At 41.5% G+C, this 49,969-nt stretch carries 43 protein-coding genes and 1 pseudogene (1 of these 44 cut by a window edge); 16 read left to right on the top strand and 28 right to left on the bottom strand.

Annotated elements, in window-relative coordinates:
• Positions 1-154: 154 nt before the first annotated feature.
• The 6 genes and pseudogenes from ACUW6H_RS07945 to ACUW6H_RS07920 all read right to left on the bottom strand — a co-directional run bounded on the left by ACUW6H_RS07945 (position 155) and on the right by ACUW6H_RS07920 (position 8,011).
• A pseudogene (locus ACUW6H_RS07945) lies at positions 155-589 on the bottom strand (cytidine deaminase family protein).
• 11 nt (positions 590-600) lie between these two features.
• Positions 601-2,061 (bottom strand): glutamate--tRNA ligase, encoded by a 1,461-nt coding sequence (gene gltX / locus ACUW6H_RS07940; protein WP_454363886.1) that lies wholly within the window; start codon positions 2,059-2,061, stop codon positions 601-603.
• Between the two features lie 128 nt (positions 2,062-2,189).
• A complete protein-coding gene (locus ACUW6H_RS07935; RefSeq protein WP_000018244.1) occupies positions 2,190-3,539 on the bottom strand; it encodes a glucose-6-phosphate isomerase in 1,350 nt (449 codons plus the stop codon).
• 168 nt (positions 3,540-3,707) lie between these two features.
• Entirely contained in the window at positions 3,708-4,397 is a 690-nt protein-coding gene (locus tag ACUW6H_RS07930) for a gamma-glutamyl-gamma-aminobutyrate hydrolase family protein (RefSeq protein WP_454363884.1), read from the bottom strand.
• Between the two features lie 139 nt (positions 4,398-4,536).
• Positions 4,537-6,303 carry an ABC transporter ATP-binding protein gene (locus tag ACUW6H_RS07925; RefSeq protein WP_454363882.1) on the bottom strand — a complete coding sequence of 589 codons (1,767 nt, stop codon included), beginning with the start codon at positions 6,301-6,303 and terminating at the stop codon, positions 4,537-4,539.
• Position 6,304: 1 nt separating this feature from the next.
• The gene (locus ACUW6H_RS07920; protein WP_454363880.1) at positions 6,305-8,011 is read right to left on the bottom strand and encodes an ABC transporter ATP-binding protein; all 1,707 of its coding nucleotides are present in this window, start codon (positions 8,009-8,011) and stop codon (positions 6,305-6,307) included.
• Between the two features lie 206 nt (positions 8,012-8,217).
• On the opposite strand from ACUW6H_RS07920, the gene ACUW6H_RS07915 reads away from it, so the two are divergent.
• Together ACUW6H_RS07915 and galU are read left to right on the top strand one after the other, a co-directional pair.
• Entirely contained in the window at positions 8,218-9,234 is a 1,017-nt protein-coding gene (locus ACUW6H_RS07915; protein ID WP_454363878.1) for an NAD(P)H-dependent glycerol-3-phosphate dehydrogenase, read from the top strand.
• A gap of 21 nt (positions 9,235-9,255) precedes the next feature.
• Positions 9,256-10,155 carry a UTP--glucose-1-phosphate uridylyltransferase GalU gene (gene galU / locus ACUW6H_RS07910; RefSeq protein ID WP_049490103.1) on the top strand — a complete coding sequence of 300 codons (900 nt, stop codon included), beginning with the start codon at positions 9,256-9,258 and terminating at the stop codon, positions 10,153-10,155.
• A gap of 118 nt (positions 10,156-10,273) precedes the next feature.
• On the opposite strand, the gene ACUW6H_RS07905 is transcribed toward galU, so the two are convergent.
• The 6 genes from ACUW6H_RS07905 to pbp1b all read right to left on the bottom strand — a co-directional run bounded on the left by ACUW6H_RS07905 (position 10,274) and on the right by pbp1b (position 16,945).
• Positions 10,274-10,954, bottom strand: a complete 681-nt coding sequence (locus ACUW6H_RS07905) for a rhomboid family intramembrane serine protease (protein ID WP_454363876.1) — start codon at positions 10,952-10,954, stop codon at positions 10,274-10,276.
• Positions 10,938-11,477, bottom strand: coding sequence for a 5-formyltetrahydrofolate cyclo-ligase (locus ACUW6H_RS07900; RefSeq protein WP_454363874.1), 540 nt, complete (start codon positions 11,475-11,477; stop codon positions 10,938-10,940). Before ACUW6H_RS07900 ends, ACUW6H_RS07905 begins: the two co-directional genes overlap by 17 nt.
• An 11-nt stretch (positions 11,478-11,488) precedes the next feature.
• Complete coding sequence (locus ACUW6H_RS07895) at positions 11,489-12,619, bottom strand: N-acetyldiaminopimelate deacetylase (RefSeq protein ID WP_454363872.1); 1,131 nt, start codon at positions 12,617-12,619, stop codon at positions 11,489-11,491.
• Positions 12,620-12,686: 67 nt separating this feature from the next.
• The gene (dapD, locus tag ACUW6H_RS07890) at positions 12,687-13,385 is read right to left on the bottom strand and encodes a 2,3,4,5-tetrahydropyridine-2,6-dicarboxylate N-acetyltransferase (protein ID WP_454363870.1); all 699 of its coding nucleotides are present in this window, start codon (positions 13,383-13,385) and stop codon (positions 12,687-12,689) included.
• Between the two features lie 84 nt (positions 13,386-13,469).
• Positions 13,470-14,381: a DMT family transporter gene (locus ACUW6H_RS07885; RefSeq protein ID WP_008284424.1), complete on the bottom strand. Its 912-nt coding sequence runs from the start codon at positions 14,379-14,381 to the stop codon at positions 13,470-13,472.
• Between the two features lie 77 nt (positions 14,382-14,458).
• Positions 14,459-16,945 (bottom strand): penicillin-binding protein PBP1B, encoded by a 2,487-nt coding sequence (gene pbp1b / locus ACUW6H_RS07880; protein WP_454363868.1) that lies wholly within the window; start codon positions 16,943-16,945, stop codon positions 14,459-14,461.
• A gap of 140 nt (positions 16,946-17,085) precedes the next feature.
• Here pbp1b and tyrS point away from each other — a divergent pair, with 140 nt between their 5' ends.
• Entirely contained in the window at positions 17,086-18,342 is a 1,257-nt protein-coding gene (gene tyrS, locus ACUW6H_RS07875) for a tyrosine--tRNA ligase (protein WP_454363866.1), read from the top strand.
• Positions 18,343-18,395: 53 nt separating this feature from the next.
• Entirely contained in the window at positions 18,396-19,244 is an 849-nt protein-coding gene (locus tag ACUW6H_RS07870) for a putative RNA methyltransferase (RefSeq protein WP_454363864.1), read from the top strand.
• A 108-nt stretch (positions 19,245-19,352) separates the two neighbouring features.
• On the opposite strand, the gene ACUW6H_RS07865 is transcribed toward ACUW6H_RS07870, so the two are convergent.
• The 3 genes from ACUW6H_RS07865 to malQ all read right to left on the bottom strand — a co-directional run bounded on the left by ACUW6H_RS07865 (position 19,353) and on the right by malQ (position 23,625).
• Positions 19,353-19,559: a hypothetical protein gene (locus tag ACUW6H_RS07865; protein WP_454363862.1), complete on the bottom strand. Its 207-nt coding sequence runs from the start codon at positions 19,557-19,559 to the stop codon at positions 19,353-19,355.
• A 267-nt stretch (positions 19,560-19,826) separates the two neighbouring features.
• Positions 19,827-22,085, bottom strand: coding sequence for a glycogen/starch/alpha-glucan family phosphorylase (gene glgP, locus ACUW6H_RS07860; protein WP_454363860.1), 2,259 nt, complete (start codon positions 22,083-22,085; stop codon positions 19,827-19,829).
• Between the two features lie 22 nt (positions 22,086-22,107).
• The gene (gene malQ / locus ACUW6H_RS07855) at positions 22,108-23,625 is read right to left on the bottom strand and encodes a 4-alpha-glucanotransferase (RefSeq protein ID WP_454363858.1); all 1,518 of its coding nucleotides are present in this window, start codon (positions 23,623-23,625) and stop codon (positions 22,108-22,110) included.
• Between the two features lie 478 nt (positions 23,626-24,103).
• Here malQ and ACUW6H_RS07850 point away from each other — a divergent pair, with 478 nt between their 5' ends.
• The 5 genes from ACUW6H_RS07850 (at position 24,104) to ACUW6H_RS07830 (ending at position 29,615) form a co-directional block, all read left to right on the top strand.
• Positions 24,104-25,375, top strand: a complete 1,272-nt coding sequence (locus tag ACUW6H_RS07850; RefSeq protein ID WP_454363856.1) for an extracellular solute-binding protein — start codon at positions 24,104-24,106, stop codon at positions 25,373-25,375.
• Between the two features lie 126 nt (positions 25,376-25,501).
• Complete coding sequence (locus ACUW6H_RS07845) at positions 25,502-26,794, top strand: carbohydrate ABC transporter permease (protein ID WP_172842370.1); 1,293 nt, start codon at positions 25,502-25,504, stop codon at positions 26,792-26,794.
• Position 26,795: 1 nt separating this feature from the next.
• Entirely contained in the window at positions 26,796-27,638 is an 843-nt protein-coding gene (locus ACUW6H_RS07840; RefSeq protein ID WP_096405864.1) for a sugar ABC transporter permease, read from the top strand.
• A 180-nt stretch (positions 27,639-27,818) separates the two neighbouring features.
• Positions 27,819-28,619 (top strand): DUF1189 domain-containing protein, encoded by an 801-nt coding sequence (locus ACUW6H_RS07835; protein ID WP_454363853.1) that lies wholly within the window; start codon positions 27,819-27,821, stop codon positions 28,617-28,619.
• Between the two features lie 9 nt (positions 28,620-28,628).
• Positions 28,629-29,615, top strand: a complete 987-nt coding sequence (locus tag ACUW6H_RS07830) for a LacI family DNA-binding transcriptional regulator (protein ID WP_454363851.1) — start codon at positions 28,629-28,631, stop codon at positions 29,613-29,615.
• Between the two features lie 30 nt (positions 29,616-29,645).
• Here ACUW6H_RS07830 and ACUW6H_RS07825 read toward each other — a convergent pair whose 3' ends face one another.
• The 11 genes from ACUW6H_RS07825 to ACUW6H_RS07775 form a co-directional block, all read right to left on the bottom strand.
• Positions 29,646-30,587, bottom strand: a complete 942-nt coding sequence (locus ACUW6H_RS07825) for a YitT family protein (protein ID WP_000806273.1) — start codon at positions 30,585-30,587, stop codon at positions 29,646-29,648.
• Positions 30,565-32,328: an aspartate--tRNA ligase gene (gene aspS, locus ACUW6H_RS07820; RefSeq protein ID WP_454363849.1), complete on the bottom strand. Its 1,764-nt coding sequence runs from the start codon at positions 32,326-32,328 to the stop codon at positions 30,565-30,567. The genes ACUW6H_RS07825 and aspS overlap by 23 nt, the downstream gene beginning before the upstream one ends.
• Before the next feature lie 158 nt (positions 32,329-32,486).
• Positions 32,487-32,717 (bottom strand): hypothetical protein, encoded by a 231-nt coding sequence (locus ACUW6H_RS07815; RefSeq protein ID WP_096405856.1) that lies wholly within the window; start codon positions 32,715-32,717, stop codon positions 32,487-32,489.
• Between the two features lie 17 nt (positions 32,718-32,734).
• Positions 32,735-33,376 (bottom strand): CPBP family intramembrane glutamic endopeptidase, encoded by a 642-nt coding sequence (locus ACUW6H_RS07810; protein ID WP_454363847.1) that lies wholly within the window; start codon positions 33,374-33,376, stop codon positions 32,735-32,737.
• Positions 33,377-33,385: 9 nt separating this feature from the next.
• Positions 33,386-34,120 carry a DUF3169 family protein gene (locus tag ACUW6H_RS07805; protein ID WP_447266753.1) on the bottom strand — a complete coding sequence of 245 codons (735 nt, stop codon included), beginning with the start codon at positions 34,118-34,120 and terminating at the stop codon, positions 33,386-33,388.
• An 18-nt stretch (positions 34,121-34,138) separates the two neighbouring features.
• Positions 34,139-34,489 (bottom strand): PspC domain-containing protein, encoded by a 351-nt coding sequence (locus tag ACUW6H_RS07800; RefSeq protein WP_454363845.1) that lies wholly within the window; start codon positions 34,487-34,489, stop codon positions 34,139-34,141.
• Positions 34,490-34,491: 2 nt separating this feature from the next.
• The gene (locus ACUW6H_RS07795; protein ID WP_061587480.1) at positions 34,492-34,689 is read right to left on the bottom strand and encodes a hypothetical protein; all 198 of its coding nucleotides are present in this window, start codon (positions 34,687-34,689) and stop codon (positions 34,492-34,494) included.
• On the bottom strand, positions 34,689-34,892 hold the full coding sequence (locus ACUW6H_RS07790; RefSeq protein ID WP_000916945.1) for a helix-turn-helix transcriptional regulator: 204 nt from the start codon (positions 34,890-34,892) through the stop codon (positions 34,689-34,691). Before ACUW6H_RS07790 ends, ACUW6H_RS07795 begins: the two co-directional genes overlap by 1 nt.
• Before the next feature lie 143 nt (positions 34,893-35,035).
• On the bottom strand, positions 35,036-36,316 hold the full coding sequence (gene hisS / locus ACUW6H_RS07785; RefSeq protein ID WP_454363842.1) for a histidine--tRNA ligase: 1,281 nt from the start codon (positions 36,314-36,316) through the stop codon (positions 35,036-35,038).
• Between the two features lie 77 nt (positions 36,317-36,393).
• Positions 36,394-37,641 carry an MFS transporter gene (locus ACUW6H_RS07780; RefSeq protein WP_096405847.1) on the bottom strand — a complete coding sequence of 416 codons (1,248 nt, stop codon included), beginning with the start codon at positions 37,639-37,641 and terminating at the stop codon, positions 36,394-36,396.
• Positions 37,642-37,828: 187 nt separating this feature from the next.
• Positions 37,829-38,680, bottom strand: coding sequence for a helix-turn-helix domain-containing protein (locus ACUW6H_RS07775; RefSeq protein WP_096405845.1), 852 nt, complete (start codon positions 38,678-38,680; stop codon positions 37,829-37,831).
• A 124-nt stretch (positions 38,681-38,804) separates the two neighbouring features.
• Between ACUW6H_RS07775 and ACUW6H_RS07770 the strand changes: the two genes are divergently transcribed.
• On the top strand, positions 38,805-39,146 hold the full coding sequence (locus tag ACUW6H_RS07770) for a metal-sulfur cluster assembly factor (RefSeq protein WP_454363839.1): 342 nt from the start codon (positions 38,805-38,807) through the stop codon (positions 39,144-39,146).
• 168 nt (positions 39,147-39,314) lie between these two features.
• Here ACUW6H_RS07770 and ilvD read toward each other — a convergent pair whose 3' ends face one another.
• Positions 39,315-41,018: a dihydroxy-acid dehydratase gene (gene ilvD / locus ACUW6H_RS07765; protein WP_454363837.1), complete on the bottom strand. Its 1,704-nt coding sequence runs from the start codon at positions 41,016-41,018 to the stop codon at positions 39,315-39,317.
• A gap of 184 nt (positions 41,019-41,202) precedes the next feature.
• On the opposite strand from ilvD, the gene ACUW6H_RS07760 reads away from it, so the two are divergent.
• From ACUW6H_RS07760 to ACUW6H_RS07735, 6 genes are all read left to right on the top strand, one after another.
• Positions 41,203-42,210, top strand: a complete 1,008-nt coding sequence (locus tag ACUW6H_RS07760) for an SPFH domain-containing protein (protein ID WP_454363835.1) — start codon at positions 41,203-41,205, stop codon at positions 42,208-42,210.
• Positions 42,211-42,212: 2 nt separating this feature from the next.
• Complete coding sequence (locus tag ACUW6H_RS07755) at positions 42,213-42,413, top strand: PTS ascorbate transporter subunit IIC (protein WP_000796544.1); 201 nt, start codon at positions 42,213-42,215, stop codon at positions 42,411-42,413.
• A gap of 147 nt (positions 42,414-42,560) precedes the next feature.
• Entirely contained in the window at positions 42,561-42,743 is a 183-nt protein-coding gene (rpmF, locus tag ACUW6H_RS07750) for a 50S ribosomal protein L32 (protein ID WP_000290417.1), read from the top strand.
• Positions 42,744-42,758: 15 nt separating this feature from the next.
• Positions 42,759-42,908: a 50S ribosomal protein L33 gene (gene rpmG / locus ACUW6H_RS07745; protein WP_001265622.1), complete on the top strand. Its 150-nt coding sequence runs from the start codon at positions 42,759-42,761 to the stop codon at positions 42,906-42,908.
• Positions 42,909-43,204: 296 nt separating this feature from the next.
• A complete protein-coding gene (locus tag ACUW6H_RS07740) occupies positions 43,205-43,993 on the top strand; it encodes a hypothetical protein (RefSeq protein WP_454363649.1) in 789 nt (262 codons plus the stop codon).
• Between the two features lie 177 nt (positions 43,994-44,170).
• On the top strand, positions 44,171-48,859 hold the full coding sequence (locus ACUW6H_RS07735; protein WP_454363647.1) for a DEAD/DEAH box helicase: 4,689 nt from the start codon (positions 44,171-44,173) through the stop codon (positions 48,857-48,859).
• Between the two features lie 265 nt (positions 48,860-49,124).
• On the opposite strand, the gene ACUW6H_RS07730 is transcribed toward ACUW6H_RS07735, so the two are convergent.
• A protein-coding gene (locus ACUW6H_RS07730; protein WP_454363645.1) for an ISL3 family transposase crosses the window boundary here: on the bottom strand, positions 49,125-49,969 show its 3' portion. The gene runs 478 nt beyond the window's last position; the window shows 845 of its 1,323 coding nt (coding positions 479-1,323); the start codon falls outside the window, past its right edge; it ends in the stop codon at positions 49,125-49,127.

The raw sequence follows: 49,969 nt of genomic DNA, 5'->3' as shown, positions 1-49,969 counted from the left end.
CGTGAAAAGGCGGTGTCTTAACCCCTTGACCAACGGACCTGAGCTTTTCGACTCTTTCTATTATACCTTCTTTTCTCCCTTTGTCAAGAACTTTTTTCCTCTTTATCAAAATTCTGAAAAGATTAGGGAAAAGAGCCAGTTAAACTGACTCCTTCTATTTATCTTGCCAATTAGTCGCACGTTCCTCTCCCCACCAGTAAGGAATCAACTCGGCAACTTTGATTGTTTTTCTTGTTTCGTAGTTCATCATGAACTCTGCTTCTTTGTTTTCAGCATTCAATTCTAAGAGAAATTCTCTGCAAGCGCCACAGGGCATACCTGATCCTTCGCCATAGGGAGGTTTATCTCGAAAGGCGAGGATCTTCTTAACTTTAGTTTGTCCTGAAAATTGATACATATTGAAGAGAGCCGCTCGTTCTGCACAAAGATGAAAAATGCCACAAGTGCCCTCCATACAAAATCCTGTGAAGATTTGACCATCTTCTGCTTCTATCGCAGCAACAACATGGTTAGCTTAAACAAAGTCAGAAACTTCATGGGGATTGAATAAGGTTCGTGCTTCTTCATACATTTTTTCCCATGTATCCATCTGAAGTCCTTTTATTTAGAAATCTCTTTGAGCATATTATCGATATGCTGGATAGATTTCTCACGACCTAATAGGTAAATCGTATCTGGTAATTCTGGTCCATGCATTTCACCTGATACAGCAATACGAATTGGCATGAAGAGATTTTTTCCTTTAATACCCGTTTCTTTTTGAACTGCTTTGATTTGTGGGAAGATGTTTTCTGTCACAAACTCCTCATCTGTCATTGCTTCTAGTTTCGCTTTGAAGGCTTCTAGAACAACTGGAACGGTTTCTCCTGCCATGACCTCGCGCTCAGCATCTGTCAGCTCTGGGAAATCTGCAAAGAAAAGATCTGTCAATGGAACAATCTCATCAACTGACTTCATTTGTGGTTTGTAGAGTTCTACCATTTTCTCTGATTTGTCAGTCAAACGCCCTGCTTCTTCTAGGAATGGTTTTGCCATCTCAAAGATAGTTGCTAAGTCAGCTCTCTTGATGTAGTCGTTACTCATCCAGTCTAGTTTCTTCTGGTCGAAGGCTGCTGGAGACTTGCTGAGGCGGTTTTCATCAAAGAGCTTGATGAGTTCTTCACGAGAGAAGATTTCATCTTCCCCGCCAGGATTCCAACCAAGAAGGGCGATAAAGTTAAAGACAGCTTCTGGCAAATAGCCTTTTTTACGGTAGTCTTCGATAAACTGAAGGGTATTGGTGTCGCGTTTAGACAATTTTTTACCCGTTTCAGAGTTGATGATCAAAGTCATGTGACCGAACTCTGGAGCTTCCCAACCAAGAGCCTCATAAACCATAAGCTGTTTTGGTGTGTTGGCAATGTGGTCATCTCCACGGATAACATGAGAAATTTGCATATCGTGGTCATCGATCACAACAGCAAAGTTGTAAGTTGGATAACCATCTTTCTTTTGGATTACCCAGTCACCACCGATATTACCACCTTCAAATTCGATATCGCCTTTGACCATATCATGCCATTTGTAGATACCTGACTCATTAACAACCAAACGAACGGTTGGGACAATACCTGCCGCTTCACGCTCTGCGATGTAAGCTGCTTTTTCTTCTTGGCTCATACCAAGATATTCATTGATGTAACGTGGTGTTTCACCAGCTGCTTCTTGGCGTTCGCGTTCAGCTGCCAACTCTTCTTCTGTAACGTATGATTTGTAGGCTTTTCCTTCAGCTAAGAGTTGGTCAATGTATTTTTGATAGAGTTCCAAACGCTCAGACTGACGGTAATTTTCATGAGTTTCTGGGCTTTCATCCCAATCCATACCCAACCAGCGAAGATTTTCAAGCTGAGAACGTTCACCATCCTCAACATGGCGTTTTCGGTCTGTATCTTCGATACGAATGATAAAAGTTCCACCATGATGGCGTGCGTAAAGGTAGTTAAACAATGCTGTACGGGCATTTCCGATGTGTAGGAGTCCTGTTGGACTTGGTGCGTAGCGTACGCGGATATCTTTTGACATAGTTTCTCCTATAAAGTCTCTAGGCGTCTGCCTTTTTGCTTTCTATATTATATCACAAGTCTCGCCTGAGTCCAATGTCTACGAATAAAGAGAGTAAAAAGAGTGGGCAAGCCACTCTTTTCTTCTATTTATAGACGTGCGTTAAGCTCTTTGCTCAATTCTTCAAATCCTGGTTTTCCAAGAAGTGCAAACATGTTGCGTTTGTATGCTTCAACACCTGGTTGGTCAAATGGGTTGATGGCATTCAAGTAACCTGAAAGGGCAATTGCCAATTCGAAGAAGTAGATAGTATAACCAAGAGTGAAAGCGTCTTGCTCTGGAAGAGTTACGTACATGTTTGGTACGTCACCGTCAGTGTGGGCAAGAAGAACACCGTCAGTAGCTTTTTTATTTACAAAGTCAACGTCTTTTCCTTGAAGGTAACCAAGTCCGTCAAGGTCTTCTTCCAAAGTAGGGATAATCACGTTCTTACGTGGTTTGTCAACACGGACAACTGTTTCAAACATGATACGAGTTCCTTCTTGGATAAATTGACCCAATGAGTGCAAGTCAGTTGAGAAGTTAGCTGAAGTTGGGTAGATCCCTTTTTGGTCTTTCCCTTCTGACTCACCAGCCAATTGTTTCCACCATTCTGAGAAGTATTGAAGTGATGGCTCGTAGTTTACCAAGATTTCAGTAGCATAGCCTTTGCGGTAAAGGATGTTACGAACTGCTGCGTATTGGTAAGCTTCATTTTCAGCAATCTTGTCTGAAGTGTAGTCTTTACGAGCTGCATTCGCACCTTCCATGAGGGCTTTGATGTCTGCACCTGATGCTGCAATTGGAAGCAATCCAACTGCTGTCAATACTGAGAAGCGTCCACCGATGTCATCTGGAACCACGAATGTTTCCCAACCGTTGGCATCTGCTTCAACCTTAACAGCACCTTTTTGGCGGTCAGTTGTGGCATAGATACGTTTGTTGGCTTCTTCTTGACCGTATTTCTTAACCAAGAGTTCCTTGAAGACACGGAAAGCAATGGCTGGTTCAGTTGTTGTACCTGATTTAGAAATCACGTTTACTGAGAAGTCTTTGTCAGCTACGTACTCTACTAAGTCAGCAAGGTAAGTAGAGGAGATTGAGTTTCCAGCGTAAAGGATTTGTGGAGCTTTGCGTTCTTCTTTTGTTTGCAAGTTAGCAAAGTGGTGGTTCAAGAAGTCGATGGCTGCTTTGGCACCAAGGTAAGATCCACCGATACCGATCACAACCAAGACATCGCTATCTGACTTGATTTGTTCAGCAGCTTTCAAGATGCGGTCGAATTCTTCGCGGTCGTAGTTTTCAGGAAGGTCCAACCAACCCAAAAAGTCGCTACCAGCACCCGTTCCTTTACGAATCAATTCGTCTGCAGCTGTTACTTGTGCTTGCATGTATTCCACTTCATGTGGGGCAACAAATTTGTCTAAAACTTTTGAATAATCAAATTTAATATGTGACATGATAATCCTCCAAAATTTCTTCTTTTCTATCATAACGCTTACCTTCGATTTTTTCAAGCTTTTTTATTGAATTTACCCAATTTTTATCATAATTCAAACGTTTGCGTAAAAACGCTGAAATATTAAAATTCTGAAAGGACGAATAAAAACGGCTAGAGACTCTAACCGTTACAATTCATTTAATAAATACTCAAAGAGTTCTAAATTGCCGTCCTCTTCATTGACCAAAAACTCTGGATGCCACTGCAAACCAATGATACGATGTTCGTCAATAGACTCAATCGCTTCCACTGTCTGATCGCGAGGATCTACAGCCGTCACACGGAAATTAGGTGCTAGGTCTTTGATACTTTGTCGATGGACTGAGTTGACTTGGCTTTCTTTGCCGAACAACTTAGCCACCACGCTTCCTTCTACTGTCTCAATAGAATGAGAGGTCCCGAAAGGCAAGCCTTGCCAGTGACCCTCAATTTCTTGGTGGAGGGTGCCGCCAAAAGCAACATTGACAAGCTGAACCCCACGACAGATTGCCATAATTGGTTTATTCTGACGGAGCGCTTCTTTCAAGAGAGCTAGTTCAAACTCATCGCGTACAAGGTTGTAATCATCGCTCTCAATGGTCTTTTTCTCTCCATAAAACTGAGGATGGACATTTTGCCCACCTGTCAAGATGAGTTTGTCAATCATTTCCACATAATCGCGAACAATGGACCCATCCCCTACAGGAATTACTAAAGGAAGACCACCGACTTGACGAATGCTCTCTGCAAATTTACAGGATACAGATGAGTGGATATTTTTCCCTTCTGCATCTACAGGACATAGATTTGCAGCAACTCCTACAACCGTTCTAGCCATGATGTGTCTCCTTTCGATTTTCTAACGATAGTCCTATCTTATCATTCAAGCTCTCTGCTGTCTAATATGTTTTTTAAAAGACCGTGATAAGTATTTTTTATGGTCAAGAAAAAGCTGCCCAACGAGGACAACTTCTTTTTTATTCAAAGACAAATTGATTGTGATAGAGTTCTGAGTAGAAGCCACCTAGTTTCAAGAGTTCCTGATGATTTCCACGTTCAATGACCTCTCCATCTTTGAGGACAATAATCTGATCGGCATTGAGGATGGTCTTGAGACGATGGGCAATGACAAAACTGGTTCGTCCTGCTACAACTGCCTCCATGGCATGTTGAATTTTGCTTTCTGTTACGGTATCGACATTGGAAGTCGCTTCATCTAAGATTAGGACTTGGGGATCTGTCATCAAGGTCCGAGCGATGGAAATCAATTGTTTCTGACCAGTCGAGAAGATATTTTGCTCATCATCAATAAGGGTATCATACTTGTCAGGCAAGCTTTCGATATAGTCATGAATATGAGTTGCCTTGGCAGCTGCTTCGACCATTTCCTGACTGGCATCTGGCACACCAAAGCGGATATTGTCCCGAATCGTTCCACTAAACAAGACCGAATCCTGCAAGACAATCCCGACCTTGCTCCGCAGACTGTCCAAGTCGTAGTCACGGATGTCTTTGCCATCAAAAGAAATGCTACCTGCATCCACATCGTAGAAGCGATTGATGAGGTTCATGATGGTCGTTTTCCCTGAACCAGTCGGACCGACAACTGCTATCATCTGCCCCTTAGGAGCTGAAATGCTAACATCTTTTAAAATCGGCTTGTCTGGCACATAAGAGAAATCAATATGACTGATTTCAACACCTTCTCGCAATTCCGTAAAGGCAGGCGCATTTTGCGGACGAATCTCTTCTTCTGCATCGAACATTTCTTGGATACGATCCGCTCCAGTAAAGGCCAACTGGAGACTCCCCCAACTCGCAGCCACCTGGATAATTGGCTGGTAGTACTGCTGAGAAAATTGGGTAAACATGACAATCAAACCTAGGGCTGTTGTTGTTTCGATACTTGGATCGTTCAGCAAGGCCGCAGAACCTGCAAAAATAACGATGGCCGTATTGACCAAGCTCATCCCATTCATAACAGGAAATAGGATGCCTGAGAACATTCTCCCTTTAAAGGTTGCCTTGCGCACGCGCTCATTTTGCTCCACAAAGCCTGCTACGATGTCATCTTGAATTCCTTGTACGATAACAGCTTTCTGTCCAGAAATACTCTCGTCCATGTAGGCGTTGAGTTTCCCAACCTCTTTTTGCTGGAGATTGGTGTACTTGCGGGCCATTTTCACGATGAAAACCAACATGAGAAAGGCCACTGGAGTGCTGGCTACTGTTATCAGGGCTAGCGTCACATTTCTTGAAAACATGACAAAAATCAAACCGATGTAAAGAGCAATATTGCTCATAACCTGAACTAGGCTTTCATTGAAGGCTTGAAGGATGTTATCCAAGTCACTCGTGAAGCGAGAAAGGATGTCGCCATCCTGATGGCGGTCAAAGAAAGAAACCGTCAAACGAGAAAGTTTGCCAAAGAGACCCTTACGCATCTCATTTGTCGACTCAGCAATCACACGGGTCATAAAGGTCATGTAAATCAAACTGGATACTACTAAGGCGAGAACAACCAGAGCTAGATTCAGCATCAGAGCTGATAAACTCTGCCAGGCTAGTTCGGAAGTCCCATTTTGATAAGCTAGAACTAGGTTAGCGAGCTCCGTCACTGCTTGGCCTGAAAAAACTGGAAAGAGGGCTTGGGCAATCGTCGCAACTGCAACCATCAGAATCACAATGACAAAGGAGAACTTGTAAACTTTAAAATAATTCCAGAAAAATCGAACGGTTTTCATTTTATTCCTCCTTTCCCTTTTGTGTTTCGTATATTTCGCGGTAGACGGCATTGTTAGCTACCAAGTCTGTATGCCGTCCTTCTCCAATCAAACGCCCTTGATCCAAAACCAAAATCTTGTCTGCATGGACGACTGAACTAATCTTTTGAGCGATGATAATGGTTGTCGTCCCTTTCAGGTCTTTATTCAAAGCTTCCTGTACGAGTCTTTCTGACTTGGCATCCAATGCCGAAGTCGAATCGTCAAAAATCAGGATACGGGGATTGCTGACAATCCCACGGGCAATGGACATCCGTTGTTTTTGTCCACCAGAAAAATTGGTGCCTCGTTCTTCGACCTGACTCTCAAATTTATTTTCCATGCGTCCGATAAATTCACTGGCTTGGGCAATCCGTGCTGCACGTTCCATTTCTGACACGCTGGCATTGCCTTTCCCTTGACGAAGATTATCTGCAATGGTTCCGCTAAAGAGAATAGCACGTTGCAAGACGATGGAAACTGTTTTACGCAAGGTTCCCTCGCTGACGTCTCGAATATCCTTGCCTCCAATCTTGATAGATCCCTCCTGCGGATCAAAAAGTCGTGGAATTAACTGAGCTAGAGTGGACTTCCCTGCTCCAGTAGCCCCAACCACACCGACCATCTGACCAGGCGCAATTTCAAAGGTTACATTCTTCAGCATAGGCTCATCATCATTAGGATAGGTGAAGGTCACATTTTCAAAAGAGAGGCTTCCTTCTAACTCTTCATCTGGGAGATCTTTAAAAGCCATCGCTGGCTCGGTATCTAGAATTTCGTGGATACGACGCAAGGAAATCATGGCACGACTGACAGAATTCCCTAAAAATCCAACCATGATGATGGTAAAGATAATCTGGCTGAGATAGTTGATAAAGGAAGCAATCGAGCCCACTACAGACGGATCTGACTGAGCCATTCCAGCCACCAACCAGATAGAGAGGAAGACCGCTCCATAGCCGACTAGCATCATAACGGGTTCTATAACTGAGAAGGCATAACCGATATAAAGATTTTGTCCGAGAAGTTCATCTGAAACCTCAGTAAATTTGTCAAATTGTGCTTTTTCTTGTACAAAGGATTTGACCACGCGCACACCACGTAGATTTTCCTTAGCGATAGCATTGATCCGTTCAAGAAGAGTTTGAAACTTAGCAAATCGTGGCCCCATCATCCCCATCATGATGGCTGTGAGTGCAAAGATTAGGAGCACCATGAGGACAATGACCCACCAAAGTGACGGAAGAGTGTGAACCGCCAAGATAAAGGAACCGATAAAGAGAAGAGGAAGACGGAAGAGGATTTGAAAAGCCATCATCACCACGTTCTGAATTTGGTTGATATCATTGGTCATACGGACGACAAGGTTGCCAGCATTAAACTGCTCGATATTGGCATAAGAAAAGGTCTGAATCTTGCGAAAGGCGTCTTCCCGAAGATCCGAAGACACTCCTTGAGCAATATAGGCTGCAAGCGTTACATTGACCCCACCTGCAACGAGACCGACTAGGGCTACTCCTATCAGCCAAGCGCCAATACTATAAATAGCCTCATTTCTTCCGGCCAACAAAGCCTCTAACACCTCTTGCAAATAGCGCGGTTGCAAGAGCGAACTCGCAACCATCAAGCCTGTCATCATTAAGGATGCCAAGGCCTGCCATTTATAGGTTTTTATTTTTTTAATCAGCATATTTCCTCCTAATAAAATAGATAAAGGGAGCGACATCCTGCGTCAGCTCCTTCTCATTCGTTCATATTGATGCTATTCTAGCAAAAAAGAGGCATCTTGTCAAAGAAGTCTCCTTGTTATAAATTAGTGCGCTTTCATCTACAGGTGATGCATGAAAAGGCTTTTTATGGTAAAATGAAAGGAAGAACTCTTACAAGGAGGAAAAGATGAAGAAACAAACCATCGCTGTCTTGGGTCCTGGTTCTTGGGGAACTGCCCTTTCGCAGGTCCTAAACGACAATGGACACGAAGTTCGCATTTGGGGAAATGTCCCTGAACAAATCGATGAAATCAATAACCAGCATACAAACAAACGCTATTTCAAAGATATCTTACTGGACGAAAAAATCAAAGCCTATCATGACTTAGAAGAAACACTAAAGGATGTGGATGCTGTTTTATTTGTAGTCCCAACAAAAGTAACGAGACTGGTTGCCCAACAAGTAGCAAAGGTACTCAATCACAAGGTTGTCATCATGCATGCCTCCAAAGGATTGGAACCAGATAGCCACAAACGCCTATCGACTATTCTTGAAGAGGAAATCCCAGCTGACCTTCGTAGTGAAGTCGTCGTTGTTTCAGGACCTAGCCATGCTGAGGAAACGATTGTACGGGATATTACCTTGATCACTGCTGCCTCCAAAGACCTTGAAACTGCTCAGTACGTCCAAAATCTCTTTAGCAATCACTACTTCCGTCTCTATACTAATACGGATGTTATCGGAGTTGAAACCGCTGGTGCTCTCAAAAACATCATCGCAGTTGGCGCTGGAGCACTACATGGTCTAGGATTTGGCGACAATGCCAAGGCAGCTATCATTGCCCGTGGCTTGGCTGAAATCACCCGTCTAGGGGTCGCTCTGGGAGCTAATCCTCTGACTTATAGCGGTCTTTCTGGAGTTGGGGATTTGATTGTAACTGGGACATCTGTCCACTCTCGTAACTGGAGGGCAGGTGATGCTCTCGGTCGTGGAGAATCCCTCGCAGACATCGAAGCAAACATGGGTATGGTCATTGAAGGCATTTCAACAACGCGAGCAGCTTACGAACTGGCTCAGGAATTAGGTGTCTACATGCCAATCACACAGGCTATTTACCGAATTATCTACGAAGGTGTCAATATCAAAGAAGCAATCACTGACATCATGAGCAATGAATTTAAAGCAGAAAACGAATGGTCGTAGACCCTTATAGAAAGGAACATCATGAAACAAAAAGTCAGAAAAGCAGTCATCCCAGCCGCTGGATTGGGAACTCGCTTCCTCCCAGCAACTAAGGCCTTGGCCAAGGAAATGTTGCCAATCGTAGACAAGCCAACTATCCAGTTTATCGTTGAAGAAGCCCTCAAGTCTGGCATCGAAGATATCTTGGTTGTTACAGGTAAGTCAAAACGTTCCATCGAGGACCATTTTGATTCAAACTTCGAATTGGAATACAACCTCAAAGAAAAAGGGAAAACAGATCTTTTGAAGCTGGTTGATGAGACAACCGGCATGCGCCTGCATTTTATCCGTCAAACGCATCCACGTGGTCTCGGAGATGCTGTTTTACAAGCCAAGGCTTTCGTCGGAAATGAACCTTTTGTCGTTATGCTTGGTGATGATTTGATGGATATCACAGACGAAAAGGCTGTTCCACTTACCAAACAACTCATGGATGACTACGAGCGTACTCACGCGTCTACTATCGCTGTTATGCCTGTCCCTCACGACGAAGTATCTGCCTATGGGGTTATTGCTCCGCAAGGAGAAGGGAAAGATGGTCTTTACAGCGTTGAAACCTTCGTTGAAAAACCTGCGCCAGAGGATGCTCCTAGCGACCTTGCTATCATCGGACGCTACCTCCTCACACCTGAAATTTTCCAAATCCTCGAAAACCAAGCTCCAGGTGCAGGAAATGAAATTCAGCTGACAGATGCAATCGATACCCTCAATAAAACACAACGTGTATTTGCTCGTGAGTTCAAAGGGGCTCGTTACGATGTCGGAGATAAGTTTGGCTTTATGAAAACATCCATCGACTACGCTCTCAAACACCCACAAGTCAAAGACGACTTGAAAGACTACCTCATTCAACTCGGGAAAGAGCTGGCTGGGGGGGAATAGAAGAAAAACAAAGCTCTTAAATAAGGGCTTTGTTTTTTTGTTGAAGCTTGCAATAAAAAAGCCATCTTTGCAGATGACTTATTAGCAACCGAATCGGTGCTCGCATTTAACTATCCCCCTACACATAGTTCATTCCCTTATAGCATAGGAAAATGGCTAGTGCGATAAAAAGTACAGTTGCTCCGATTCGCTGGCTAGTACTGTACATCCTTCTCTCCCATTTAACTGGAAAAATAACTGCTAGAAAAGCACCTCCTACTGCCCCACCGATATGGCCTGCTAGGCTGATTCCTGGAATCAGAACACTTCCAATGATATTTATCACGAAAAGTGTCAGATAGGATTGCCCCAACTGCTGAATATAGGGGTTGCGAGTTGCGTAACGCAGGACGATAATCGCAGCAAATAACCCGTAGAGAGAAGTGGATGCTCCAGCTGCGACAACTTTCGGTGTAAATGCAAACACAAAGAGATTCCCCATCATTCCTGATAAGAGATAGAGAAGGAAGAACTGCTTGGAGCCGAAAATCTCCTCAACCTGTCGTCCAAGAAAGTAGAGCGAAATCATATTGACAATGAAATGCTCCCATCCGATATGCACAAATATAGCCGAAAATAGGCGCCAAATCTGCTCTGGGAACAGGCGAATGATCGGTCCATACATGGCTCCAAACTGAAGCAAGGTATCTGCTCGTTCAAAATTTAAACCTGTAAAAACCAACATCAAGAGAAATACCAATGCTGTTACTAGGAGGAAGAAGCTAGTCACAGGATAACGTTTATCAAAGATTTCCTTCATAGATTAGCACCTCCTGGACGGGTATATCATGGTTTTCAAAGTTAAACTCCTGAACTTGACAAGGATAGATTGTACTCATGGTATGCCCAGCAAAATGTTCCAGATAGCGGTCATAATATCCTCCACCATATCCGATCCGATAGCCCTCTGTTGTAAAAGCCAAACCCGGAACATGAATTAAATCAATCTGAGACGGTTCCACCACTTCCAAGTCTCCTTGCGGTTCCAGTAAACCAAAGGAAGTTTTTACCAACTGCTGCGGATGATAGACCACAAAGTCCATGCGCCCCTTGGGATAGGTTTTGGGTATCAGAACCTTTTTGTCGTCCTTCAGCGCCTGCTCAATCAGTTCTTGCGTTTGAAATTCATGAGGGAAGGAGAGATAGGTTGCGATGACCTTAGCTTCTTGGTAAAAAGGGTGTTGTAAGAAACGCTCAGTTAAATCTCGATCCATAGCCTGTTTTTGCTCCTGAGATAGAGTCTTCATTTCTTGCAAAATTTTCTTGCGTAGTTCTGCTTTCATAGACAATTCCTCTACTCTGCTGCCTTCTTTTTCAAGAAACTAGAGACCGCATCTACCCCAATGGCTAAGGCTTCTTCCTTAGGACTCATCTGAGGGTGATGAAGGGCATAGGGACTATCGATACCTAGCCAAAACATAACGCCATCTACCTTCGAAAGGAGGTAACCAAAGTCCTCACCAGTCATAGCAGGCTCGATATCAATCAACTCTATTCCGTCTTTCTCTTCAAAAAAGTCCATCAGTTCACGCGCCAAGGCTGGATTGTTCTCAACAGGTAGGTAGCCTCCTTGTTTGAGTTCTACTTCTACTTCCATATCAAAGGCTGCCGCGACACCTTCTGCGACTGTCTTGACTCTTTTTTGTACCAAGAGGCTCATGTCCTGAGTCAAGGCGCGAATGGTTCCATGCAAAAAGGCTGTGTCTGTAATGACATTGTTGGTTGTTCCAGCTTGGAAAAGGCCAAAGGTCACCACCGCTCCCTCGATGGGATTGACATTGCGGCTGACAACTGACTGCACCTGGGTTACAAAGTAACTAGCCGCCACCAAGGCGTCATTGGCTTCATGCGGGAAGGCTGCGTGCCCACCTTTTCCTTTGAAACGAATCTTCACCTCACAAGTCCCTGCAAAGAGTGTATGGGTGTTGGTCGCAATCTGGCCGACTTTCAAATCCGGACGAACATGGAGGCCATAAAATTGGTCTGGCAACCAGTCCCCAAAAGCACCATACTCATACATGAGCATCCCACCGGCTTCATTCTCCTCAGCAGGCTGAAATAGGAAGAGCAGATTATTCTTGGGTTGCTCCTCAAGGGCGCGCTCGAGACAGCCCAAGGCAATAGTCATATGAAAATCGTGTCCACAGGCATGCATGCGACCTTGGTGCTGAGAGGCAAAAGGCAGTCCAGTTTGTTCGACGATAGGCAGGCCATCAATATCTGTTCGCCAGCCAATAGTCTTCTTTGGCTGACTTCCCTGCAAATAAACCAAAATACCTGTCCGCCAAGTACGAACTTGAACAAAATCCTTGCCCGCAGTCAATTTCTCAATCACAGCCAGCAAATAAGCCTGAGTCTTGAACTCTTCCAAGCCAATCTCTGGAATCTGGTGTAAATCTCGTCTAGTCTGAATCAAATCTAACATCTATCTGTCCTCCTATATAGCAGAAAGAGGCTGGAAAAAGGGTTCCGCCTCTTTTTTACTTTTACAATTACAAGGTACGAAGCGCATCCTCAAGCGCTGTTTTTTGTTGGGTTTGGGCATCAATCTCTTTGATGATACGAGCCGGAACGCCTGCTACCACTACATTTTCTGGGACATCTTGAGTCACGATAGCTCCTGCAGCGACAACTGAACCACTACCGATTTGAACACCTTCGATGACCACTGCATTGGCACCGATAAGAACATTGTCTCCGACACGGACTGGATCGGCACTAGCTGGTTCAATCACACCTGCCAAAACTGCTCCTGCACCAACGTGGCTGTTTTTCCCAACGATAGCACGACCTCCAAGGATGGCACCCATGTCAATCATGGTTCCAGCACCGATTTCAGCACCGATATTGATAACAGCTCCCATCATGATAACAGCATTGTCACCAATTTCCACCTGGTCACGGATAATAGCACCTGGCTCGATACGAGCGTTGATAGTACGTTTGTCTAGCAAGGGAACTGCCGAATTACGAGCATCTTGTTCGACAACATAATCTTGATTTTCTACCAAACCTTCAAGAAGCGGAGCAACATCCTTCCAGTCTCCGAATAAAACATTTCCTAGTTTGACAACAGAGCTAGGTACAGCAGTTGCAAGTTCTCCTTCAAAGGTTACTTTGACACTGGTTTTCTTTTCAGCATTGGCGATAAATTGGATAATTTCTTGAGCGTTCATTTTTGTAGCAGTCATAGGTGCCTCCTGGTTCGTTATAATGATACCTATTCTACCAAAAAAGGCTTCAAATTTGAAGCCTCAACTATCAAATAATCATCTTTACTGGGCTTGTTTTGCTTCCTCTACAGATAAAAAAATCATCGGAACGATAATCAACACCATAGCTAAGGCCAAAAAACCATCCATGACCATTCCCAGAAAAAGAACACTTAATAAAGCTGAAGAGAGCGGTTCGCTAGCACTCACCACTGATACAACCAGCGGGGAAACGAGTGACACAGCCTTCATAGATAGGAAGAAGGCAAAAGCTGTACCAAACACGGCAATCGTCAGACAAATCAGCACACTTACCAGATCCACTTGAAAACTTATCCGATAAATAGGGTAGAGGAAATTACTAAAGAGACCTGCCAGAATCATCCCCCAACCAACAGTCGGAACAAATCCGTAGCGCCGTGCAAAGCGTTGGGGAAGGATAACATTAAACATGACCCCTACTGCACTGAGCAAACCTGTCACTAGAGCCAAAGGAGTCATGGATAATTGGGACAAATCTCCTTTTGTAGCCATCAAAAAAACACCTAGCATGGCAATCAAAACATAGAAAACAGCTGTAATCGAAGCTTTCTTCTGGTAAATGATTCGATTGTAAAACAGGATAAAAACTGGGCTGATAAATTGCAAAATTGTCGCCGTCGTCGCATTGGAATACTCAACGCAGAGATAAAAGAAAAACTGCACAGAAAAAATACCTAGAATAGCATAGGCTAAAAAAGGTAGATAATTTTTCTTATCACGCCAGATGTCCAACAAGCGGCTACGCAACTGAAAAGCAGATAAACCTAAAACCAAACTCCCCGCCACAAGCAACCGCATAGAAGTAATCCATCCAGAAGACACTGGATAATGAGTGAAAAAATACTCTCCTAAAATCCCACAAATCCCCCAGATTAGGCCTGAGAGTAGCGAGTATACTGTTCCCTTAACAATCTTTTTCTGATAATGATTCATATTATTATTGTAACACGAAACCAACAAAGAAAAAAGTAGCAACAAGGAGAAATTACTAACCTTGCTACTACTCTTTCTTAACGATTAAATAGACGTGAACGTCCTGAAGAACCACTTTGAGTATTTCCACTCGAACTTGAACTTCCAGAGCTACTGCTTGAACTTGAGCTTGGAGGAGTCACTGCTGGAACGCTTCCTAGAATATTCTTCCATGCGTTCAGATAATCTGCATCGCTTCCTCCAATAGCAAAGCGATAGGTGGTCACTGGGGCGCCTTCCTTAGTCGCCCAGTAGCTCGTTACTGTTGATCCAGAAACTTCTATTTCTTTCCCATTGATGGAAACCTTGCCTGGTTTTTGCCCTGTAGATCGGAGAACTTGCGACTTGGTCACACTTGGACCCAGATTAAAGCGCTCATTCCCCCATATTCCAGGTTCAGCTTGCTGGATAGCATTGACCAAGTAAGCCATGTATTTGGCATTGCGGTAGTGACCTGCACCCTTGGCTAGTGGTCGGTTATCATCATGACCTAACCAGCCACCTAGAGTCAATCGAGGAGTAGAAAGCATGAGCCACATGTTTTCATCTTCATTAGTCGTACCAGTTTTTCCGATCCAGTCAGCACGAGCTAGGCCTGGATTGATCGAAGCCAAGTCGGTCTGGAAGCTAGAAGTAATCCGAGAAGAAATGACGTCACGGAGCAAACTTTGCATGATGGTTGCTGTCGCTTTTGAATAAACCTGCACAGGCTCATCCTTATGCTCGTATACCAGTCGGCCATCCGTTGATTCGATCTTGGCAATCATGTGTTTCTTGTGGTAAACTCCGTTGTTGGCTATCGTTTGGTATCCGTTGGTATGTTGGGCAACTGTAACCTCAATCCCCCCACCCATCGGCAAACTTTCAATCCCATATTCTGGGATTTCATAACCCATTTTTTCCATATAGCCCTTGACATCAACGCCCTTCTCTCGAAGCGTACGATAAGTCCAGTAGGCTGGGATATTCCATGAGTAGTTAAGGGCTTCTCCCAATGTCATCATGCCTGTACCAGGACTATTGACATACATGATGGGATTCCCGTTTGAGAAGTTGGTTGGATAGTTTGATAAGATACTTGCACTCCCCATCAAACCTTGGTCAATCGCGATACCATAGGCCAATATAGGTTTCGTGGTTGAAGCTGGAGAACGTTTGGTATCGATAGCATGATTGTTCTGATTTTCTTGATAATTACGACCACCAACAAATCCAAGGATGGCTCCCGTTTGGTTGTCCATGAGGACATTCCCTACTTCAGGCTGGCCTGTCGAATCATCTACCAAACTGCCGTAGTTAGCAACTGCATTTTGCATAGCAGTGTGGACGTTTTTATTAATAGTCGTGGTGATCTTATAGCCACCATTCTCGATTTCCTTCGTCGCTAGATCGCGGTAAGCTTTTTGGATCGATTCATTTTTTTGCTCTTGCGCAGAAACATTATCTCTCTGGATGAGGTAGTCGTACATCCGATCCGTTGCTTCTGCCAAGGTTGCATAGTAGAGATAGTCACGCGAAGTACCACTGACACTACCTGATGGTAGAAAGTCTTGCTTGAAGTCATAATCCTTGTACTTGTCGTAGTCTTCCTGACTCAGAGCTCCTGTCCGATACATATTGTAGAGGACATCCTTGGCACGCTTGATTCCCAAGGCCATATCCTCATCGCTCTTCATACTGCCGTCAGATTCATAAGGAGAATAACTAATAGGACTCTGGGGCAAACCTGCGATAAAGGCAGCTTGAGGTATTGTCAAATCCGATGCATTAACTCCAAAAATTCCCTCTGCAGCCTGCTGGGCACCTGCAATATTTTGGCCCTTGTGATTGCGTCCAAAAGGAGCAATATTAAGGTAGGTTGTTAAAATCTCATCCTTGCCCATGGCTCGTTCTAAAGCCAAGGCATCAATAATTTCTTTGGCCTTACGAGCCAGAGTGGGAGCATCCCCCACCACTTGCTGCTTGATGACCTGCTGCGTCAAGGTCGAACCACCACTAGACGATCCCAAACCGACAAAGGTTCCCAGAGTCGCACGAATAACGGCCTTAGGCACAACTCCCTTATGCTCATTGAAATGCTCGTCCTCTGTCGCAATGATAGCCTTCTTGAGATTATCTGAGATAGCCTCCGAAGCGACTGATGTGCGCAATAAATCTCCTTCAATTGAAGCGATGGTACTTCCGTCAGCATAGGTAATTTCTGAGATAGAGGCAATATCCTTCACTTGTTTGACCAATTCCTCTGTTTGAGGCACCTTGACTTTGTCAAATAGAGCAACCCCATAGCCCATGGCCACACCCGCTCCCAAAAGACCTCCGATAAAGGCTAGAATGAAGAGAGTGTTGAAGGTCACTTTAAAAGCACTCAAAATCTTAGCAAGAATAGACCCTACCCTTTTGAGTTTGTTAGAAGAAGCTACTTTCTTATCAGTATTTTTATTTGCTTGTTTTTTCTTCCATTTGGCAGTTAGTTGCTGGAAAAAATGCAGCATTTTTGTTTTTAATTCATCAATTCTTTTTTTCATGAATGTCCTCACTTTCTCTATTATACCATAAAAGGTAAACTTTCAATAAAATAGCCACTTTCTTCCCTATTCCACTAGGCTATTGCCCAAGTTTGTGATACAATAGGTAGAAACAATATTTTAAAAAGGAGAAAAGACATATGCACATTTTTGATGAGCTAAAAGAGCGTGGTTTGATTTTTCAAACGACTGATGAAGAAGCCTTGCGTAAAGCCCTAGAAGAAGGTCAAGTTTCTTATTATACCGGCTACGATCCAACTGCTGACAGCCTTCACCTAGGTCACCTTGTCGCAATCTTGACCAGTCGTCGTTTGCAATTAGCAGGTCACAAACCTTATGCGCTCGTTGGCGGTGCTACAGGTCTCATCGGAGATCCGTCCTTCAAAGATGCTGAGCGTAGTCTCCAAACAAAAGACACAGTAGATGGCTGGGTCAAGTCTATCCAAGGGCAACTTTCTCGTTTTCTTGACTTTGAAAATGGCGAAAATAAGGCTGTCATGGTCAACAACTACGACTGGTTTGGCAGCATCAGCTTCATTGACTTCCTCCGTGATATCGGAAAATACTTCACTGTCAACTACATGATGAGTAAGGAGTCTGTTAAAAAACGGATCGAAACAGGGATTTCTTACACAGAGTTTGCTTACCAAATCATGCAAGGGTACGACTTCTATGTCTTAAATCAAGACCACAATGTTACCCTGCAAATCGGTGGTTCTGACCAGTGGGGAAATATGACAGCTGGTACCGAATTGCTTCGTCGTAAGGCTGACAAGACTGGTCACGTAATTACTGTTCCACTGATTACAGACGCAACCGGTAAGAAGTTTGGTAAGTCAGAAGGAAACGCAGTCTGGCTCAACCCTGAAAAGACTTCTCCATACGAAATGTACCAATTCTGGATGAACGTCATGGACGCTGACGCTGTTCGCTTCTTGAAAATCTTTACCTTCTTGTCACTCGATGAGATTGAAGACATCCGCAAACAGTTTGAAGCAGCTCCACACGAACGCTTGGCTCAAAAAGTCCTGGCTCGTGAAGTCGTGACTCTTGTCCACGGAGAAGAAGCTTACAAAGAAGCCCTCAACATCACTGAGCAACTCTTTGCTGGAAACATCAAAAACCTTTCTGTCAAAGAACTCAAACAAGGACTTCGTGGAGTGCCAAACTACCAAGTACAGGCAGACGAAAATCACAACATCGTTGAACTTCTTGTATCTTCTGGCGTGGTTAACTCAAAACGCCAAGCCCGTGAAGACGTCCAAAACGGTGCCATCTACATCAATGGTGACCGCATCCAAGACCTTGACTATGTCTTGAGTGACTCAGATAAGCTTGAGAACGAACTCACTGTTATCCGCCGTGGTAAGAAAAAATACTTCGTCCTTACATATTAAAAAGAAGACTGGAGGCATTTGCCATCCAGTTCTTTTTTTGCTAGACTTAAACTATGAATACAAACCTCAAACCAAAACTCCAGCGCTTTGCTACTGCGACTGCCCTTTCCTGCCCTATCTGCCAAGAAAATCTCACCTTGGTAGAGACTAGTCTCAAGTGTAGCAACCGCCATTCTTTTGATCTGGCAAAATTCGGCTATGTCAATCTGGCACCGCAAATCAAACAATCCACTAACTACGATAAGGAAAACTTCCAAAATCGCCAGCAAATTCTTGAAGCTGGCTTTTATCAGACTATCTTAGAAACCATCTCAGACCTGCTTGCAAGCCTAGAAACTGCCAAAACTATCTTGGATATCGGCTGTGGTGAAGGTTTCTACTCTCGCAAACTCCAAGAAAGTCACTCTGACAAGACCTTCTACGCCTTTGATATTTCAAAAGACTCGGTCCAAATCGCTGCCAAGAGTGAACCCAACTGGGCAGTCAATTGGTTTGTCGGTGACCTGGCTCGTCTTCCTATAAAAGACGCCAGCATGGATATTCTGCTTGATATCTTTTCGCCTGCCAACTATGGAGAATTTTGCCGTGTTTTATCCAAAGACGGGATCTTGATAAAGGTCATCCCAACTGAAAATCACCTCAAAGAAATCCGTCAAATAGTGCAGGACCAACTGACAAAGAAGGACTATTCCAACCAAGATATCAAAGAACATTTCCAGGAACATTTCAGCATCCAATCTAGTCAGATTGCTTCCTTAACAAAACCTATCACAGCAGAGCAACGCCAAGCCCTGCTTAGCATGACACCCCTTCTCTTTCATGTTGACCAGACCAAGATTGACTGGAGCCAACTGACAGAGATTACCATCGAAGCAGAGATTCTAGTTGGGAAAGCACTGTAAACAAATTTTTGAGATAAGATAAAGCCCGCAGCTCTTCTTGAGATACGGGTTTAAATCATCATTTTTCAAGTATCTATCGGAAAAGGGGAAAAATTTTAACCTCACCATTTATTTTCGATTCGAAATAACAAATTTATCAATAAAAAGCAAGTGAAATGAGGCAAGTGTAATCCCCAAATAGCAGCCATGATAAGAGATATCTTGATGAGTAAGGGGAAAAAGAGTATTATTGCCCGCCAAGAGGCATGTCACAATCACAAATAGTATCCAGAATAAATCAGTCCATTTATATTTTGAAAAATATTTTTTCCACATATAAACACCTTCTTTCCTATAATCGTATTATAACACTTTGTGTAAGCGAATACAAGGAATTTGAGGTGATTTCTAAGTAGATTCTGAGGCTTAAAGGTAGTAAAATCAACCTTTTTAGTGCCCTCTAAGTTTGATTTTTAAGCCTACAAATTATTGACATTTTTCCCTTTTCTTTTAGGAATAGCAGCATAAAATTAACAACATTCAAAAAAGCGAATTTCAATTGAAACTCGCTTTTTACAAAATGTATTAGTATGAATTTGTATCTTAGTTCAAGTGCCAGATATCTTCGTTGTACTGAGCGATTGTACGGTCAGATGAGAAGAATCCTGCTTTAGCAATGTTGACGATCACTTTATCCAACCATGCGTCACGGTTTTCGTAGTCAGCAAGCATTTGCTCTTTGACTTTAATGTAGTCTTCCAAGTCAAGGAGAGTCATGAACCAGTCTTTGTTGATCAATTCGTTGTAAAGACGTTCCAAGCGTTCTTTCTTACCTACTGCAAGAACAGCATCGCTGACGATGAAGTCAACCAATGGTTTGATGGCTTCACGAGCGTAGAATTCGCTTGATTTGTAAGCTACTTTTGCGTAAAGGTCGATAACAGTTTCTGAATCTTCACCGAAGATGTAGATGTTTTCGTCGCCAACCAACTCAGCGATTTCCACGTTAGCTCCGTCCATAGTACCAAGAGTCAAAGCTCCGTTCAACATGAATTTCATGTTACCAGTACCTGAAGCTTCTTTAGAAGCAAGTGAGATTTGTTCTGAGATGTCACATGCTGGGATAAGGAAGCTTGCTGCAGTAACGTTGTAGTTTTCAACCATCACTACTTGCAAGTGTGGTGCTACTGCTGGGTCATTTGCAATGACTTCTGACATACAAAGGATCAAGTGGATGATGTCTTGAGCAATTGTGTAGGCAGGAGCTGCTTTACCACCAAAGAATACTGTGATAGGGCGAGCAGGGATGTTGCCAGCTTTGATGTCAAGGTATTTGTGGATCACATACAAAGCGTTCATTTGTTGGCGTTTGTACTCGTGGAGACGTTTGATTTGGATGTCAAAGATAGAGTTTGGATTGATTTCAACACCTTGGTGCTCTTTCAAGTGACGAGCCAATTTACGTTTGTTGTGAGCCTTGATGCTTTCCAATTTTTCTTTGACAGCAGCCTTATCTTCGAATGACAAGAGTTTTTCAAGCTCATCTGCTTCATGGTGCCAACCGTGACCAAGAATCTCATCCAAATAGTGAGACAAGCTTGGGTTAGCATGCATGAGCCAACGACGGAAAGTGATACCGTTTGTTTTGTTGTTGAATTTTTCTGGGTAAAGGTCATAGAAGGCTTTCAACTCAGAGTTCTTCAAGATTTCAGTGTGGAGTGCTGCTACCCCGTTAACACTGTATCCGTAGTGGATATCCATGTGAGCCATGTGAACACGTCCGCTCTCGTCGATGATTTGGACAGCTGGATCTTTGTATTCTGCCTTCACACGACGGTCCAATTCTTCGATGATTGGTACCAAGTGAGGAACCACTTCTTGCAAGAATTCAAGAGGCCATTTTTCAAGGGCTTCAGCAAGGATGGTGTGGTTAGTGTAGGCAGTCATGCTACGAACGATTGAAATCGCTTCGTCAAGTTCGATACCGCGTGCAGTCAAAAGACGGATCAATTCAGGAATCACCATTGATGGGTGAGTATCGTTGATTTGTACAACTGCATAGTCCGCAAGGTCATGCAAGTTGCTTCCTTTTTCGATCGCTTCATCGATGATCAATTGCGCACCGTTTGAAACCATGAAGTATTGTTGGAAGATACGGAGCAATTCACCTTGACGGTCACTATCATCTGGGTAAAGGAAAAGAGTCAAGTTGCGAGCAATGTCTGTCTTGTCAAAGCTGATACCATCTTCGATGATAGAAGAATCAACTGAATCCAAGTCAAACAAACGCAAGCGGTTTTTAGTAGCTGTTTTGTAACCAGGTACATCGATATCGTAAAGAGTTGATGTCAAGGTAAAGTGTGCAAATGGCACTTGGTAGCTACGGCTTGAGCGTACCAACCAGTTTTGCTCTGTCAACCAAGCGTTAGGAATCGTTTCTTGTTGGTTGTTTTTAAGAACTTGTTGGAAAAGACCGTAGTGGTAGTTCAAACCAACACCGTCACCGTTCAAACCAAGAGTAGCGATTGAGTCGATAAAGCAGGCTGCCAAACGTCCCAATCCACCGTTCCCTAGAGATGGTTCCAATTCTACTTCTTCGATTTCGATCAACTCTTTACCGGCATCAGCAAGTTCTTTTTTCACATCGTCGTAAAGACCAAGGTTGATCAAGTTGTTTGACAAGAGTTTACCAATCAAAAACTCAGCTGAGATGTAGTAAACTTTCTTCTTACCAGTGTTGACTGGTTTTTGGCTACTAGCAAGCTTGCTGTAGTTGAGAAGAGCAAGGTAAAGCTCTTCGTTACTACATTCTGCAATGGTTTTATTGTAACGTTTTTGTACAAATTCTTTTAGTGGTAACATTTTTGTGTCTCCTGATAATGTCTTATTTCTTTAATTCTACCAAATTCTCATTGATTCGGCGATAAATTGTAGTCAAGTCAAGCAAATTGTCCTCGACAGCTGGTGTCAATTGATCTTCAGTCATACGCCAAGACCAGTTTCCGCCAAGAGTAGATGGGTAGTTCATGCGAGCTGCCTCATCCAATTCTAATAAATCTTGCATAGTGGCAATAGCCATGAAGCTCACTGATGAAAATACTGTGCGAAGCATTGCGTGTGGCACTGTTTCATACTCTTTACGGTTCGTGTAACGAGCCATGTACTCACGAGTTGGATCATCGATTTCATTACGGTACCAACCAAGGACCGTATTGTTGTCGTGTGTTCCTGTGTACATAACAGAGTTAGCAGGTGCCAAGTGTGGGCTATCGATACTTTCATCTTCTGGGTTGAAGGCAAATTGAAGAATCTTCATCCCCGGGAAGCCAGTGCGTTCACGTAACTCGATGACTTCATCTGTCATGAAACCAAGGTCTTCTGCGATGATGTTCAGCTCACCAAGTTCTTCCTTAACGGCTGCGAAGAGTTTGTAGCCTGGACCTTTCACCCATTTACCAGGGGCCGCTGTATCGGAACCAGCAGGAATTTCCCAGTAAGATTCAAAGCCACGGAAGTGGTCGATACGAACAATATCGTAGATTTTGAAGCTTTCACGCAAGCGTTCAACCCACCATTTGTACCCGTCTTTATCCATTGCTTCCCAGTCATAGATTGGGTTCCCCCAAAGTTGACCAGTTGCAGAAAACTCATCTGGCGGACATCCTGCGATGCAAGTCGCCTTGCCGCTGGCATCTGTCTTGAAGAGGTGTGGATTTGCCCACATGTCGCTTGAATCTTCCGCAACGTAGATAGGCATGTCCCCAACGATCTCGATGTGGTTGTCGTTAGCGTATGCTTTCAATTTCAACCATTGTTGGAAGAAGAAGTATTGAGTCACACGGTGGTAAACCAACTTGTCTGCTAATTTCTCACGGTAGCTTTCAAGCGCTGAAGCTTTACGCTCACGAGCATCTGCATCTGGCCATTCTGTCCATGCTAAATTGTCAAAATGCTCTTTAATCGCCATATACTCAGCAAAGAGTTCAAGCCAGGCTTGGTTGTCTTGAGCAAATTTCTCAAAAGCTTTGACATCTCCCACTTCCAAGAAACGTTTGACCGCCTTTTCCAAAAGAGGACGACGTGCGTAGTAAATCTTAGCATAGTCAACTTCTGCTGGATTGCTACCGAAGTCAACACCTTCAAGATCGCTAGCTTCCAACAAGCCTTGCTCTACCAAGATGTCAAGATCGATAAAATGCGTGTTCCCAGCAAAAGCTGAGAATGATTGGTAAGGAGAATCTCCATAGCTTGTAGTCCCAAGAGGGAGGATTTGCCAGTAACGTTGCTTGGTACGAACCAAGAAATCAACGAAATCATAGGCGCTTTGGCCAAATGATCCAATCCCGTATGCTCCTGGAAGAGAAGAGATGTGCATCAACACACCACTCTGACGTTTTTTCATAATAGCACCTCATGTATTTTTGTAATAAAACGTTGCGCAAATCAAGGCGCAAACGTTTGCGTCGGTTTAAGTATAACGTATTTCAAAAACAAATGCAAGCGGTTCTAGAAACTTTTTTTGATTTCTTTTTCTTTGAATGAATCTTGGTTCCACTGTTATTTTATGAAACGATCACTTTTCTTATAAAGTTTTTCTAATTTAAGATAGTTGAAATAAAAAACAGCCTCATTTTTGCTCAGAAATCAGCCTAATCAATGCAATCGTTTCCCTTGTACGTTTTCAAATCAAGAAAAAGAAAACTTTTCAGTTTCTTCCTATATAAAAGCATTGACAAATGTTTGAAGCCTTAAAATTTTTTTAAATTTTTTTCTAAAAAAGCTTGCAACCGTTTTCTATTTGTGTTATACTAGGTTCGTAAAAGAAAACGTTTGCGTTTTCTCATCAAATTATTTTTGTTATTCTTTAGGAGGAATACACTATGTCATCTAAATTCATGAAGAGCGCTGCTGTGCTTGGAACTGCTACTCTTGCTAGCTTACTTTTGGTAGCTTGCGGAAGCAAAACTGCTGATAAAGCTGCTGATACTAGCTCATCTGAAGCAAAAGAAATCACACTTTACGTTGAAGACCAGTATAAAGCCTACGCTGAAAAAGTTGCTGCAGCTTATGAAAAAGAATCAGGTACAAAAGTTAACATCAAATCTGGTGACCAACTTGGTGGACTTGACAAACTTTCACTTGACAACCAATCAGGTCAAGCTGCTGACGTTATGATGGCACCATACGACCGCGTAGGTAGCCTTGGTACTGACGGACAACTTTCAGAAGTTACATTGAGCGACGGTGCTAAAACAGACAATGCTACTAAGTCTCTTGTAACAGCTGCTGACGGAAAAGTTTACGGTGCTCCTGCAGTTATTGAGTCACTTGTTATGTACTACAACAAAGACTTGCTCAAAGAAGCTCCAAAAACATTTGCTGAATTGGAAGAACTTGCAAAAGATAGCAAATACGCTTTCGCTGGAGAAGATGGCAAAACTTCAGCATTCTTAGCTGACTGGACAAACTTCTACTACGCATACGGACTTCTTTCTGGTAACGGAGCTTACGTATTTGGTGATAACGGTAAAAATCCTAAAGACATCGGTCTTGCTAACGATGGAGCAATCAAAGGTATCGAATACGCTAAGTCTTGGTACGAAAAATGGCCTAAAGGTATGCAAGATGGAACAGCTGCTGGAAACTTGATCCAAACTTCATTCCAAGAAGGTAAAACAGCTGCTATCATCGATGGTCCTTGGAAAGCTCAAGCATTCAAAGATGCTAAAGTAAACTACGGTGTTGCTACTATCCCAACTCTTCCAAACGGAAAAGAATACTCAGCATTCGGTGGTGGTAAAGCTTGGATCATCCCATCAAGCACTAAGAACCTTGAAGGCGCACAAAAATTTGTAGACTACCTTGTATCAACTGAACAACAAAAAGCATTCTACGAAGCAACTAACGAAATCCCAGCTAACACTGAAGCACGTGCATATGCTGAAGGCAAAAACGATGAGTTGACTACAGCTGTTATCAAACAGTTCAAGAATGCTCAACCAATGCCAAACATCTCACAAATGTCAGCAGTTTGGGAACCAGCTGCGAACATGCTCTTTGACGCTGTAAGTGGTAAGAAAGATGCTAAGACAGCTGCTAACGATGCTGTTACATTGATCAAAGAAACAATCAAACAAAAATTTGGTGAATAATTGAATTCGTTACAAGGGGGGAGAATACAAGTCCCCCTTTGATTTTATAAATTTACGAATGATTGCAGTTGCCTATCTAGTGATTGGAGACAAACTTCAATCTCGTATCCTATGAAAGGAGTATTCATGGAAAACCAACAACCTAGCAAAGCAGCCTTGCTTTCAGTGATTCCTGGGTTAGGGCAAATTTACAACAAACAAAAAGTCAAAGGTTTTATTTTTCTTGCTGTAACGCTCGTTTTTGTCCTTTATTTTCTAGCCCTTGCTGCGCCTGAATTGCACAATTTGATCACCCTTGGTGACAAACCCGGTCGCGACAATTCACTCTTCATGCTGATTCGTGGTGCCTTCCACTCAATTCTTGTTGCTGTTTACGTGCTCTTCTACTTCTACAATATTAAAGACGCACATACAATTGCTAAACGCATCAACAACGGAATTCCTGTCCCACGTACTTTTAAAGATATGATCAAAGGTATTTATGAGAATGGTTTCCCTTACCTCTTGATCATCCCATCTTACGTCGCTATGACATTTGCGATTATCTTCCCTGTTGTGGTAACATTGATGATCGCCTTTACCAACTATGACTTCCAACACTTGCCACCAAACAAATTGTTGGACTGGGTTGGTTTGACTAACTTTACAAATATCTGGAGCTTAAGCACCTTCCGTTCAGCCTTCGGTGCCGTTCTTTCTTGGACCATCATCTGGGCCTTGTCTGCTTCTACTTTGCAGATTGTGATTGGTATCTTCACAGCGATCATTGCTAACCAACCATTTATCAAAGGAAAACGTATCTTTGGTGTTATTTTCCTTCTTCCTTGGGCTGTTCCAGCCTTCATCACTATCTTGACCTTCTCAAACATGTTTAACGATAGTGTCGGAGCGATCAACACTCAAGTATTGCCTATCTTGGCTAAGGTCCTTCCTTTCCTTGACGGAGCACTTATCCCTTGGAAAACAGACCCAACTTGGACGAAGATTGCCTTGATTATGATGCAAGGTTGGCTAGGATTCCCATACATCTACGTTTTGACTTTGGGTATCTTGCAGTCTATCCCTAACGACCTCTACGAAGCGGCTTACATCGATGGTGCCAATGCTTGGCAAAAATTCCGCAACATCACTTTCCCTATGATTTTGGCTGTTGCAGCACCAACATTGATCAGCCAATACACCTTTAACTTTAACAACTTCTCTATCATGTACCTCTTCAATGCTGGAGGACCTGGTAGTGTTGGTGGTGGAGCCGGTTCAACTGATATCTTGATCTCATGGATTTACCGTTTGACTACAGGAACATCTCCTCAATACTCTATGGCAGCAGCTGTTACCTTGATTATCTCTATCATTGTCATCTCTATCTCTATGATTGCATTCAAGAAACTACACGCATTTGATATGGAGGACGTCTAAGATGAATAACTCAATCAAACTCAAACGTAGACTGACTCAAACCCTCACTTACCTCTACTTGATCGGCCTTTCAATCGTGATTATCTATCCACTTTTGATTACCATTATGTCAGCCTTCAAGACTGGTAACGTTGTAGCCTTTAAATTAGATAGTAACATTGACTTTAGCTTTGCCAACTTCCAAGGACTCTTTACAGAAACCTTGTACGGCACTTGGTACCTCAATACTTTGATCATCGCCTTTATTACCATGGCTGTTCAAACAAGTATCATCGTCCTTGCTGGTTATGCCTACAGCCGTTACAATTTCTTGGCTCGTAAACAAAGTTTAGTCTTCTTCTTGATTATCCAAATGGTGCCAACTATGGCCGCTTTGACAGCCTTCTTCGTTATGGCCCTTATGTTGAACGCTCTTAACCAAAACTGGTTCCTCATCTTCCTCTACGTTGGTGGAGGTATCCCGATGAACGCTTGGTTGATGAAAGGCTACTTCGACACAGTACCAATGTCTCTAGACGAATCTGCAAAACTAGATGGTGCAGGACACTTCCGCCGCTTCTGGCAAATTGTTCTCCCACTTGTTCGCCCAATGATCGCTGTACAAGCTCTCTGGGCCTTCATGGGACCTTTCGGGGACTATATCCTCTCTAGTTTCTTGCTTCGTGAGAAAGAATACTTTACTGTTGCCGTTGGTCTCCAAACCTTCGTTAACAACGTGAAAAATATGAAGATTGCCTACTTCTCAGCAGGTGCTATCCTCATCGCCCTTCCAATCTGTATTCTCTTCTTCTTCCTACAAAAGAACTTTGTTTCAGGACTTACAAGTGGTGGCGACAAGGGATAATCTATCCCCGCCACCCTTTTTCATTTTGGATCTTGTTTCTAAAGTTAAAAGATTAGACACAAGACCGCAAATAGTAGCAAAACCAGCTTTTCAATAAGCAATTTATCTACTAGACTTGAAATAAAGCACATTTCTCTATATAATAATACTCATATAGAAAACACTTTTAGAAAGATGCCTATGCTTCCATATCCATTCTCGTATTTTACTAGTATCTGGGGATTTCGTAAGCCCCTATCAAAACGTTTCGGACTTAACTGGTTTCAACTCCTCTTTACTAGCATTTTCCTCATCAGCTTGTCCATGGTTCCAATTGCCATTCAAAACAGCTCGCAGGAAACGTATCCACTGGATACCTTTATCGATAATGTCTACACACCCCTGACAGATGAAGCAATCATGGATTTGTCGGAAAATGCGCAGATAATAGATGGAAAACTGAGCTATGCTGGAACTAAAAATCAGCAAGCTTCTCTTCTGATTGGTCCAAGTCCAAGTAAGGAATTGCCAAAGGACTTGCAACTTCATTTTGATACGGAAGAACTCATCATCAGCAAGGAAAGCAAGGAACTGACTCGCATTCGCTACCACGCCATTCAAACGGAGAGTTTCCAGAGTAAGGAAGCTTTAACCCAGGCTATTTCTAAAGACTGGTATCAACAGAACCGTGTCTATATCAGTCTCTTTCTCGTCCTTGGTGCTAGCTTCCTCTTTGGATTGAATTTCTTCATTGTCTCTCTTGGAGCTAGTCTTCTCCTTTATATCACCAAAAAATCACGCCTCTTTTCATTTAGGAGCTTTAAAGAGTGCTACCATTTTATCTTAAACTGTTTAGGATTACCAACTTTGATTACACTTATTTTGGGACTTTTCGGCCAAAATATGACAACCCTTATCACTGTACAAAACATTCTTTTTGTTCTTTATCTGGTCATCATCTTTTATAAAACACATTACCGCGATCCAGATTATCATAAATAGGAGATTTTTATGCCCGTTACGATTAAAGATGTGGCCAAGGCTGCAGGTGTCTCACCTTCAACTGTAACCCGCGTTATTCAAAACAAATCAACAATTAGTGATGAAACCAAAAAACGAGTTCGCAAGGCTATGAAGGAACTCAACTACCATCCCAATCTCAATGCTCGTAGCCTCGTTAGCAGCTATACTCAAGTTATTGGTTTGGTATTGCCTGACGACTCGGATGCCTTCTACCAAAATCCTTTCTTCCCATCTGTCCTACGAGGGATCGCCCAAGTCGCGTCTGAAAACCACTATGCTATTCAGATCGCAACTGGTAAAGATGAGAAGGAACGTCTCAAAGCTATTTCTCAGATGGTTTATGGCAAGCGTGTTGATGGTTTAATCTTCCTCTATGCCGAAGAAGAAGACCCTCTGGTCAAGCTCGTAGCGGAAGAACAGTTTCCTTTCCTCATCCTCGGAAAATCCCTCTCACCCTTTATCCCCCTTGTCGACAATGATAATGTCCAAGCCGGCTTTGATGCAGCAGAGTATTTCATCAAAAAGGGGTGCAGACGAATCGCCTTTATCGGAGGAACCAAGAAACTTTTCGTTACACAAGATCGTCTAAAAGGTTACGAATTGGCACTCAAACAACACCAACTTTCGATTGATACGAACCTGACCTACTTTGCAAATGAATTTCTAGAAGAAAAGGGGTATCAATTTAGTAAGCGCCTCTTCAAACACGATCCGCAGATTGATGCCATCATCACAACCGACAGCCTTCTAGCTGAAGGGGTTTGCGACTACATCAGCAAACACCAATTAAATGTTCCCGTCTTGAGTTTTGACTCTGTCAATCCTCGACTCGACCTAGTAGCCTATGTTGACATCAACAGTCTTGAACTTGGACGAACATCATTTGAAACGATTTTACAGATTATTAATGACGCGAAAAATAATAGACAGATTTGTTACCGTCAGTTGATTGCCCACAAAATTATCGAAAAATAAAAACCAGCTCCAGAGCTGGTTTTTTCATATCTAATTGTCTGTTTCTACAAATCGTCCTAGGATGTGGACATTTTCGGATACAGAGACGAAGGCTGTCGGATCGACTTGTTTCATAATGTGTTTAAAATCATTAAACTCTGCTCGTGTGATAACAGTAATCAAGACTGCTTTTCTCTCATGATTATAGGTTCCTTCTGCATCGTGGATCATGGTTGCGCCTCGGTGCAATTTTTTATGGATTTTTTCGATTACCTTATCAGGATTACTGGTCACAATCATGGCCTGCATCCGTTTTTGCTTGGTGAAGACCGCATCTGTCACACGACTGGAGACAAAAATGGTAATCATGGAGTAGAGGGCGTATTTCCAACCAAAGGTCAAGCCTGCAATCAACATGATGGTCCCATTGACCAAGAAGGAAATGCTGCCGACATTTTTCCCTGTTTTCTTGCGAATGGTCAGACTGACAATATCTGTACCTCCACTGGAAATACTATTGCGCAAAGCAAAGCCAATTCCCAAGCCCATGACAACACCCCCAAAGAGAGCATTGATAATGGGATCCTCTGTCAGCGTCACAACGGGCACAAACTGGATAAAAAGGGAACTCATGGATACCGTGATAAAGGTAAAAACTGTAAATTTATGTCCAATCTGATACCAAGCTAAAATCATCAGTGGGATATTAATGGCATAAAAGGTTGCGGATACGGGTAGTTGGAGACCAAACCAATGAGTACTCAAACTGGAGATAATTTGCGCCAAACCTGTCGCACCACTTGAATAAACATGCCCTGGTTGGAAAAAGAAATTGACCGCAACTGCTGATAGAAAACCGTATACCAGAGAAGCAGAAATCTTCTCATCATATTTTTCCTTAGAGATGCCCTGCAAGACTCGTAACATCTTTATCTGATAAGCAAAGCGGCGCAGATAATAGCGCCACCGCTTAATTTGTTTTGCTTGTTTCATCTTCTTCTACTTGTAAGCTGAGTTCCTCTAGTTGTTTGAGAGCGACTGTTGATGGCGCTTGTGTCATTGGGTCGGTTGCCTTGTTGTTCTTAGGAAAGGCAATGACTTCACGGATGTTTTCTTCGCCTGCTAAGAGCATGATAAAGCGGTCAAGTCCGATAGCCAATCCACCGTGTGGTGGGAAACCATAGTCCATGGCTTCCAGAAGGAAACCGAACTGGTCATTGGCTTCCTCAGCTGAGAAACCAAGAGCCTGGAACATGCGTTCTTGAAGGTCTTTTTGGTTGATACGAAGGCTACCACCACCCAGCTCATAACCGTTCAAGACGATGTCATAGGCAATAGCACGGACATTGGCCAAATCACCTTCTAATTCGTGAGCTGTCTCTTCCTGTGGAAGGGTAAACGGATGGTGGGCACTCATGTAACGACCTTCTTCTTCAGACCATTCAAACATTGGCCAATCAACCACCCAAAGGAAATTGAATTTATCGCTATCAATCAAGCCAAGCTCTTTGGCAATACGTCCACGAAGGGCGCCTAGTGTTGCATTGGCCACTTCAAGCGTATCCGCCACAAAGAGAACCAAATCCTTATCTTCAAGACCAAGTGCTGCAGTCAATTCTCCTTGGATACCAGTCAAGAACTTGGCAACTGGTCCGTTGAATTCTCCATCAACCACCTTGACCCAAGCAAGACCTTTGGCACCGTACTGCTTAGCTACTTCAGTCATCTTGTCAATGTCTTTACGTGAGTAGTTGTCTGCAGCTCCTTTGACCACAATGGCTTTAACAGCAGGCGCTTCTGAGAAGACTTTGAAATCAACACCCTTGACTACTTCTGTCAAGTCCTGAAGCAACATGTCAAAACGGGTATCAGGTTTGTCAGAACCGTAAAGAGCCATCGCGTCATCATACTTCATACGAGGAAATGGAAGCGTCACGTCAATGCCTTTGGTTTCTTTCATCACGCGCGCAATCAATCCTTCTGTAATATCTTGGATCTCTTGCTCCGTAAGGAAGGATGTTTCCAAGTCGACCTGAGTGAACTCAGGCTGGCGGTCACCACGCAAGTCTTCATCACGGAAACATTTGACAATTTGGTAGTAACGGTCAAAACCAGCATTCATCAAGAGTTGTTTGGTAATTTGTGGACTTTGAGGAAGAGCGTAGAAATGCCCTTTATTGACACGAGATGGCACCAAATAGTCACGCGCCCCTTCTGGCGTTGATTTAGAAAGGAATGGCGTCTCCACATCGATAAACTCCAACTCATCCAAGTAGTTACGGATAGAGTGGGTCACCTTGGCACGAAGTTTAAGATTTTCCAACATTTCTGGACGACGAAGGTCAAGGTAACGGTAACGCAAACGTGTATCGTCATTGGCCTCAATTCCATCTTTAATCTCAAAAGGTGTTGTTTTAGCTGTATTGAGTACAGTAAGGGCTGTCACGTTCAATTCAACTGCTCCCGTCGCCAATTTATCATTGGCCTGTTCACGCGCAGCAACCTGACCCGTCACCTCAATGACAAACTCACTACGAAGGCTTTCAGCCGTTGCCATGACTTCAGCTGAGACCTTCTCGGGGTTGATGACCAACTGCATGATTCCTTCACGGTCACGAAGGTCGATAAAGATCAATCCGCCCAAGTCACGACGACGGGCAACCCAGCCTTTCAAGGTGATTTCTTGTCCGATGTGTTCCTCACGAACACGACCAGCATACATACTACGTTTCATTGTTTCTCTCCTCTTTTATTCTGTTACTATTTTACCATAAAAGGGCAGGCTCTTCATGAAAATCAGCAGAAAAGTTTGATTGTCTGTAAAAATCAAAACGAAGAGCTAAAAAATCGTGACAACATCAAAAAATCCGATGAAGACGCCATCGGATTTTCTTATTTTGATTCTTGACCTTCTTTGCGTTTTTCTGCGATTTCAGCCGCTTTTTTAGGCAGAACAATCGCTGTTGCATAGGCCGTCGCAAAGCGCATGATTCCTGCAATAGGTGCAAAAATCACTGCTAGATTGTTGTAGAAGAAATCGCCTTTAAAGGCATAGGCAAGCCCCCCGATAATAAAGAAGAGAACGACTGCCTGTATCACTGCTAATAAAATTACTCGTTTCATGTGACCTCCTGACTCTATTATAGCATGAGTATCATCAAAAAGCCGATTAAATTATTCAAGGCGTGTAAAGAAATGCTGTAAAGAAGGCCTTTTCGACTCACATAAGCCAGACCCAAACTCAATCCCAGACTAGCATAGACTAAAAACTGTTGCAAAGTCCCTGGAAAATGAATCAAGGCAAAGAGCACACTCGATACAAGGAGAAACAGAGCTGTCTGTTTGCTATTGTCCTGCTTAGGAAAGAGATAGCGCGCCAAGATTCCTCTAAAGATGAGTTCTTCCGTCAGAGGAGCAAAGACTACCACCATAAAGAAACCAAAGACAGGCTGAGCAACTGTCAGTTGTGATACGATTTGTTGATTGACCGACGGATCATCTGGCAAAAAGAACTGGGCTGTAATCGCCACTAGCAAAACCAGGGTAGGCAACCAGATATAACGATTAAAAGCAGTCGTCTGGATGCTAACCTTTTCTGTCTGATACCACTTGTAAACTCCATAAACATAGGCCCCTGACAGGGCGATATAAAGTGGCAAAACTCCATAGATTGAAGCCCCTAGTCCAAGAGCTGACAACGCCATACTCTGAACCAGACCATAACCAAAGAAAAATGATAGAACAGCTAGAAGAAACCAGCCAAGATTTTTAAGTATTTTCATAAAGATCTCCTATTTGAAATAGCGTTTTACCATAGGTAACTGCATCACATTGATATAAACATGGATAGCTCCTACAAGCAAGAAGGCTAGCAGCTGAATCTCTCCTGTCAATAAAGAAAAGATATCAATCAAAAAATAGAGACCTGGTAAGACATACTGATTTAATTGGAATAAAATTCGAAAACTTTGTTCCAAATTAGCCTGACGCTCCCCTTCATCATAGGAGTTTACGTAGTCCAAAACATCCTTTGGTGTAGAGAAAAATTCCAAATCAAACTGACGAACAATCGCAATGGTCTTATAGAGAGATTTTTGAGCACTGAAAATCATCACTAATGCCAAAAAAGAAAGAGATAAGGTTAGGTGGCTTACATTTAGTACAATTACTTCACTTCCTGAAATGAATAGAGCCAAAAAAATCGCTACGCTTGCACTATTAAAAGCAATAGTTCCAAACTCGAGATTACGATACATTTGTACATAATAGGTTTCATTCAGATCATCATCCATTTCCTCTTGATACAAGGAGTGAAATTTTCTGCTTTTCTTTAAGAAATCGAAAGTCAAAAACATACTAATGAAACCTAACAGTAAACAAATAGATGATATCCATGGAATCACGGTTTTGACATCTAAAATGCTTCCATAGTTTTCGGTATAGGCCTTAAACATCCCTGCAAGCATGCCCAAGAAGCCTCCCAAGATCAAAGCCATTAAAAATAACAATTCACGTTTCTTTTTCATATTCAACCTCTTTCTAAACTAAACCAATCCAACTAACCACTGACCAAATGCTTTCCCTGATTCATAAATAGCTGTTAAGCCTTCTGTTCCAAGTGATATCAAAATCAAACAAACAGCAAGTAAGATAATAGCTTGATTTCTAGCTTTTTTTGCTCCATCTCCCAAGGGTTCATTCCCAAGCCAACCTGCTAGATAGGCATAGAGAGTTACTGTTATAATCCCAATCTCTGTCGAAGAGAGAAATAACAAGACTGTCACCAAACGAACGATATTGGCTTGAATGTTAAAATAATTTGCTAAACCTGCACAAACACCGGCAAGTTCTTTGTGTTCAGTATCGACTTGAAAACCCGCTAAAAACTCTTTCATATTCATTCTCCTTTTTCACTTGCTAAATTTTTTGATTTCTTTTCAATCCAGTCAACTACTGGGATGAGAGCAAAGTAAACCCAAATAAATTGGTCACTTTGATAGGGATTAAACCAGCCTAAGTCCATCCCAATCAGTAAAAACACACTGACTAATAGAACTATGGCAACTACATAATAAATCACTTTATACTTGTTCATCACTCGTCCTCCTCTAAGCGAAATACCGACTCGACTGGTTCATTGAATATCTGAGCAATCTTAAGGGCAATGACGATGGATGGCGTGTACTCATCCCGCTCAAGCAAGCTGATAGTTTGCCTGGACACGCCAGCTAGTTTGGCAAGTTCGGTTTGATTGAGACCATCGCGAGCTCGAAGCTCTTTTAAACGATTTTTCAGCATATCTTTCTCCTTTACTCTTAACTTGAACTCATTGTAACATATCGTTTTATTTTTGACAAGTATTTTTGTCAAAAAGTTTAACATTTTTGTCATTTTGCAAAAGAAAAAGGTCAGGAATAAGATCCTGACCAGTTTTTCTACTATTAAAAACCTAGTTTTTCAAATACTTCTGAAAAGTTTTGGCTGACAGCATCAAGTGACACTTGAACTTCTTCTCGGGTTTGGTTGTTCTTAACTGTCACTTGTCCGCTTTCGACTTCGCTCTCTCCGAGAGTGATGAGGGTCTTAGCAGCAAAAACATCGGCTGACTTGAACTGAGCTTTGAGCTTCCGGTTGAGGTAATCACGCTCTGCTTTGAAACCTTGTTGGCGAAGGGCTTGTACCAACTCCAAAGCCTTGACATTTGCTCCTTCTCCCAAGACTGCGATATAGACATCTAAGGCGTTTTCGATAGGGAGAGCCACACCTTGCTTTTCAAGGATGAGGAGCAGGCGCTCTACACCAAGTCCAAAACCAAATCCAGCAGTTTCAGGGCCTCCAAAATAAGCAACCAAGCCATCGTAGCGACCACCTGCACAGACCGTCAGGTCATTGCCCTCAATCTCAGTGATAAACTCGAAAATCGTGTGGTTGTAGTAGTCCAGACCACGCACCATATTGGTATCGATGATATAGTCTACTCCAAGATTTTCCAACATCTGACGCACAGCATCAAAGTGAGCTTGGCTTTCTTCATCAAGGAAGTCCAAAATAGACGGCGCATTCTCTACAGCCACCTTGTCTTCTTTCTCCTTAGAGTCCAAGACACGAAGAGGATTTTCCTCCAAGCGACGTTGGCTATCCTTAGACAAGGTCTCCTTGAGCGGTGTCAAATAGTCGATCAAGGCTTGACGATAGGCCGCACGGCTCTCAGGATTTCCAAGAGTGTTGAGATGCAATTTCACACCTTTAATGCCGATTTCTTTCAAGAAATGGGCTGCCATAGCGATGGTTTCCACATCGGTAGCTGGATTGCTTGAGCCAAAACACTCAACACCGATCTGGTGGAACTGACGCAAACGACCTGCTTGCGGACGCTCATAACGGAACATAGGTCCCATGTAATAGAACTTACTTGGCTTTTGCACTTCTGGTGCGAAGAGTTTATTTTCCACATAGGAACGGACAACGGGCGCAGTTCCTTCTGGACGGAGGGTGATATGGCGGTCACCCTTATCATAGAAATCGTACATTTCCTTGGTTACGATATCGGTTGTGTCCCCGACAGAACGGCTGATGACCTCGTAATGCTCAAAAATAGGCGTACGCACTTCTGCATAGTTATAGCGCTTGAAAATTTCACGGGCAAAGCCCTCAACGTACTGCCATTTGGCAGACTCAGCAGGCAAAATATCCTGCGTTCCTTTTGGTTTTTGTAATTTCATAGGGTATCCTCTTTTAACTTAATAGTATTATTTTACCATAAATAGAGGGATTAAAACAGTGAGAAAAAAATTAGGATTTAGATATCATTTTTGAGATTAATAACTGTCAAAAGAATAGCTAGCAAGGAAAGACCAACAAATAGCATCCAAGTCAACTGTATATTCCATACAGCTATAAGTGAAAAACAAGCTGTTCCCACAGGTATGGATAAGGTAAACAATAAACCTAAAAAATTACTGGTACGAGCTAGAACATCTGGAGCTAGATTTTTCATGAGCATGGCACTAATCTTTGGTTGAACTTTACCAGACACATACAGAGTTGAAAAGAGAAATAGTAAAGCAAGTACGACTTGATTGAATACATTAGCTAGACCAATTAGACTGAGTCCTACGGTCGCCCACATCATCAATCTAGGCAAAGACTGCTTCCCAAAATAATCATTGCCCGTAAGGCTACTGATGATGATTGCTACTAAAACACAGAATTGATTGATAAATAGTGCCTCTGTGTAAGAAAAATTCAAGAGAGAATGGCTCAAAAAGAAGATGTTATAGATGCTTCCTAAAGCCCCACCCAAGGCATTAATAAGCAAGACAGCAAAGATCATGAAACCAAAGTTTTTCTGTCCACCTTTAAGAAAAACGAGACGTAAATTTCGGTAAATTGTTAGGAACTGGTCTTTGATAGAAAGCTTCTCATTTTTTAGGTTTTCACCATCAGCAGATGACATTGACAGACTCAATTTGCTTTTTCCTAAAAAGAGAATAAAGGCTGATACTAGGAAAAAGCAGGCATTGATTCCCGCAACAAGGGAAAAATTGTTGACCGATAGACCTAAGAGCCAAACTCCAAAAGCTTGACCACCAATAGCTGAAATATATGTGATAAACTGGGAAAAAGAATAAGCTTCCATCAGATCCTCTTCAGCTACTTTTTCCTTAACGAGAGGCATGCGCAAACCACCAGCAAAATCACTGATCACATCACTGATGACATTGATCAAACACAGGCTAGAAAAGGCAAAGAGACTAGCTTGCTGAACAACTAGGGCTGCTAGAAAAAATAAAACCGCCTGAAACAAACCGCTATAGACCATCCATTTGACCTTGTCCCTCGTATAATCTGCCCGAATCCCTACAAAAACTGTAAAGAGAGTCGGAAGAATCATGACAATATTCGCCATAGCAACAGCAAAAGAGGCTTGTGGCAAGGTCGATGCATAAACGATAAATACCAGGTTAAAAATCGAAGCACCAAAGGCATTGAAGAAGCGCGACAAAGTCAAGAGTCGATAAGCTTGATTTCTAAACAATAGTTTCATAGGTAATCTCCCTTCTTGTTCTAATCCCTATATGAAGTATGACTATAGTATAGCACTTAGAAATTGAAAGGGAAAACTTTTGAATATATGCAACAAATAAAAAACGATAGAACTTCTTTAATGGCCTGAGAGAGATCAAGAGTTCTATCGCTTCAAATTTTAAATTATTTTCTTACCTTGCAGATATTCAAGCATCAGTCGTTTTTCTATAGTATTCGGCAGATTTGTTACAGCCAAGCATCTCAAAAATATGGACAGCATCCTCCATCTTTTTCTGACCTTCCTTGACTCTGCCCTGCTTGCTATCAAGGAGACCTTCTGCCCACAAATAGACAATTCGGAAATAGGTCTCGTTTTCCTTGTAGAAATGCTCTTCGATAACACGTTTAAAATAATAGGCATTGGTAAATTCTTCACATTCAATGCTGGCTAAAAAACCATTCAGTAGCATGGTGTGAAATAGGTGCCGATTTCCCTTCATTTCCGTTAGAAAATCAGATTTTCGGACCATTTCTCGTACATATCTAGTAAAAAGAGAGACAGATAAGAGTGGGGAACTAACTGAGAACAAATTGAGTTCATAGTTCCCCCAAATCTCGGTAGAAAATAGGTAATCATGAAGGACTTCCCCTTCCTCTGTTGTTAACTCTACCGTTTCATCCATGCTCTTCATATAAGACTTGATCATAATGGCATTTAGAATATGTTTCTGTTTGTTTTGAGAATTAGCATACTTTTGATACTCCTTGCGATACAAGTCCTCGAGAGGTGCTATGTTCTTTGGATCCAAGATATCTGTGATTTCTTTTCTCAACTCAGAATCTGCATCATACTGAAAACCTCTCGCCAGAAAGAGGATTTCCTCTACACTGGCAGATATATTTTCTAGGGCAAACAGAAACTTTTCCACCGAAAGCTCACTCTGACCTGTTTCAAATCGGGACAACATAGACGGAGAAAATTGTCCCCCAGTTGCTTGTCTCAGCGAGATATTTCTTGACTCTCGTAATTGTCTAAAGACCTTTCCAATCTGCTCCATAGACTTCTCCTTAATTCGGTGTTTTATTTATGTTATCATATTTTTTCAGAAAATTCATCAAAAACTTGCCAAATTGTCAGAATTATGAGAAAATAGAGGATATTTATCACGTGGAGGGACTGTTATGAGAGACGATATCAAAATCAATGAACGCGCTTTGGCCTTACAAGACCAAATTATCGAAAAACTAGAGAAGGTTTTTGATACAGATGTGGAATTGGATGTTTACAATCTAGGACTAATTTATGAAATCAATCTGGACGAAACGGGTCTCTGCAAGATTGTCATGACCTTCACTGATACTGCCTGCGATTGCGCCGAAAGCCTGCCTATCGAAATCGTGGCAGGTCTGAAACAAATAGAGGGTATCGAAGATGTCAAGGTTGAAGTTACCTGGTCGCCTGCCTGGAAGATCACACGAATCAGTCGCTACGGCCGTATTGCCCTTGGACTGCCACCTCGTTAAGCAGGCAAATCACTTTTGAAGAAGATGAAAAAAAGCAAGCCAAAATGGCTTGCTTTTTGATACTCAATGAAAATCAAAGAGCAAACTAGGAAACTAGCCGCAGGCTGTACTTGAGTACGGCAAGGCGACGTTGACGTGGTTTGAATTTGATTTTCGAAGAGTATGAGTTTATTTTTTACCTGACTTGTCCATATTCCAGAAGTCTGTCACGGCTCCGCGTGAAGCAGATGATACGATATGGGCGTATTTACCGAGGACACCACGGCTGTAAAGTGGTGGCAAGGTTGTTTCTGCCTTGCGTTTTTCAAGTTCTTCTTCGGATACGGCCATGGAAATTTCTTTGGTATCTTGGTCAACAGTAACGATATCTCCTGTACGAAGATAGGCAATTGGTCCACCATCCTGAGCTTCAGGGGCAATATGTCCGACAACCAGACCATAAGTACCACCAGAGAAACGTCCGTCTGTCAAGAGGGCAACCTTGTCTCCTTGACCTTTACCAACGATCATGGATGAAAGTGATAACATCTCAGGCATACCAGGACCACCCTTAGGTCCAACAAAACGCACAACGACAACATCGCCATCAACGATTTCGTCTGTCAAGACAGCCTGGATAGCATCTTCTTCTGAGTCAAAGACCTTAGCTGGTCCAACGTGGCGACGCACTTTAACACCTGATACTTTAGCAACCGCGCCATCAGGGGCAAGGTTCCCGTTCAAGATGATAAGAGGACCATCTGCACGTTTTGGATTTTCAAGTGGCATGATGACTTTTTGACCTGGTGTGAGGTCTGCAAAGTCAGCCAAGTTTTCAGCGACTGTCTTACCAGTACATGTAATGCGGTCTCCGTGGAGGAAACCATTCGCCAAGAGGTATTTCATAACAGCAGGCACACCACCGACTTCGTAGAGGTCTTGGAAGACATACTGACCAGATGGTTTCAAGTCAGCCAAGTGAGGCACACGTTCTTGGATCGTATTGAAGTCCTCAAGTGACAAGTCAACATTAGCCGCATGGGCAATGGCAAGCAAGTGAAGAGTGGCATTGGTTGACCCACCGAGAGCCATGGTTACTGTAATGGCATCTTCAAAGGCTTCACGAGTCAAGATATCTGATGGTTTGAGGCCAAGCTCCAGCATCTTGACAACAGCTCGTCCTGCTGCTTCGATATCTTCTTTCTTGTCAGCTGATTCAGCTGGATGAGATGAAGATCCTGGCAAACTCATACCGAGAACTTCGATAGCAGTCGCCATGGTATTAGCCGTGTACATACCACCACAGCCACCAGGGCCAGGGCAGGCATTGCATTCGAGACGCTTCACGTCCTCAGCTGTCATGTCACCGTGGTTCCACTTACCGATTCCTTCAAATACAGAAACCAAATCGATGTCTTTTCCATCAAGATTACCCGGTGCAATAGTTCCCCCATAGGCGAAAATAGCTGGGATATTCATGTTGGCAATGGCAATCATGGAACCAGGCATATTCTTGTCACAGCCACCGATAGCCACAAAGGCATCCACATTATGCCCCCCCATCGCCGCCTCGATTGAGTCCGCGATGATGTCACGAGATGTTAGAGAAAAACGCATCCCAGGCGTTCCCATGGCAATCCCGTCCGCTACGGTAATGGTTCCAAACTGTACCGGCCAAGCGCCCGCAGATTTGACACCTTCTTTAGCCAATTTCCCGAAATCATGCAAGTGAATGTTACATGGTGTATTTTCCGCCCAAGTTGAAATCACTCCCACAATCGGTGTTTCAAAGTCCTTATCTGTCATTCCAGTCGCACGAAGCATGGCACGGTTTGGTGATTTAACCATGCTGTCATAAACGCTACTGCGGTGACGTGTATCTAATTCTGTCATCTTATCCCTCCCATTTCAGTTTTTACTATTATAGCACATTTTAAAGGCAATGAACAGAAGAAAATTCTTGAATTTTCAGAAAATTCTATACAGCAATATTTTCTTTAAAAATGTTACATTTATTTCTTGACTTTATAAATTAAAGTGATATCATTTAGATATCATATAGCAGGAGGTCATTCTTATGACTGAAAAACTCATCAATTCAAAACCAAATGGTGTATTCGCATTGATTCTCATTGAGTTGACACTCGTACTTGGTATCTTTATATTTATAATGGGTGCTGGTTCGGAAAACGTTTTTGGAATTATTATCGGACTTTTATTAAGCTTAATTGCAGGCCTAGCTCATGCTGGTTTAAAAGTTGTCAAACCTCAGGAAGCTCTGGTTCTGACACTCTTTGGTAACTATACAGGTACCATCAAAGAACCTGGTTTTTACTTTGTCAATCCCTTCAGCATAGCAGTTAACCCTGCAAACCACACTCGACTTGGACAAAGTGGGGACGTTAGCACGAAATCTCCTTTTTCAGGGATGAAATCATCAAATGGCAATGATGTAAATCTTGAAATTGGCAAGAAACAGATTTCCCTCAAAGTTATGACCTTGAGCAATTCTCGCCAAAAAATCAATGATTGTCTAGGAAATCCTGTAGAAATCGGAATCGCGGTAACTTGGAGAGTTGTCGATACAGCCAAAGCAGTCTTCAACGTGGATAACTACAAGGAATACCTCTCTTTGCAGTGTGATAGCGCCCTTCGTAATATTGTCCGCATCTATCCTTACGATGTGTCTCCTAATGTAGATACTACAGGGGATGGACAAGCAGATGAAGGAAGTCTCCGTGGCTCTAGCGAAATTGTAGCTAACCGTATTCGTGAAGAAATCCAAAGTCGCGTAGAAGATGCTGGCTTGGAAATCCTTGAGGCACGTATTACTTACCTAGCTTACGCTCCAGAAATTGCTGCTGTCATGCTTCAACGTCAACAAGCATCTGCCATTATTGATGCCCGTAAGATGATTGTAGACGGCGCTGTAGGAATGGTTGAAATGGCACTAGAACGTCTCAATGAAGGAGAGTTGGTAGAACTTGACGAAGAACGAAAAGCTGCCATGGTTTCAAATCTCCTAGTCGTTCTCTGTGGTAATCATGATGCACAACCAATTGTCAACGCAGGAAGTCTTTACTAAAGATGGCTGAAGCTAAAAAAAAGCAGATCCCCCTTCGACTCTCAACAAAGTTATATGCTGCACTCGCATCATGGGCAGAAGACGACTTTCGTTCAGTCAATGGGCAAATCGAATATCTCCTCACAGAGTGTGTCAAACAACGGAAGAAAGACGGAAAATACGTATCGGAAACCATTGACGAACCATTTGAGATTGATATTTAACACCTTCTCCTGTCTGCTGGGTCGGACGGGAGAATTTTTTCATCTTTTTTTGTCAAGTAACTTTACTTTACAAAAAAGTTTTGATATACTATTAAAGTTGATGAAAATCAAACCTAACTGAATTATATCTTAAAAGGAGAAATCAAAATGGCAGTACCTGCACGTCGCACGTCAAAAGCGAAGAAAAACAAACGTCGTACACACTACAAAGTAACAGCTCCATCTGTAAACTTTGACGAAACTACTGGAGATTACTCACGTTCTCACCGCGTATCACTTAAAGGATACTACAAAGGACGTAAGATTGCTAAAGCTGCATCAGCTGAATAATAGAAGGGAGATACCATGCGCGTAAATATCACACTTGAACACAAAGAATCTGGTGAACGCTTGTACCTTACTTCTAAAAACAAACGTAACACTCCAGACCGTCTTCAATTGAAGAAATACTCACCAAAACTTCGCAAGCACGTTGTGTTTACAGAAGTTAAATAATAGGTCATTACGTTTCAGTAGAAACGAAAAAACCTTGATTTAACGCGATTCTTGAATTTTCAAATTTCAATGTATTGCAATAAAAATCAACCGAATGACTACATTTTTGACTACATTTTTTGTGAAATAAATTAGATGTTCGGATATATAGAAAACGCTCTAGTCATATTGTCTAGAGCGTTTTTGTGTTCATATCATTGCTAGTTTATTAGATTATTTTAGTTTATCCTGTTATACTGTTCATATTAAGAGATCTACGATTCAATACTCATTCTTATAACTAGAAAGGAATAATTATGGCTGAAACAAATAAATATCAGTATTGTATGTACAACAATGAAGTGCTTGAACTTCATGTACTAGAAGAGGAATTCTATAAAAACAAACAAGTAACAAGAAACAAATATAGAGATCAGCTACTATGTCCTGGCTGTCAACAAGTCCGATTATCTATAAAAGAGAATAGTAATGGGATTTACCTTGCTGCTTATCCAAACTCACATCATACTGAAAATTGCGAGTACTTACTTAATTCTGCAACAAAACGAGAATTAAAAGTATTCTATGATCAAATTGCTCCTGATAGAGCTGAACAAATGTTAGAACGTATTTTAGAAGACAGAGTAGCTGTGCTAAATCTACCTCAAAATCAGAATCCTAATGATGATGTTGATGAAGATGATGATGGGAATTACGAATTGACAAATGAAAACGGGATTAGAAAATACTTGCCTAGAAGGTCATTACAGTTACGAAAAATGGAAGAATCTGACCACCTAGTTATGTACTATGGAGAATGCAGATTGTTTATAGCGCAAGATAAGTGGGACAACTTCTATCTGAGAATTTTTCGTAATGATGAAACTACCAATTTTCTATGTAGTCTAAAAATTCCAACAAATGTTTTCAATCACTTATCAGATGATATTAATTTTATTCCTTGTGAAAAAGATTTAGACGTAAATAACTCTATGGAGAATTCCGTTCTTGCAAGAATAGCTTTTATCTCTACAATTGAGAAAAAATCATCATTTTTTAATGGGAAAATAACCCATTCTAAACTATTAAAGGTAATTCAACTATAAATTAAACTTCTTCATAAAATCCTGTAGCAACTATTCTTATAGTTGCTATTTTACTGATTATAAATAGCAATAATATGAAGCTTCTAAGTATGGTATAATAGTAACAAAAACAGTATTGTAAGCTTTTAGTTGGCTACTATTTAAATAATAGTTTATCTTTCAAAACGGAGAAATAAAATGACTTTTGATAACCTAGTACATCAGATTAATGAACTTGCTGAAACGCAACGTGATAGAGGAACATACTTTGAGTATTTAGCACGTGCCTATTTTAAAAATGAACCAACATACCAGAATGAGTTTAAGAATGTATGGATGCTAGCAGATGTTCCAGAGGAATTTGGGATACCCAAAGTTGATCTAGGAGTGGATTTAGTTGCTGAAATGTATACTGGTGAATTGGTAGCGATTCAGGCAAAGTTCTATAATCATACAATACAAAAGTCTAATATTGATTCTTTTTTAGGGGAACTTGGGAAAGACTATTATGAATCAGGTATTATTGTTGCTTCGACTGATAAATGGGGCAAAAACGCTGAAAAAGCTCTAGCAGATCGTAGTGATGTTATTCGTATTGGTCTTTCAGATCTTAGAAATTCTCAGATTGATTGGTCAAAATTCTCCTTTGAATCACCAGAATTAGTCACTGTTAAAGCTAAAAAGAAATTAAGATATTATCAAGAGAGTGCGATTCAGTCTGCATTGAATTATTTTAGAGAAAATGATTGTGGACAACTTATAATGGCTCCAGGAACAGGTAAGACTTTTACAAGTTTAAAAATTGCCGAAGCAATGGCAAGAGAGGCGTCTAAAGAACAATATACGATTCTTTATTTGGTGCCTAGTATTCAGCTTCTTACTCAGACTTTAAGAGGTTGGAATAATGATACAGAAATGACCATGTCTTCGATGGCAGTTACTAGCGATAGAAACGCAAGTCGTGGTAGTGTCAAGCAAGATGAGTCCAATATAGCTATCAAGGCTAGTGATATTGGTTATCCAGCAACAACTTCTTCAAAAAAGGTTGTTGAGAATTATCTGGAATTAATGACTAGACCCAAAAAAGAACTATTAGTTGTTTTTGGGACTTACCAGTCAATTGACGTTCTTGGAAAAGCTCAAAAGGACGGTTTCCCAGAATTTGATTTAATTATCGCTGATGAAGCCCACCGTACTACTGGAGCGAAAGCTTTAGGAGATGAAGCATCAGCGTTTACGAAGGTACATAGTAATCTAAATGTAAAGGGGGCAAAACGCCTTTACCAAACAGCAACACCAAAATTATATGGTACTGATGCTAAGAAAAAAGCAGAAGAAAATTCAATCGTTATTTCTAGTATGGATGATGAAAGCCTATATGGTAGTGTATTCTATCGTTTAGGTTTTGGAGATGCTATTAGTCATGATATTCTTACTGATTATAAACTGATGGTTTTAGCAGTTGATGAAACAGTTGTTCAGAAAGATATGCAAAAAGCTCTTGCTGATTCAGAGAATGGATTGAATATTGATGATGTGGGGCGTATCATTGGTGTTTGGAATGGAATGATCAAACGAGAAAGTTTTGCAGATAAAGTTTCTGGAGAACCAATGAAAAGAGCTATTGCTTTCTCTCGGACTATCGAAGATAGTAAACGACTATCAACTCAGTTTGAAAATGTTGTTAATGAATACCTTAATAGTGATGAAGGATACTCCGTAAATGTTCGTCATGTAGATGGCAGTATGAACGCCCTTGAAAAAAATGAAGCATTAGATTGGTTAGCAAGTGATGATATACCAGAAGATTCCGCACGTATTTTATCAAATGTTCGCTTCCTAACAGAAGGAATTGATGTTCCTAACTTAGATGCTATTATCTTCCTGTCTCCTCGAAAATCCCAAGTGGATATTGTTCAGGCTGTCGGTCGAATCATTCGTAAATTTGAAGGTAAAGATTATGGCTACATTATTTTACCTATTGTAGTTCCTGAGGGTGCAACGCCAGAATCAATTTTAGACAATAATAAAACATACGATGTTATCTGGCAAGTGTTAAACGCATTGCGTTCAGTTGATGAACGCTTTGAAGCAACTATTAATAAACTGGAATTAAACAAACAGAAGCCTAAAAATATCCAAGTTATTGGAGTGGGTGCGGCACCAGACGACCCTAATTTTAATGACGGTTTTGTGAAAGAGCCGACAGTGGCTTATCAGACAGAATTAGAACTAGACTGGGAAGCTGTTGAAGGGGCAATCTATGGTAAAATTGTCCAAAAAGTCGGTGATAGACGTTATCTAGAGGATTGGTCTAAAGATGTTGCTGATATTGCGAGACGTCACATTCAAGGAATTGAGTTCATCTTAGAACAAAATCCTGATAGTAAATATGCTTTTGAAAAATTTCTTCAAAGCCTTCAACACAATATCAATGAATCAATTGACCAAAGTCAAGCGATTGAGATGTTAGCGCAACACTTAATCACTTTACCAATTTTTGATGCACTCTTTGGAGAATACAGTTTTGTTAAGAACAATCCAGTAAGTTCTGCGATGGAACAAATTGTAGAAGAATTATCACAATTTGGTTTTGAAAAAGAGCAGAAAGAGTTGCAACCATTTTATGATTCGGTTCGTCTACGTGCAGAGGGAATTGATAACGCTCAGGCTAAGCAGAAAATCATTATTACTCTATACGATAAATTCTTTTCTACAGGATTCAAATCAACTACAGAAAGATTAGGTATCGTCTTTACTCCTGTAGAAGTTGTTGATTTTATTGTCAAATCAGTCGATGTAGTCTTGAGAAAGCACTTTGGTAAGACTTTAGCGAGTGAAAATGTTCATATTTTAGATCCATTTACTGGAACTGGAACATTTATCACTAGAACATTGCATTACTTGAAATCTCTGATGGATAATGGTGAAATTACCTTTGATGACATTCTAAGAAAATATACACAAGAACTGCATGCAAATGAGATTGTTCTTCTGAGCTATTACATTGCTGCTATCAATATCGAAGCTGTCTTTGATGAAATTAACGGAGATGAACCGTATGTACCATTTGAAGGGATTGTCTTAACGGATACTTTTGAATCAACTGAAACAGAAGATACTCTTGATGATACCTTCTTTGGAACCAATGACAAACGCTTGAAACGCCAACAAGAAAAACCGATCACTGCTATTATAGGTAATCCACCGTATTCTATTGGACAAACAAACGCTAACGATAACAACAAAAATATTTCATATCCTAAATTAGAGCAAAGACTAGAAGAAACATATGTTTCCAGATCTAGTACAACTTTGTCTAAAGGTCTTTATGATTCCTATATTAAAGCCTTCCGTTGGGCATCTGATCGTCTTACAAATCAAGGAGTGATTGGATTTGTAACGAATGGTAACTATCTTAATACAAATTCAGCTGATGGTTTACGTGCTGGACTTTATGAAGAGTTTAACCATCTTTATATTTTTAATCTCCGTGGTGACCAGAGAACACTAGGAGAACAATCTCGAAGAGAGGGTGGGAAAATCTTTGGCTCGGGCAGTCGTACACCTGTTGCAATTTCAATTCTGGTTAAAGATGGCTCAGATAGTCATGAACTCCATTATTATGATATTGGTGATTATTTATCGCAAAAGGAAAAGTTAAATATTATTGAAAATTTCTCTGATATATCGTACATTACTTGGAATACTATTCAACCAGATGAAAATAACGATTGGCTCAATCAAAGAGACCCGAATTATCAGAAATATACTAAACTTGCTGGAGAAAGTAGAGCTATTTTTACAAATAGTGCAGTCGGTGTAAGTACAAATCGTGACTCATGGGTAATTGGTTTTAATAATAAAGCCACATTGAGTAAAGCAAGAACATTGATAACCAACTATAATAGCGAGGTGGAACGTCTTAGTAAAAGTGCTACAATTGACATCAACCGTAATGAGTCGTTTGTTAAATGGACAAGAAAATTAGAGCAATTATTAGATAAATGCAAATTAATTGAATTTGATGAACAAAATTTAATTCCAATAATGTATAGACCTTTTACTAAAAAATGGATATATTACCAAAATGAAGTTGTGGAAAGCCCAGGACAATGGTACAAAAAATTTGGTGAAAGTAATAAAGTTATAGTCACTACTGGTCGTGGAGCTTCTAGAGATTTTTCTGCTTTAGTTTCAATTCAAATACCAAATTTAGATTTGCAAGAGAAAGGACAAGGGTTTATGCGTTATGACAATGAGGTTGATGAGACGTCATTGTTTCAAAATAACGATAATATGAATCAAGAGTTTGCTGATAAGATAGGATTGAATTTGGATGATACCTTTGCTTATGTTTATGGGGTGCTCAACTCTAAAGAATATCAAGAGAAGTATGCTAATGATTTGAAGAAAGACTTCGCAAGAATTCCTATTGTAAAAAATAAGGAGAGGTATGTTGAAGTTGGTCAGAAATTGATGGACTTACATCTTAACTATGAAGAAGTTCCTGTCTATGATGGAGTTGGAATTACGACAGCAGAGAATCCAAGTTATAAAGTAACCAAGATGAGATTTGCTAAAAAGCGTGATGAAAAAGGAAAATCTGTAAATGATCTATCTACAATCATATTTAACAGTGACATCACAATTAGTAATATTCCTGAAAAAACGTATGAATATGTTGTAAATGGACGCTCTGCTATTGAATGGATAATGGATCAGTATCAAGTTAAAACTGATAAAAAATCAGGGATTACAGATGATCCAAACGATTATAGTGATGATGAAAAATATATCTTCAATTTGCTATTAAGAATCATCAATGTATCTATTCAAACGGTTGAATTAATTAATAGTTTGCCTAAATTTGAGTTGGAGGAGTAAAATGATGGTTTTTAGTTCATGAACCTTTTATATTATACTTTGTGTTTTTTAGTTGCTATTTATAACATTGAAAATTTTTAATATATTATTAAAAACTAATCCAATCGAGTTTGTTGACTATAGTTGTACAAACTGGATAACTAAACGATACAAGAAATTTTAAATATATCAGTAAACTTTGAGTATTTTCAAAGAGCCAAGGTAATTTTAAAAATTGCCTTGGCTTTTTTGTTACGGGTATTCGGATTTTATGGTGGAAAAGGGCTTATAAATCACCCTTCTCCAAATTCTTAATAAGTGTGGAAAAATCGACACCTAAGTTGTCTGTAATGTCGTGATCATTCACTTCATACCAATTGAAAGTATCGTATAACATAGCTTTATTGAAAGCACTTGAATTAAATCGTGGCTTACGCTTTTTATGGAGCTTCTCATTGAAAAGGATTTTGGCTCGTAAGGCATCAAACGAGTAACCTCTACCCATTCTCTCTACCTGCCTAATAATGCTGTTAATTGACTCCGTATAAGCATTAGTGAGCCTTTTATCAAAGTAGTTGAATATTTCAACATGCCAGTTGTCTACGGCTCTCACGAGGTCTTTATATGCGTCTTTAGAGTTGCTGGACATACAACGGTGTCTCCATTGACTATAACGAAGATGACCTTCATCTAGATCAGGAGTATCCCATATCCAGTAAAACTCTTCTTTGAGTTCATAGGCTTCTTTTAAAGCAGGAAGATTACCTAACCAAGTATCTAAGAGGAATGATTCACGTTCATTTAGATCGTGTTTACGCTTTAGAAGGATAAACCTTTCACGCATAAGGGTACGTCTTTCTTTTTGGCTCATATGGGCTTTCAAAGACTTTCTGACGTTATCTAAGGCTTGATTAGCCATTCTAACTACATGAAACTTATCTACGACAACTTTAGCTTGTGGAAGGATAGTGTTCACTGCGTCTTTGTAGGGCTTCCACATATCCATTGTGACGTACTCAATGTAAGTCCTGTCACTGATTTCTGAAAGACGTTGGATGACTGTTTCCTTGTTACGGTTAGGCTTGATGTCATAAATAGTCCTGCGTTCAATATTAGTCAATACAAGCCGAG

The sequence above is a fragment of the Streptococcus sp. 151470009-6 genome, assembly GCF_053628175.1.
The sequence above is the reverse complement of the archived record's forward strand: the minus strand, read 5'-3'. Positions and strand labels throughout refer to the sequence as shown.

Bases quoted from the DNA above. Each gene is read 5' to 3' on its own strand.
- ACUW6H_RS07935 (WP_000018244.1), bottom strand. From the start codon at position 3,539: ATGTCACATATTAAATTTGATTATTCAAAAGTTTTAGACAAATTTGTT.
- ACUW6H_RS07830 (WP_454363851.1), top strand. From the start codon at position 28,629: ATGCCCGTTACGATTAAAGATGTGGCCAAGGCTGCAGGTGTCTCACCT.
- ACUW6H_RS07780 (WP_096405847.1), bottom strand. From the start codon at position 37,641: ATGAAACTATTGTTTAGAAATCAAGCTTATCGACTCTTGACTTTGTCG.
- ACUW6H_RS07740 (WP_454363649.1), top strand. From the start codon at position 43,205: ATGGCTGAAACAAATAAATATCAGTATTGTATGTACAACAATGAAGTG.
- ACUW6H_RS07815 (WP_096405856.1), bottom strand. From the start codon at position 32,717: ATGAAACGAGTAATTTTATTAGCAGTGATACAGGCAGTCGTTCTCTTC.
- ACUW6H_RS07870 (WP_454363864.1), top strand. From the start codon at position 18,396: ATGAATACAAACCTCAAACCAAAACTCCAGCGCTTTGCTACTGCGACT.
- ACUW6H_RS07920 (WP_454363880.1), bottom strand. From the start codon at position 8,011: ATGCTGATTAAAAAAATAAAAACCTATAAATGGCAGGCCTTGGCATCC.
- malQ (WP_454363858.1), bottom strand. From the start codon at position 23,625: ATGAAAAAACGTCAGAGTGGTGTGTTGATGCACATCTCTTCTCTTCCA.
- ACUW6H_RS07800 (WP_454363845.1), bottom strand. From the start codon at position 34,489: ATGAAAGAGTTTTTAGCGGGTTTTCAAGTCGATACTGAACACAAAGAA.
- glgP (WP_454363860.1), bottom strand. From the start codon at position 22,085: ATGTTACCACTAAAAGAATTTGTACAAAAACGTTACAATAAAACCATT.
- ACUW6H_RS07895 (WP_454363872.1), bottom strand. From the start codon at position 12,619: ATGTTAGATTTGATTCAGACTAGACGAGATTTACACCAGATTCCAGAG.
- ACUW6H_RS07840 (WP_096405864.1), top strand. From the start codon at position 26,796: ATGAATAACTCAATCAAACTCAAACGTAGACTGACTCAAACCCTCACT.
- ACUW6H_RS07760 (WP_454363835.1), top strand. From the start codon at position 41,203: ATGACTGAAAAACTCATCAATTCAAAACCAAATGGTGTATTCGCATTG.
- ACUW6H_RS07905 (WP_454363876.1), bottom strand. From the start codon at position 10,954: ATGAAGGAAATCTTTGATAAACGTTATCCTGTGACTAGCTTCTTCCTC.
- ilvD (WP_454363837.1), bottom strand. From the start codon at position 41,018: ATGACAGAATTAGATACACGTCACCGCAGTAGCGTTTATGACAGCATG.
- ACUW6H_RS07775 (WP_096405845.1), bottom strand. From the start codon at position 38,680: ATGGAGCAGATTGGAAAGGTCTTTAGACAATTACGAGAGTCAAGAAAT.
- ACUW6H_RS07810 (WP_454363847.1), bottom strand. From the start codon at position 33,376: ATGAAAATACTTAAAAATCTTGGCTGGTTTCTTCTAGCTGTTCTATCA.
- gltX (WP_454363886.1), bottom strand. From the start codon at position 2,061: ATGTCAAAAGATATCCGCGTACGCTACGCACCAAGTCCAACAGGACTC.
- ACUW6H_RS07795 (WP_061587480.1), bottom strand. From the start codon at position 34,689: ATGAACAAGTATAAAGTGATTTATTATGTAGTTGCCATAGTTCTATTA.
- hisS (WP_454363842.1), bottom strand. From the start codon at position 36,316: ATGAAATTACAAAAACCAAAAGGAACGCAGGATATTTTGCCTGCTGAG.
- ACUW6H_RS07865 (WP_454363862.1), bottom strand. From the start codon at position 19,559: ATGTGGAAAAAATATTTTTCAAAATATAAATGGACTGATTTATTCTGG.
- ACUW6H_RS07915 (WP_454363878.1), top strand. From the start codon at position 8,218: ATGAAGAAACAAACCATCGCTGTCTTGGGTCCTGGTTCTTGGGGAACT.
- ACUW6H_RS07900 (WP_454363874.1), bottom strand. From the start codon at position 11,477: ATGAAAGCAGAACTACGCAAGAAAATTTTGCAAGAAATGAAGACTCTA.
- ACUW6H_RS07805 (WP_447266753.1), bottom strand. From the start codon at position 34,120: ATGAAAAAGAAACGTGAATTGTTATTTTTAATGGCTTTGATCTTGGGA.
- ACUW6H_RS07925 (WP_454363882.1), bottom strand. From the start codon at position 6,303: ATGAAAACCGTTCGATTTTTCTGGAATTATTTTAAAGTTTACAAGTTC.
- ACUW6H_RS07835 (WP_454363853.1), top strand. From the start codon at position 27,819: ATGCTTCCATATCCATTCTCGTATTTTACTAGTATCTGGGGATTTCGT.
- pbp1b (WP_454363868.1), bottom strand. From the start codon at position 16,945: ATGAAAAAAAGAATTGATGAATTAAAAACAAAAATGCTGCATTTTTTC.
- tyrS (WP_454363866.1), top strand. From the start codon at position 17,086: ATGCACATTTTTGATGAGCTAAAAGAGCGTGGTTTGATTTTTCAAACG.
- rpmG (WP_001265622.1), top strand. From the start codon at position 42,759: ATGCGCGTAAATATCACACTTGAACACAAAGAATCTGGTGAACGCTTG.
- ACUW6H_RS07770 (WP_454363839.1), top strand. From the start codon at position 38,805: ATGAGAGACGATATCAAAATCAATGAACGCGCTTTGGCCTTACAAGAC.
- ACUW6H_RS07735 (WP_454363647.1), top strand. From the start codon at position 44,171: ATGACTTTTGATAACCTAGTACATCAGATTAATGAACTTGCTGAAACG.
- aspS (WP_454363849.1), bottom strand. From the start codon at position 32,328: ATGAAACGTAGTATGTATGCTGGTCGTGTTCGTGAGGAACACATCGGA.
- ACUW6H_RS07850 (WP_454363856.1), top strand. From the start codon at position 24,104: ATGTCATCTAAATTCATGAAGAGCGCTGCTGTGCTTGGAACTGCTACT.
- ACUW6H_RS07755 (WP_000796544.1), top strand. From the start codon at position 42,213: ATGGCTGAAGCTAAAAAAAAGCAGATCCCCCTTCGACTCTCAACAAAG.
- galU (WP_049490103.1), top strand. From the start codon at position 9,256: ATGAAACAAAAAGTCAGAAAAGCAGTCATCCCAGCCGCTGGATTGGGA.
- ACUW6H_RS07845 (WP_172842370.1), top strand. From the start codon at position 25,502: ATGGAAAACCAACAACCTAGCAAAGCAGCCTTGCTTTCAGTGATTCCT.
- ACUW6H_RS07825 (WP_000806273.1), bottom strand. From the start codon at position 30,587: ATGAAACAAGCAAAACAAATTAAGCGGTGGCGCTATTATCTGCGCCGC.
- ACUW6H_RS07930 (WP_454363884.1), bottom strand. From the start codon at position 4,397: ATGGCTAGAACGGTTGTAGGAGTTGCTGCAAATCTATGTCCTGTAGAT.
- ACUW6H_RS07885 (WP_008284424.1), bottom strand. From the start codon at position 14,381: ATGAATCATTATCAGAAAAAGATTGTTAAGGGAACAGTATACTCGCTA.
- dapD (WP_454363870.1), bottom strand. From the start codon at position 13,385: ATGACTGCTACAAAAATGAACGCTCAAGAAATTATCCAATTTATCGCC.
- rpmF (WP_000290417.1), top strand. From the start codon at position 42,561: ATGGCAGTACCTGCACGTCGCACGTCAAAAGCGAAGAAAAACAAACGT.
- ACUW6H_RS07790 (WP_000916945.1), bottom strand. From the start codon at position 34,892: ATGCTGAAAAATCGTTTAAAAGAGCTTCGAGCTCGCGATGGTCTCAAT.